Here is a 56615-nt window from a genome sequence, read left to right on the forward strand (position 1 = left end):
CCCTCCGGGACGACGCATCGAGGGAAGGCATGGGACCCGACCATGGCCAAGGCACCCCGGCTCGGAGAGCGGCTCCCCGATTTCAACCTCCCCGGAGGACGGTTGATCGAGGGCACGTTCGCACGACGGGACTACACGCTGTCCGGCTCGCGCGGACGCCCGGTCGTCCTCGCCTTCTACCCGGGCGACAACACCACTGTGTGCACCAAGCAGCTGTGCTCGTACATGTCGGGGTTCGAGCGGTTCACCGAGCTGGGGGCCGAGGTGTGGGGGATCAGCCCTCAAGGTGTCGACAGCCACGAGGAGTTCGCGCGACGGCACGGGCTGAGCTTCCCCCTGCTCGCGGACGAGGACCGCTCAGTCGCCCGTGCCTTCGCGGTGGCGGCGCCGGGCACAGGGCTGCGCCGCGCCGTGTTCGTCGTGAGCCCCGCCGGGGAGCTGCACTGGAAGCATGTGGCACTGCTCGGCGTCACCTTCCAGTCGGTGGACACCATCGCCGAGCAGCTGGGCGCCCTCACGGCCAACTGACGTCCGCCCGCGGCTTCTCCCCGGCTTCCCCGGTCCTTCACGACTGCCGGTACAGCCGCCCGGCCTCTTCGGGGAGCAGGCGTTCGGTCACTTTCGGCGGCGGGGCCCGGAGGTCCGCCGACACGGGTGCCGAGCGCTCCCGCAGGCTTCCGTCGTCACCGACCCCGGGCCGGTGCCGGGGCGCCCGCCACCTCCTCGGGGTGAGCGCCTCCGGGTCCAGTGACCATCCGCTTCGGACCGGCCCGGGGACCCCGTCGTCACGAGGCCTCCGGCGAGGCGACCGGGTCCGGCTCGCCGACCGCGGTCTCGGCCTCAGCCGCGGTCTCGGCCTCAGCCGCGATCTCGGCCAGCCGCGGTCTCGGCCTCAGACGCGATCTCGGCCGAAGTCCCGGCCGCAGTCTCAGTCCAGGCCTCGGCCGCGGCCTCCGATGCGGCGCGCAGCTCGTCGAGCCGATCCTCCGTCAGGTCGTAGCGGGCCAGCAGGGGCAGACTGAGTGCCACGAGAGCGGCGGGAAGCGCGCCGAAACCGACCACGACACCGCCCGGCGCCGAATCCGGCTGCGCCACACGGTGGTCGGCGTCCGAGGACACGAACCCCGAGATCGACAGCGCCAGTCCGAACAGCCCCGGGCCCACGGCCAGGCCAAGGGTCTCCCCGGCGGTCCACAACCCGGTGAACACCCCCGCGCGCCTGCGGCCGCTGAGGAAGGCGTCGGCCGCCACCGCGTCGCCCAGCATGGCCAGCGGCAGCATCTGCATCCCCGCGTAGCCGACGCCCGCCAGCGCCATGAACGCGTACACCGCCCAGGCGGGCAGCCCGCGGGCCGTCGAAGTCCCCGCGGCCGCGACCAGGAAGCACAGGGATGCGGCGAACGCGGCCGCGCGTTTGCCGAGCCTGCGCCCGAGCGCCAGCCACAGGGGCATGGCCGCGAGCGAGGGCACGATCAGGCAGGCGAACAGCGCGGTGATGGCCTTCGGGCGGTCCAGCACATAGGTCGCGAAGTACTGGGCGCCCGCCAGCATGAGGCCGGCGGCCGCCGCCTGGACGACGTAGAAGCCGAGAAGCCAGGCGAACGGGCGGTTGCCGCGGGCCGCCCGCAACTGCGCCGCCAGCGAGGGCTCGCTGACGGCGCGCAGCACACTCGGCGCGCCCGAGGTGGCGAAGAACGCCGCCAGGGTGCCCGCGCACAGCAGCACCCCGATCACCGCACCCATCAGCCGGTAGCCGCCGAGCGTCCCCCGCTCGTCGCCGGAAGCGCCCGCGAGCACCGGGGCCAGCGCACCGGCCAGCAGGATCGCCCCGCCGAGGAAGGCCACCCGCCAGGACATGATCCTGGCCCGCTCGTCGTGGTCGGTCGTCAGTTCCGCGGGCAGGGCGACATAGGGCACCTGGAAGCACGCGAAGCCGGTGGCGGTGAGAAGGAAGAGCACCGCGACGTAGGCGGCGGCCCAGCCGCGCTCGAGCGGTGGCCCCGCGAACATCGCCGCGAAGGAGACCGGCATGGCGACGGCGCCGAGCAGCATCCAGGGGCGCCGCGGGCCCCAGCGGTGCACGGTCCGGTCCGACAGGCTGCCCACACAGGGGTTGATCAGCACGTCCCAGGCCTTGGGCAGGAAGACCAGCGCCCCGGCCACTCCCGCGGCCACCCCGAGGACATCGGTCAGGTAGTAGAGCAGCAGCAGACCGGGGACGGTCGCGAAGGTGCCGGTGCCGAACGATCCGAGACCGTAGCCGATACGCACGCGTGCGCTCAGCGGACCGTGTGTACCAAGATCGGACATGCGCGCGAATGTAGGGGCGGCGACTAGGGCCGCACCAGGCTCGGACATGAATATCGTGCGAACGGCCACCCGGCCCGCCGTCCCCGGGCGTCGAGGACCCCGTCGGAGTGATGACGGCGCCGGATGGCACGCCGTATCGCGTCGCGCTGGTATTCGCGGACCGCGAGTGGGCAGGCGAAGGGTATGGCTGTTACCGCGACCGAGACGGAGCGCAAGTACGAGACCTCCGCAGACGGCTCCCTTCCGGACCTCGGCACGGCTCCCGCAGTGGCGGGCGTCGAGCCCGCCGACACCGAGGAACTCGACGCCGTCTACTACGACACGCCGGACCTTCGCCTGCTGTCCCGCAGGATCACCCTGCGGCGCAGGCAGGGCGGTCACGACGAGGGATGGCATCTGAAGCTCCCGGCCGGGCCGGACAGCAGGCGCGAGGTGCGGCTGCCGCTCGACGCGGGCGGCCCCTCGCAGGTGCCGCAGGAGCCGGCCGACCTGGTGCGTGCGGTGACCCGCGGCCGGGAACTCGTTCCCGTCGCGCATCTGCGGACCCGGCGCACCCGTCAGGTGCTGCGTGACGCCGAGGGCAACGCCCTGGCGGAGGTCGCCGACGACCGGGTCACCGCCCAGGTGCTCGGATCGCGGCGCCGTGCGGGCGACGAGGCTCCCGGCCAGTGGACCGAGATCACCTCCTGGCACGAGGTCGAGGTCGAACTGGAAACGGGCGGCCCGGACCTGCTCGAGGCCGTCGAGCAGATCCTCATCGCTGCGGGCCTGCGCCGCTCCGGCAGCGGATCCAAGCTCGCCCGGGTGCTCGCCGAGGAGCCCTCCACGGTGGGACCGCGCCCCCAGCAGAGCCTGCGGACCGCGGGCGGAGCGGTCCTGGCGCGGGTGTCCGGGCAGGCCGACGCCATCCTCGCCTGGGACCCGGCGGTCCGGCTCGACGAACCCGACTCCGTCCACCAGATGCGTGTCGCGACCCGTCGCCTGCGCAGTGCCCTGAAGACCTATCGCAAGATCCTCGACCGCCGGGCCACCGACCCGGTGGAGGCCGAGCTGAAGTGGCTCGCCGAGGTGCTGGGCAGGGCCCGTGACAGCGAGGTGCTCGGGCAGCGGCTGTCCGCCGAGATCGACCGGCTGCCGGTCGAGGTGGTGCTGGGACCGGTCGAGGCGAGGATCACCGCCCGGACGGCGTCCGAGTACCGCGACGCCCACCGCGCGGCCCTCGAAGCGCTCTCGGGGGACCGCTATTTCGCCCTGCTCGACGCCCTCGACCGGCTGCTCGCCGACCCCCCGCTCCTCCCGGCCGCCGAACAGCGGGCGGACAGGGCGCTCGACAAGGCCGCCCGGCGCGAACACCGCCGACTGGCCGGCCGGGTGGAAGCGGCGCTGGAGGCGGAGCCCGGCCAGGACAGGGACGCCGCCCTGCACTCGGCCCGCAAGGCGGCCAAGCGTGCCCGCTACGCGGGTGAGACCGCCCAGCCGGTCCTCGGCGGGCGCGCCAAGCGCTTCACCAAGCGGATGAAGAAGGTCCAGCAGCTACTCGGCATCCACCAGGACGCCGTGGTGACCCGGTCCGAGCTGCGCACGCTGGGCATCCGGGCGCACGGCGCGGGCGAGAACGCCTTCACCTACGGCCTGCTGTGGCGGGAGCAGACCGCCGCCGCCGACGACGTCGAACGCCGCCTGCCCGAGCTGTGGCGGCGGGTCGGCAGGCCGAAGTACGCGCGGCTGCGCCGCTGACGGACGGCCGCCCCCGTCGGCCGCCGCGTCAGCCGTTCGGCACGGCCTGGGGGAAGCGGAAGAGACGGTCGGGATCGTAGGCGCTCTTGACCTGGGACAGACGCGCGGCGTTCGCGCCGTAGTACGCCTTCTTCCAGTCGGTCAGCTTGGGGTCGATGTAGTTCTGGTACGCCTGGCCGCTGGCGTGCGGGCGCATCGCCGTGTGGAGGCCGTTCAGCCACGCGCGGCTGCGGGCGATTCCGGCCGCCGAGGTGCTGCCGGGCCAGTTGGCGATGTACTGCGCCAGGAAGAGCGCGTCGCGGTGGACGAACGCGGTGTCCCGCGGCTTGACGCGGTTGGTGGCGCCGCCGAGCGCGTCGAAGGCGATGCTGCCGCTGCCTCCGCGCGGGGCTATGCGCGCGTACCGCTCCACCTGGGCCAGCAGCGCCTTGATGCCCGCGGAGGACAGGGCACGGGTGTAGAAGTCGGAACGGGCGGCGTAGGAGGCACGGGTGGTGCGCCCGCTCGGGTTCTGCCCGGGGAGGGTGCCCGGCAGATGGCACTGGGCGAGCGACCAGCCCGAGCAGCCCGCCATGACGAGCATCGTGTCGAGGTGTGAGCGGGTGCGCACGACCGAGGAGGTGGGCTGCGCGCCGACCGCCGTGACCAGCCGGTCCAGATGGTCGCGCAGGCCCGACTGGCCGCCGAGGTAGTTGGCGCCGACGCCCACCCGGGGGGTGCCCGCCGTACCGGTCAGATGGAGGTTGGCCCACAGGGCGTCCGAGGCGGTGGGAGCCCACTTCTGCCAGGCCCGGATCACCGCGGCGGCCTTCGACCAGGGCCAGGACAAGAACGCGTAGGAGCAGTCGGGGGCGGCGTGCGTGCGCAGACGCAGCTCGGTGACGACGCCGAAGTTGCCCCCGCCGCCTCCGCGCAGGGCCCAGAACAGGTCGGAGTGGTGTTCGGCGTCCACCTCGAGGATCCGGCCGTCAGCGGTGACGATCTCCGCTCCGGTGAGGTTGTCGCAGGTCAGACCGTAGGCACGGCTGGTGACGCCGACGCCGCCACCGAGCGTGAGACCGGCGACGCCCACGGTCGGGCAGGAGCCCGCGGGAACGGTGCGCCCGGATCCGTTCAGCGTGCCGTACACATCGATCAGGCGGGCGCCCGCGCCGATGGAGGCGACCGCGCCGGAGGTGACCTTCTTCATGGCGCTGACGTCCACCACCAGCCCGGTGCCGGAGGACCAGCCGGCGTAGCTGTGGCCTCCGGCGCGAATCGCCACGGGAACGCCGAACCTCCTGGCGAAGGCCAGGCTGGTGACGACGTCCCTGGGATGCGAGGGGTAGGCGACACCGCTCGGCCTGGTGCCGTCGAACTGGGGCTGGAAGAGGCGGTGCGCCGAGGTGTACCGGCGGTCGCCCGGGCGGACGAGCAGGCCGTCGAGGTCGCGTTGGAACGCGGTCCAGTCGGACGGCTTGGGGCCCGCCGAGGTCGAGCGGACGGAGGACGCGGTGGCCGTGGCCCGTGCCGGGCCGCAGCTCGTCAGCCACGCGGCGGCGGCCACGCCGGCCCCGGCCCGCAGCAGGTCCCGTCTGCCGGTGCCGGAGCGGGAGAAGCCGGGCGCGGTACTCGTGTCCGGACGACGCGGCGCGGTGTGCTCGGGCATGGTGGGGTCCCCTCCTCGGAATGTGCCGCCGCCCGCTCTCCCCAGCGGGCGACGGCGATGTCGCTGCGCGTCCGCTCCGTTCACCGGGTGCTCCCTCGCCCGCATCGGACCTCGCACACTGGTGGACGCCCGACCAGGGAGGTTGGTTGTCCTCGCCACCCGGGCGCTTCGCCGCCGCCGCGCGTGAGCGGGGCGTCCGGCCGGGCGGGTGACCTACGCCCGCCGGTGGGCCTTACCGCCGGCGATGCGGGGTATGGGGTCATGGGGACGACTACGACCGGAACACGGCGGTGAAGGACCGCGTCAGGCAGGGGCAGGTGAGGACCTCGTGGAAGGTGAGCGGTCGTCCGTGGAACTGGCACGGATGTTCGCCGATCTGGCGGCAGCCCTGCAGTCCCAGGAAGAGATGGGTCGCACCCTCGGGGAGGTCGTGCGCATCGCCCGGACGACGGTCGGCTGCCAACACGCCGGGGTGACCCTTCGGCGCCCCGACGGCACCGTCGAGAGCGCGGCGGCGACCGGCGAAGTCGTCCGTGCCTGCGATCAGGCCCAGATCGAGACGGGAGAGGGCCCCGGTCTCGACGCCATCGACCGCGGTCCCGTACTGCGGGTGCACGACATGGCCGCCGAGGACCGCTGGCCCAAGTTCGCTCCCCGCGCCAGGGATCTGGGTGTGGGCAGCATGCTCGCCTGCCGGCTGACCGCCCACCGGGGGATCAAGGCGTCGCTGAATCTCTATGCCGCCCGCCCGGCCGCCTTCGACGAGAGCGCCGTCCAGCTCGCCGAGATCTTCGCCGCCCATGCCTCGATCGCGCTGACCAACGCACGTCTGCAGGAGACCCTGGAGTCGGCCCTGCGCTCACGGCAGACCATCGGGGAGGCCACGGGCCTGGTGATGGGCCGCTACCGCCTGGGCGCCACCCAGGCCTTCGACGTCCTCGTCCGCGCCTCCCAGCACCGCAATGTGAAACTGCGCGACATCGCCGACGAAGTCCTCCGCGACGGCCCCGGCGCCCTGCGCCGGGGCGGCGGCCGGTCCACCCGCCACGGCGGTGCGAGGGAGGACGGGGCGAGGGAGGACGGGGCGAGGCCGGCCGCGCAGGACGGGGAGTAGCCGGACCCACGGTGGCTCACCGGCCGAATCCCGCCGGGCTGATCCCGCCGGGCTGATCCCGTCGGGCTGATCCTGCCGGTCGGAACCCCTCGGTCGGATCCTGGCGGCCGTCGGCGGGCCCCGCTACCGGTACTCGACCGGCCTCGGCCGGACCCCCATCGCGACCAGGAGGACGGCGACGTCAGCAGGACCGCGGGCAGCGCGGGCCAGCCGCTCAAGGAGGAGCGGGCATCGGCCGTGCGGCTGGTCGGGATCGCCGACTGCTCGGCCCCCAGGGCGTCCAGGTGGATCGCGAAGTCGTCGTGGTCGAAGGCCAGACGGCCCCGGGGCACCTCGGTGAGAAGTTCCGCGGCGGCGTCCAGGCGTCCGGCCGCCACCAGATCGCGCAGCCGCTGGTCGTCGCGCTGCGTCGTGACGTCCGGCACGCAGAGCGCGGCCAGGAGGACGGCGGCCCAGGAGCCCTGGGCGATCAGCCGGGTGACCGGGGTCCGCAGCGGCCGACGGGAACCCTCGGCCTCACGGCGGCGCCCGGACCCGGTGGGCGGGTCCGGCGCGGGGCCGCCGGACCGCTCCGGATCGGCGCCGGCGCCGACGGGCGTGGTGGCCGCGACCGAAGCCTCCTGGGACAGCGTCATACGACGACGCCAGGGACTCCGAGAGGCCGCCGGGTGGCGGCCCGGTGGCCTGGAGGTGACCGGGTGTCAGGAGTCTGCTACGGGGACGGGGGCGATGCCCACGATCGGGCAGCGCGGCCCCGTGGCCCGCATCAGCCTCAGGTCCGCCGTGACCAGCGCAACCCCGAGGCGCTCGGCCACGGCGACGTAGGCCGCGTCGTCGGGGGTCAGGTTGTCCTTCAACTCCCACACGCGCTCCAGCAGCGGCGCCAGCGCCATCGACCGCAGGGTGAGCGAGGGCAGCCGCCCCGCGATCTCGTGCACCCGGTCCGCGCTCACCTGCCCCGCGAGGTACATCCCGCGAAGGGACTGCATCACTTCGATGAGCAGGTGCTCGGGCGCGGCCCACTCGCTGTCGCGGGCGAGTTCGGCGCGGGCGGCCTTTCCCCTGGGGCCGTCGTCCGCCAGCGCCAGTACCAGGGCCGAGGCATCGACGACGATCACCGGGGGGACCTCCAGCGTGGCGGCTCTGCCTGCGCGGTCGCGCAGTACGGCCACCCTAGATCCCCGGCCGGGGAAGATCGGCTGCCCGGGCGAACCAGCCGCCCGGCCACCTCACGTGTCCGGACGGACCACCTGGCCGGAGGGTTGTCCCACCCGGTTCACACCCGGGGGCCGGACCCCTCGACCGGGGCGGCGCCGACCGCGCTCAGCCGCTCGGGCGCCCCGCGGTGCCTGAGCGGAGTGAGCTGCTCGATGCCGTACCGCTCGCGCAGCGCGGCGATCGCGTCGTGGTCGACGGCCCCGCCCGAGTCGAGGATCTCCAGCAGTTCCTCGAAGTACCGCTCGTGGTCGGGCGGCGGAGAGGCCTGGAAGAACATCTTGGCCGGCTCGTCGGTGTGGTTGGCGAACGCGTGCGGGCAGCCCGGCGGCACGAGGATCATGGTCCCCGCCTTCGCCCGCACATACCGCTCGCCCGACGCCGACTCCCACTGCCTCCAGTCGTCGGTCGTGCGGACCCGCGGCTCGAAGGCCATCACGTCCAACTCGCCCTCGATGATGTAGAACAGCTCCTCACCGCGTGCGTGCGTGTGCGCGCCGACATCGAATCCGGGTGCGACCACCACCTCGAAGCTGGACGCGGCGAGGGAGTGCGTTCCGGTGACCTTGAAGGTCACCTGCTGCGCCCGGGTGCGGATCGTCCGGCCGTGTCCCTCGGGGATCACGAGGCCATCGGTGGGGTGGAGATAGGTCATCGGACTTCCTGTCCTCGTCTCGGGGGCCGGCTACCAGGTGACCGGCAGCGACACCGGGCCGCGGATCAGCGCGCCGCGCTGCCAGCGGATCTCCTCCTCCGGCACCGCCAGGCGCAGCCCCGGCAGCCGCTCCCACAGGGTGGAGACGACGACCTCCGACTCCATGCGGGCGAGCATGGCGCCGGGGCAGTAGTGCGGGCCGTGGCCGAAGGAGACATGGGGGTTGTAGGACCGGTCGAAGTCCAGGGTGTGCGGGTCGGGGAACACCTCGGGATCGCGGTTGGCGGCGAGGTAGGACACATAGACGGCGTCGCCCTCGGGGATCCGCACGCCGCCGACCTCCACCTCCTCCATGGCGATACGGGACAGGCCGACGGCGTTGCGGTGGGGGATGTAGCGCAGGAGCTCGTCGACGGCCTGGGGCACCAGCTCCGGCTCCGTGCGCAGCCGGTCCAGGTGCCGGGGGTGGGTGAGCAGGGCGTAGACCATGTTGGCGCTGTTGTTGGGGACCGCGTGCGACCCGCCGACCTGGAGGAGCACGGCGAGCCCGACCGCTTCGGCGAGGGTGAGTTCGTCGCGGTCGACGGCCGCCCTGAGCACTCCCGCCACATCCTCGCGGGGGTCCTCGGCGCGGATGTCCAGCAGGGTGGAGAAGTAGGTGCCCAGTTCCGCGTTGGCGCGTTCGCTGGCCTCACGGCCGTGCGCCGCGGAGATCAGGGTGCGCGACCACTCGGCCACCTGGTCGCGGTCGCACGAGGGCACCCCCATCAGCTCGCACATCATGGCGACGGGGAAAGGGATGTTGAGGCTCTGCATGAGATCCGCCGGAGGTCCCTGGCGCTCCATCTCGTCCAGCAGGCCGTCGATGAACTCCTGGGCGCTCGAGCGCAGTCGGGCCATGGCCTTCGCGGTGAAGGCCCTGGCCACGACCTTGCGCAGGCGGGTGTGCTCGGGCGGGTCGGCGAACCCCACGGCGTCCGCCATCGGGACGAAGTGCGGTGCCAGCCTGGTGATGGGCCTGCCGATGACGGCCTTGCGGCTGAACCTCGGGTCGGACGTGACGAACTTGACGTCGTCGTAGCGGGTCACGAGCCAGGCGTAGCCCTCGCCGTTGGGCAGCTGGATGCGGGAGACCGGTTCCTCCCGCAGCAGCCTGTCCAGCAGCGGGTCGAAGTCCAGGCCCCTGAGGTCTTCCACTGCCCAGAAGTGCACCGGGGGCAGCGCCGTGGTGGTCTCGGTCGTCATCGAACGGGTCATCTCCAAATGCCGCGAGGAGTTGATGAGGGACAGGACGCAGTCCGACAAGGGCCGGTCCGTGAAGAAGGAGTCCGTGAAGGGAGAGTCTGCGAGGGGGGAGTGGGCGGCCTGGGCGGGGCCACCGAGAAGGTAATGGGGGAGGTCAGATCACCGGGCTCATGGACAGATCGCCGGCGGTCCCGGTCTCCTGGAGCGAGTCGAGTTCGTCGAGGGCCTCGGCCTCGGCCGGGTCCGTGACCCAGGTGCCGAGCGCGATCTCGGCGGTGATGCCCGGGCCGAATCCTGCGATCATGCCCTGGGCGCGGTCGGCGGTGCCGCCCTCGTCGAAGAGGCGGCCGACGGCGTCGAGGACGACGGCGCTGGCGATGTTGCCGTACTCGGTGAGGGTGGCCCGGCTGAAGCGGAACGCCTCGGGCTCCACGTTCAGGAAGCGGCACAGGTCGTCCAGGATGCGCGGGCCGCCGGCGTGGATGATGTAGAAGTCCAGCGTGGAGGCGTCCCAGCCGTGCTGGCCGGCGAGGGTGTGCAGGGCCGGTGCCAGCGGTTCCATGGTGGTGGGGACGCGCTTGTCCAGAAGGAAGTGGAAACCGGTCTCGCGGACGCTGTAGGCGATCCAGTCCTCGGTGTCGGGCACCAGATGGCAGCCGTTGCGCACGAGTTGGATGCCGGTTCCGCCGACGCCGCGCACCACGGCCGCGGCCACGGCGTCGCCGAACAGTCCGTTGGACAGCAGTGATCCGACTCCGAGGTCGGTCGGCTGGTAGCACAGCGAGCAGAACTCGCAGGCGACGATCAGCACATTGGCCTCGGGGTAGGCCGTGCAGAAGTCATGGGCACGGTTGATGGCCGCGCCGCCCGCGGCGCAGCCGAGTTGGGAGATGGGCATCTGCCGAGTGTCGCTGCGAAATCCCATCGTGTTGATCAGCCACGCGGTCATGGACGGCATCATGAAGCCCGTGCAGGAGACGTAGATGATCAGGTCGATGTCGTGGGCTTCCAGTGAGGCGTTGTCCAGGGCACGGCTGACGACTTCCGGCACACGTGCCTTGGCCTCCGACTCGTAGCGCTCGTTGCGCGCCTGGAAGCCGGGGTGGAGGAGCGTCTGCTCGATGGGCTGGACGATGTGCCGCTTGCGGACGCCGGTGTTCTCGATGAGCTTCAGGGCGAGGGCGAGTTGGGGATGTCCGGCGTGCACCGAGCGCGCCAGGTCCAGGGTCTGCTCCGCCGTGATGATGTGTTCCGGCACAGCGATCGCCGGTCTGCACAAGGTTGCCATGAGGTTCCATCGCAATCGCTAAGGCCTCCAGGCGGCCGTACCGCCCGTGCGGGCCGGAGCGCTGGTCGCGCCCCGCTGGAAGGTTCCCCTAGTGCTGACATATTGACCGATAATCCTCATAATCCGCACGGAAGGAGTATGAGGCGTCGCTCTCCGTGGCCGGCGGTGCCCCGGGCGCGGCCCCGGCGGGGCGGGCGGCCCACGGACTGCGCGGTGGGTGGGCATCCGCCGAAGCCCGGCGGGGGTGGGCTCAGGGGAGTGGACTCAGGGGGCTTCGGGGGAGCGCTTGGCGCGGCTGGGCTGGACCCGCTTGGGCTCGCCCTCCATCTTCGGGTGGTCCGGCGGATAGGGCAGGTCGCCCAGGCCGTGCTCGCGCTCGTCACGCGCGGCCAGCTCCAGCGCGCTGTCGAGGCGGAAGGCGTGGTCGTCCATGTCCGCGTGCACATCACCGACGTCGGCGAAGCGCACCGGCATGGTGGCCAGGTCGAAGTCGCGCGGCCGGGCGTCGTCGAGCTCCTCCCACAGCAGGGGCGCCGAGACCGGGGCATGACCGAAGGGGCGGACGGAGTACGCGCTGGCGATGGTGCGGTCACGGGCCGTCTGGTTGTAGTCCACGAAGATCTTCCGGCCGCGCTCCTCCTTCCACCAGGAGGTGGTGATCCGCTCCGGGTCCCTGCGCTCCAGCTCACGGGCGACGGCGATCGCCGCCCGGCGCACCTGGGTGAACGTCCACTCGGGCTCGATCGGGACGAACACGTGCAGGCCCCGACCGCCCGAGGTCTTCGGCCAGCCCCGCAGGCCGAGCCCGTCCAGGACCTCGTGCAACTGGTGGGCCGCCCGCACCGCGTCCTCGTAGTCCGTGCCCGGCTGGGGATCGAGGTCGATGCGCAGCTCGTCGGGCCGGTCCACGTCGTCGCGCCGGACCGGCCACGGGTGGAAGGTCAGGCAGCCGAGGTTCGCGGCCCACAGCACGGCGGCGGGCTCCGTCGGGCAGATCTCGTCGGCGGACCGCCCGCTGGGAAAGGAGATGTGGCCGGTCGGAATCCACGCGGGCAGGTTCTTCGGCGCCCTCTTCTGGAAGAACGACTCGCCCTCCACCCCGTCCGGGTAGCGCTCCAGCGTCGTCGGGCGGTCCCTGAGCGCGCGCACGATCCCGTCCCCGACGGCCAGGTAGTACCGGGCCACGTCGAGCTTGGTGAAGCCACGTTCCGGGAAGTACACCTTGTCGGGGTTGGACAGCCGTACCGTCCGCTCTCCCGCCTTCAGCTCCAGCGCCTGTCCCATGCGGCCACGGTAAGCCGGGACAGGGCCGGGCGCCCGTCGGCGGGACCCGCCGGGGCATCCCCCGGCATCCCCCGCCGTGGCTCGCCGGGGGATGCCGCCCCGACGAGCGCGCGGGACGCCCCGGACGCACAATCGAGGCTGTGGACCTTCCGGTCATGCCGCCCGTGAAGCCGATGCTCGCCAAGTCCGCCGCGCGCATCCCGCCCGGCATGAGCTACGAGGCCAAATGGGACGGCTTCCGGGCCATCGTCTTCCGCGACGGCGACGAGATCGAGATCGGCAGCCGCTCCGAGAAGCCCCTGACCCGCTACTTCCCCGAGGTCGTCGAGGCCCTGCTGGAGAACCTGCCCGAGCGGTGCGTGCTCGACGGCGAGATCGTGATCGCCCGCGGTGGACGCCTGGACTTCGACGCCCTGCTGGAGCGCATCCACCCCGCGGACTCACGGGTGCGGATGCTCGCCGGGACCACCCCGGCCGGCTTCGTGGCGTTCGACCTGCTGGCGCTCGGTGACGCCCCGCTGCTGGACGCCCCCCTGCGTGAGCGCCGAAGCGCCCTGGCCGACGCCCTCGCCGACGCCGCCGACCCGGTCTTCGTGGCCCCGGCCACCGAGGACACCGGGCTCGCCCAGGAGTGGTTCCGGCGCTACGAGGGCGCCGGTCTCGACGGGGTTGTCGCCAAGCCGCTCGACCTGCCCTACCGGCCGGGCGAGCGGGTCATGGTCAAGGTCAAGCACGAGCGCACGGCCGACTGCGTGGTGGCCGGGCTGCGCCACCACAAGAGCGGGCCGGTCGTCGGCTCCCTGCTGCTCGGCCTGTACGACGACAGCGGCACCTTGCAGCACGTCGGGGTCTGCGCCTCGTTCCCCATGCGGCGGCGGGCCGAGCTCATGGAGGAACTGGAGCCGCTGACCATGGCGTCGGTCGACGGCCATCCCTGGGCCGCGTGGGCCGACGAGGAGGCGCATGTGTCGAGCCGGATGCCCGGGGCGCCGAGCCGGTGGTCGGGCAAGAAGGACCTGTCATGGGTGCCCCTGCGCCCCGAGCGGGTGGTCGAGGTGGCCTACGACCATATGCAGGGGGACCGGTTCCGGCACACCGCGCAGTTCCGGCGCTGGCGCCCGGACCGGGATCCGCGAAGCTGCACCTACGCCCAGCTGGAGGAGCCGGTGAACTACGACCTCTCCGAGATCCTCGTCCACCCCTCGAAGGGACCGGGGGGAAGCCGGTGACGCGCGACGACGCGCGCCGCACTGCGGGGAGCCGTACGGGCACGGTGATTTCAGGACACCGCCGAAGCGGCGCCGGACGGGGGTCGGGCGCCGCCTCGGCTCATCGCGGCATCAGCCGCGGTACGCGCTCCAGGAGTTGCTCATGCGCGTGACCTGGCCCGGGGTGAACTGGGTCATGCACGAGTCGTACGAGTAGTCCATGAAGTTCTTGATCGGGTCCAGGCCGGCGGCCGGGCAGGTGTTGCGGCCGGTCGGGCAGCCGGACGCGGGGCTCTTCTCGGCCGGGGTGTCGGAGACGTAGTCGTTCGTCGACGAGCACCCGCCCTGGAAGGTGTGGTACAGCCCCATCCAGTGGCCGACCTCGTGGGTGGCGGTGTCGCCCTCGTTGTAGTTGGTGGCCGAGCCGCCGGGCAGGGAGGAGTCGAGGATGACGACGCCGTCCATCTTCGGGTCGTCCGCGTACCAGTCCGGGAACGTGGCCCAGCCGAGCAGTCCGCCGCCGAGCTTGGCGGAGTAGAGGTTGAGCGCGTTGGCGCCGCCCTTGCGCAGCGCGTTCTTCATCGCCGCTTCCTCGCTGGTGCCGTCGGTGAGGCCGTTGTACCAGGAGGATTTGTCCGTGTAGTCGGTGCCGACGAGCGAGAACTTGAACGGTGTGGCCGTGTTGCCGCTGCCCTGCCCGCCGAACGCGGCGTTGAGCACCGAGATCTGCCTGTTGATCTGGGACGCGGTCAGCTTGCCGGCGCTGCCGCTGTGGATGACGTGGAAGTAGACGGGGACGGTGGTGGCGGCCAGGGCCGTCCGCTTCGAGCCCTGGCGCTTCGCGAGCCGTGCCTCGAGGCGCGCGTTCATCGTCGCGGCCTGGGACGCGGTGAGCTCGTCGGCCTCGTGCGTGCGGGAGTTCGCTCCCGCACGTCTGCGGGCTGCCGCGTCCTGAGCGCGGTCCTCGGCGCACAGCTTGGAGCCGGACGCCTTCACCTTCGCGGTGTGGGCGGCGCTCACCGGCGTTCCGGACAGCGGGACCAGGGCGAGGGTTCCGGCCAGGAAGGCCACCGAGAGGAAACGGTTGCGCGAACGCGGGGTCGGTGCGGGGGAGCGTGGCATCAGCTCTCCTTGTGAGGAAGGTGGCGGGAGGCCGCTCCTCACCGCCGCCCAGAAGCTATGCGCCTATGACTGTTTTTGATCAGATGGGATCAAGTCCTATAGATCCTGGGAGCAAATCGGACTGATCCGGGAAAGTTGGCAGTGTTCGTCACTGGCTGAAACCTTTCGCGGTAACACCACTGCCATCTGAAGCGGTCATGACACGAGGAGTTGGGATGGTTCGCCCCCGTCGTCCGTAGCGCCGTGTGACACGGGTGAAACACGGCCCCGATGGCTGGAAATCGCCGTTGAGGCCTTTGCGTCGAGGCGGACGGCGTGAGCGACCGTGCCCGGGACGGTCCAACTCACCTGTGAATTGCGGGGTTATGCTGCACATCGGTAGCAGGCCGCTGCGGCGGCGCAGCCAACGGGGGAGGACGGCGCGATGGCAGTGGACGAGGCATTCATGGGGACAGACCTTCAGGTCGAAAAGCCCCACCCGGCGAGAATTTACGACTACTGGCTCGGCGGCAAGGACAACTACGCCCCGGATCGCGCGGCCGCCGAGCACGCGATCAAGACTTCTCCCGACATTCCGACCGCCGCCCGCGAGAACCGGGGCTTTCTGCAGCGCGCGGTGCGCATGTGCGCGGGCGCGGGAATCCGGCAGTTCATCGATGTCGGTGCCGGGCTGCCCACCCAGGGCAATGTCCATGAGATCGCGCAGGGAGTCGCCCCGGAATCACGGGTCGTCTATGTGGACAACGACCCCATCGTGCTCGCCCACGGCCGCGCACTCCTCGCGGACAACCGCTCCACCACGGTCATCACCGCGGACATACGCGATCCCAAGCGCCTGCTCGACGAGCCGACCCTGCTCCAACTCATCGACTACACCGAGCCGGTGGCGGTCCTGCTCGTGGCCGTCCTGCACTTCGTGGACGACTTCCAGGCGGCGGCCGCCGTCGAGGCCGTCCGTGAACGCATCGCGCCGGGCAGCTATGTGGTGCTCTCCCACAGCACGCACGAGGGCTATCCGGAGAAGGCCGCCGAAGTCGCCAAGACCTGGAAGGACACCAACTCCGGGATAAGGCTGCGCGGCCACGCCGATGTCGAGGCGTTCTTCGAGGGGCTCGACCTGCTCGACCCCGGTGTCGTCCATGTGCCCATGTGGCGCCCCGAGGGCCCCACCGACCATGCCACCCGGTGGATGTACGCGGGAGTCGGCCGCAAGCCGTAGCCCGACCGCCGCCCACGTCGCCGAGGAGACCGCCGTGCCGACCGCCGTGCCCGCCGTGCCCGCCGTGGAGGTCCCGCGGTGCGACCGCCCGGGCCGCCCGAATCCGGCCACGCTTCTGTGCCGCCCGGGCCACCTCCGCCGCTCCGGCGACCTCCGCCGCTCCGGCCGACTCGGCCTCGTGGCACCGGAGGTGGGCGCCCGATGACCGTTCACCACCTCGACTGCGCCACCATGTGCCCGCTCGGCGGCAGCCGCATGGTCGCCCACTGCCTCCTCGTCGAGGGCGCTCGCGGCCTCGTCCTCGTGGACACCGGATTCGGCACGGCCGACATCGCCGACCCGAGCCGGCTGGGCAGGCTCTTCCACGTCACGACCAGGCCCCTGCTCGACCCTCGGCAGACGGCGCTCAGCCAGGTGCGCGCGCTCGGCCGCGATCCGGCGGACGTGCGCGACATCGTCGTCACCCACCTCGACCTCGACCACGCCGGAGGGCTCGCCGACTTCCCCGGCGCGCGGGTGCACCTCCTCGCCGCGGAGCACCGCGCCGCCCATCGGCGCGCCACCGTCCTGGAACGCAAGCGGTACCTGCCGGCGCAGTGGGCGCACGGCCCGCGCTGGGAACTCCACGAGCCCACGGGCCAGTGGATGGGGGCGCCCGCGGCGCCCGTGCTCGACGACCCGGAGGTCCTGCTCGTGCCCCTGGCCGGGCACACCCGCGGCCACAGCGGGGTGGCCGTGCGGCGCGAGGACGGCGGCTGGCTGCTCCACTGCGGCGACTCCTACTTCTTCCACGGGCAGACCGATCCCGAACGGCCGCACTGCCCGAAGCCGCTCGCCCTCGCCGACCGCCTGCTCGCCGTGGACAACCGGGCCAGGGTGGCCGGCCGGGCCCGCCTGAGGGAACTGCGCAGAACCCGTTCCGACCAGGTCACCCTCTTCTGCGCCCACGATCCCCATGAGTTCGCGGCGTTGAGCTCGCCGGGCGCCCCGGAATTCCGGGAACCCCTTTAGTCACCGGGCTTTCGGCCCACCTACCGCGAGTAGGTCCGCTTCCCAACATGCGTACAAATCAGGACTCTTCACCCCATGGTCCGAACGCCACCGTGACCAAGCTCACGAGATATAAGGCGCAGAACTGCTTCTATTCGGACAATCGGTGCCCACCGGAAGGTGTCCTTCCTCTCATTTTCCGGGCCGAAACCTGACTTCTGGTACGCAGAGTGGCGGGCTTTTACGGACGGTACGGGGGGATCGATCTATCAAATTCCGCATTGCTTGTGGCCGGGAAACTCGTGTGCTTTCTTTATGCCCGTCCCGCCGACCCAACCCGGTGGGACCCCGCCTGTCGGCACGCCGAATCCTGTCCCCGGCCGCGCGGGAAACGACGACCGTCACGGGCAGGAGTGGGGGACCCACAGGTAAGTGCCGTCCCCGGTGCCGCACGCATCGGGACGGCTTGGGGTGAAGCCGCGTCAGCGGCCGGGCAACTCCAGCCCGAACCCGACAGCTCACCTCGCAGGCGTAGGAGAGGAACAACACCTATGTCTGCACGTGGACGTCATCGTCGCCCGCGCAACAACCCCCTGCGTTCCGCCAGGGTCACCCTCGCCGTGACCGCCGGCGGCGTCGGGATGGCCCTGCCGATCGTCGGCGCCACCTCGGCGAGCGCCGCCTCGGTGGAGACCTGGGACAAGGTCGCCCAGTGCGAGAGCACCGGCAACTGGCACATCAACACCGGCAACGGCTTCTACGGCGGTCTGCAGTTCACCCAGAGCACGTGGAGCGGGTTCGGCGGCACCAAGTACGCGCCGCGCGCCGACCTCGCGACCAAGGACCAGCAGATCGAGATCGCCGAGAAGGTGCTCGCGGTGCAGGGCCCCGGTGCCTGGCCCGTGTGCTCCGTCAAGGCCGGTCTGACCCGTAACAGCGGAACGCCCGCCATCAACACCGCGAGCAAGCCGGCCGCCCCGCAGCCGGCCGCCAAGCCCGCCGCCCCGGCGCCCGCCAAGCCCAAGGCCGAGGAGAGGGCGAGCCGTTCCGACGCCCGCCCCGCCGTCAGCCGCTCCTACGAGGTGGCCAGTGGCGACAGCCTGTCCAGCATCGCCGACACGCACCACGTCGACGGTGGCTGGCAGGCGCTGTACCACACCAACCGTCAGGTCGTCGGCTCCAACCCGAACCTGATCTTCCCGGGTCAGAAGCTCTCCCTCGCCGAGGGTGAGCACAAGGCCGCCCCGGCGGCCAAGCCCGAGGCCAAGCAGCAGGCCCCGGCCGCGGCCCCCAAGAAGGCCCCGGTCAAGCAGACCTCCTCCACCCGCACGGTCTCCGGCTTCACGCTGCCCATCAATGGCACCGTCGGGACGGCCTACGGCGTCGCCGGCTCCATGTGGTCCAGCGGCCACCACACCGGTGTGGACTTCATCGCCCCGACCGGCACCTCGGTCAAGGCCATCGGCTCGGGCACGGTCGTCTCCGCCGGCTGGGGCGGCGCCTACGGCAACCAGGTCGTCATCCGCCACGCGGACGGCAAGTACTCCCAGTACGCGCACCTGTCCTCCCTCGGCGTCAGCGCCGGCCAGACCGTCTCCGGCGGCCAGCAGATCGGCCTGTCCGGGGCGACCGGCAATGTGACGGGCCCGCACCTGCACTTCGAGGTGCGCACCGGCCCGGGCTACGGCTCGGACATCGACCCGCTCGCCTACCTGCGCGCGCACGGCGTCAAGATCTGACCGACGCCACCACGGACGCGGCGGCGTCCCCACGACCCGGCGCACCGGGCGACCGATCGGCCCCGCGGACACCATCCGCGGGGCCGTCGCCGTGTGCGCGGCCGCACGTCCCGAGTGGTGTGCGCCGGGCTTCCGGCACACAGTGGTCCTGTGCATCGTCCCCCGGCGGTGCGCGGAGCCACGCGCACCTCGGACGGATACGGAGTCGGGTGATCATCGTTGAGGAAGAGAATCCGGGCCGCCCAGGGCACTCCGTGCTGGGTCAGCCTTCTCACCGGGGATCTGGAGGCCGCCAAGAAGTTCTACGGTGGGCTGCTGGGCTGGCGGTACCGGCTCGCCTCCCAGCAGCCGGGCCCCTATGTCCTGGCGATATCGGACGGAGTGCCCGTGGCGGGCCTGGCGGCCACTGCCCACCAGATGGGCTTCCCTGTCTCCTGGACCTCCTACTTCGCCGCCGACGACGCCAATGAGATCGCGCAGAGAATCCGTGAGCGCGGCGGCACCGTGGCCGTCGGCCCGGTCGAGTTCGGCAATGGCCGAGTGGCCTGGGCGGCGGACCCGGCGGGTGCCGTGTTCGGCGTCTGGGAGGGCGAGATCGACCCCGTCTGGCGGATCGAGCGCCGTGCCGGAGCACCGGCATGGCTGGAACTGCGGACCGGAGACGCGTTCGCCGCCGCCATCTTCTACGGGGACGCCTTCGGCTGGGACACCGGGGACCCGCGCTACGAGATCCGGTACGAGCACGACCGCGTGATCCTGCGCATCGAGGGCCGCACCGTCGCCGGCCTGTTCGGCGGGGCGGTCGAGGACGCGCCCGATCCGAGGATCCGTCCGCGCTGGCAGGTCTACTTCTGCGTCGGAGACGTCGACGCCGCCACCCGCCTGGCCGCGGAGCTGGGCGGGACGGTCGTCTCCGAGCCGAACGACTCCCCGTTCGGCCGCGTGGCCACCGTGCGCGACCCCGAGGGCGGCCTGTTCTCCCTCGCCTCCTCGCAGTAGCGCCGTTCGGGGGACGGGCTGCGCGGGCCCGCGGGAGCCGTCCGGGGGCGGACTCCGAGGCGGATCGAGGGGCGCGTCGCGGGGTGGATCGCGCCCGGTGGCGGCCTCGCGCTCCCGGGCACACAGTGGAGGAGGACGAGACGCCCGGAGCAGGCGGCCGGGGCAGGCAACTCTCCTCGAGGAGGGACTCGATGGCGCCGACGTTCATACCCGTCGGTCCCGCGTCAGGGGCGGCGTCGCGGACGGGACCGCACCGGCGGTGAACGCACCGCGACCACGGTGTCCGCAGGAGGTTCCGCCAGGCCAGGTCGCACGGCTCCTGGTGGCCGACCCTCCGGTGTGGGACCTGCCGCCCGGTGACGCGGCGGGGCCCAGGGCCGTGCGCTGCGTCCGCGACCAGCTCGATGTCTGGGGCCTGGCCTCGGCGGCGCCCCGAGTGGGCCGGGTGGCCGAGGGTGTGGCCGCGGCGGTGGCGGGCGGAGGGTGGTGCCGGCTCAGCCTCGATCTGGCGGTCCTCTCCGACGGCAGCGAGGTCGTCCGTCTGGAGATATACGCGACGGACGGCAACACCGCCTCGATGCTCTCGGCCGACGCCCTGGACGGGCTGGAGAGCGAGTCCAACGGCTGGAACGCCTTCCGTCACCCGTCCGGCGTCCTGGTCTGGGCCCATGTGCCCACCCTTGCCTTAGGCCCCCTCCCGAGGACCTTCTGGCCGGCGGACTGACCCCGGCCGTCTCGGCCCGTCCGGCCCCCGACGGTCCCGGCACGTCCGGTGTCGCCCGGCCACCGTCCCGTTCAGCAGCGGCCACCGTCCCGTTCAGCAGGACGCCGCACCCCGACCGGGGCCAGGACCACCGGCCCCAGGAGATCGCCGCGGCCGACCTCACGCGAGGCAACGGCGTCGTGGGCTCCCGGAGGCGTCCGACAACTCCTCCTCGTTCGCCCGCCGTTGTTCGCCCCGCGCGGCCTGCCGCGCTACTGGAGGTAGGACTCCACCTCGTCGACGGGGCGGGGCCGCTCGGGCCGGGCGGCCTCCCCGAACTCGGCGCTGGCCCGACGGCGGCGCAGCAGGTCCCAGCACTGGTCCAGCTGTCCCTCGATCTCCCGCAGCCGCAGGCGCCCGGCGTCGCCGAGGCCCTTGCCGGGGGCGCGGGAGCGCAGTTCGTGCTCCTCCGCGACCAGTTCGTCGATGCGGCCGATGATGTCGTTGTCCGCCATGCTTCCTCCCGGTGGCGGCGAACGGCCGGCGATCCGCGGTCTCGGGCTTGGCCGTCGATCACCGGATTGCTCTCCTCACCCTAGACCCCGGGCTCGCACCGCGCGCATGAACGCCCACCCCGTGGGAGGGTGGAATGACAGGGCGGGGCGAGGCTGCGGACGTGCCTGGAACGTCCGGGACCGCCGGCGCGGCGGCACCCGTCGACGGGGAAGAGACGGGGAGGACGAGGGAGGCTCGACATGGGACGGCGATCCCTGGCAAGGCAGCTGCCGATGAGACTCGCGACGGGCGGTTTCATCCTCAACTCCGGCCTGACGAAACGGGACGCGGACGAGGAGACCGCTCAGCAGCTCCATCGGTTCGCCACCACCACCTATCCCTTCCTTGGCAAGCTGGAGCCGAGCCGGTTCGTCCGGCTGCTCTCGGCGGGCGAGATCGCCGTCGGCACCCTCCTGCTGGTGCCCTTCGTCCCGGCCGCGGTGGCGGGTGCGGCGCTCACCGGGTTCTCCGCCGGCCTGGTGGGCCTCTACCTGCGGACTCCGGGCATGCGCCAGGAGGGAAGCCTGCGCCCCACCGAGCCGGGGATCGTGCTCGCCAAGGACGTCTGGATGTTCGGAATCGGCCTGTCGCTGGTGATCGACGGGGCGGCGCAGGCCTGTAGGAGGTCGTCCTCATGAACACGTGGAGGGACCCGCATCTGGCCATGGTCAAGCCCGTTGTGCCGCGCACTCCGCAGGGCTGCGAGGAGTGCCTGCTCATGGGCTCCCCATGGGTGCATCTGCGTCTGTGCCTGACCTGCGGCCATGTGGGCTGCTGCGACTCCTCGCCCAACAAGCACGCCAGGGCACACGCTTCGTACGAGGAGCACCCGATCGTGCGGTCGTTCGAGCCGGACGAGGACTGGCGCTGGTGCTACGTGGACAACACGCTGGTGTGACACGGCTGGGGTGCGGCACGTCGAGTGCTCCCCAGGGCACAGAGGGCGCACGTGGGTGGAGACTCGGTGTGACTTGACCCGTTCAAGGGAGTTCTGGGCCGGGGTGACCCATACGCTGGGGCCCGAATGATCACCACCGAGCTCAGAGGAGTCCTCGTGACCCCACCCCACCAGCAGCCCACCGGACGCCCCGCCCCCGACCGGCGAGGCGGGCTCGTAGCGGCAGGCCTTCCCATCGCGGTCGTGGCGCTTCTCGCCGCCGCCGCCGGCCCGGCGACGGCCGGCACGGTCGGCTCCTCGGGTGCCGGGGACCCGTACTTCGTCCTGGCTGGCAACGGCGGATACAACGTCCACCACTACGATCTGACGCTCGGATACGACCCGAAGAGCCGCCACCTCGATGGACGGGCCGTCGTCACCGCCCGGGCCACCCAGCGGCTGACCCGTTTCGACCTCGACCTCAAGGGCCTGAAGGTCGCGCGCGTCACCGTCGACGGCGTCAAGGCCGCCTTCCGGCGCGACGGCCAGGAACTCGTGATCACCCCGAGGACCGCCGTGCGCAAGGACAAGGAATTCCGCACCACCGTCACCTACGCGGGCACTCCCAAGCCGGTAACCGACCCGGACGGCTCCCTGGACGGCTGGATCCCGACCGACGACGGCGCGTTCGTCGCGGGGGAGCCGCAGGGCGCCATGACGTGGTTCCCCGCCAACAACCACCCCAAGGACAAGGCGTCGTACGACTTCGCCGTCACCGTTCCGGACGGCACCACCGCCGTCGCCAACGGAGTCCTGCGCGGGAAGAAGACCTCCCACGGCCGCACCACCTTCCGCTGGCGGCAGTCCGAGCCGATGGCCGCGTACCTCGCCACCGCCACCGTGGGCAGGTTCAAGGTCGAGCAGTACACCGCCCCGGGCGGCCTGAAGGTCTACAACGCCGTCGACCCGCGCGAGGCGTCGGCCTCGGCTCCCGTGCTGAAGAAGCTGCCGTCGGTCCTCGCCTGGGAGAGCAAGGTCTTCGGGCCCTACCCCTTCCACGGCGCCGGAGCCGTCGTGGACCGCGCCCCGCAGGCCGGGTACGCGCTGGAGACCCAGGCCCGCCCGCTGTACGACCGGGCGCCCGACCTGAGCACCCTGGTCCACGAGAGCGCGCACCAGTGGTTCGGGGACTCCGTCTCGCTGACCACCTGGAAGGACATCTGGCTCAACGAGGGCTTCGCCACCTACGCCGAGTGGCTCTACGACGAGCAGCACGGCGGCCGGAGCGCGCAGAAGGCGTTCGACGCCCTGTACGCCAGCGCAGCCGACAGCGACCTGTGGGCGTTCCCGCCCGCCAACCCCGGCAGTGGAGCGCGCATCTTCGACACGCCCGTGTACGCCCGCGGCGCCATGGCCCTGCACAAGCTGCGCAAGGCGGTCGGGGACAGGACGTTCTTCAGGATCCTGCGCACCTGGGCGGGCGACCACCGCGACGGGCACGGCACCACCGCGCAGTTCATCCGCCTCTCCGAGCGGCGCTCCGGCAAGGACCTCGACAAGCTGTTCCACACCTGGATCGGCACCAAGGGCAAGCCCTCCCAGCCGTAGGCGGTCCCGGACGTTTCCCGGCGCGGCTCCCCTCACCCCTTCCCGGCCGCTTCTTCCCGGCCGCCCCGGGCGTCAGGGCGCGGCGGCGCAGGCCCGGGGGCCGCGCCGGCTCGTCCGGCCCGGCGGGTGCGCCGGTGCGCACCCACCGGAGCAGGACCACGCTGACCACGGCGGCGAAGGCGCACCACGTGGAGATGAACTCGAGCCGCCACAGCGCCGCGCAGCCGGCGGCCCCGGCGGCCGTCAGCACCCCCAGCAGCCGGAGCACCCGGTCACCGCTGAGCAGCAGCGCCCCCACCGTGGCGACGAGGTATCCGGCCATCAGCGGGCAGACGTGGGGCAGGCCGATCCCGTAGCCGAGGGTGTGGCCGCGGACATGGGCCGTGACGGGCCTGGTCGCCACGTAGTACGTCAGGACCCCGGCGGTGGCCAGCCCGGTCACCACCAGCGGGACCAGGCGCCGCCGCGCCGCGGCGGAGGCGGCGAGAAGGACGGCGAGCGGCACCAGCGCGGGAAGGAGGGGCAGGGCTATGACCGCCCAGGCCGTCCTGGCCACCTGAGCCGTCCCGGCCGCGACTTCGCCCTCCTCGCCGCGCCACACCACGGATTCGATCAGCTGATGGGCGCCGAGCAGCAGGGGCAGGCTCGCCATCGGCAGGTCCCGCGCCCGGCGGACGCCGGCCAGGCAGGCCACACCGATCGCCGATACGGCCCCGCCCGCCGCAAGATCGGCCGTCTCGCTCCAGCACACATGATCACACGTTCCCCTCCGACACAGCGCGAACCATCCGACGCGTTGAGTACCGGTGGAGCGCGGAAGGGGAACGGAAGGGGAAATCCGGCGCGCCGATCGGGGCCGGGTGGAGCATGCTGTCGGTATGGCGCGCGGAAGCCGAGGGCCAACGACGTCCGGGACCGGCACCGCCACGGAGTTCGACCGGGTGCTCGCCGAAGGCCTCCTGAGGGCCGTGCGGGCGGTCGAGGGCTACGGCGGAGGCGTCTACCTGCGCTCGGGCAATCGCCGTTCGCTGGTGCTGGCCCTGGTCGCGGGGGTGCCGCGCTCCCTGCTGCGGGCCTGGTGGCGCATCCCCGTCTCGGGCGCCGTGCCCGCGGCCGAGGCCTACCGCACGGGGCGCAGCATCTACCTCGCCGACGCGGGGGAGACCATGCGCCGGTTCCCGCAGATGTCCGTGGGGCTGCCCTATCCGTTCGCCTCCCTCTACATCCCCGTACGGGACGGGGGCGAGATCGTGGGGGTGCTCGTCGTGCTCAGGGCCGCGTCCCACTGGACCGGCCTGACCGCCGCCGAGCGCCGCCGCCTGCGTGGCGCCGCCAATCGCGTCGGCTACGGCCTCACCACGCTCTCCCGCGAGGGCCGGGCGGTCGACTACGACGCGGACCCGGTGGCCATCCGCATGCCGGCCGGCGCCGCGGCCCAGGTCCGGGTGGGGATGTTCGACTGGGACATGGCGGGCGGCGGGATCAGCGCCGACGACGAGGCGTGCGCCATCTTCGGAGTGGACCCCTCGGCCTTCACCGGATCGCTGCGGCAGCTGGCCTCCCGGGTGCTCCCCGACGACGCCAACGAGATCAGGGCCGTGGTGCGGGAGGCCCACGAGCAGGGGCGGGTGCTCGCCCGAAGACTCCGGCTCGCCGCTCCCGACGGCACCGTCAGGCCCGTCGAGGTGTGGGGGCAGGTCCCCGACCGCGCCGAGGGCGAGCCGAGGCACCTGGTGGGCGCCGTCCTCGACCTCGGATCCGGGATCCTCGCCGCGGAGGCGGCCGAGCGGCTGCCGGACGGGATCTTCTCCCTCGACGGGGACGGCAGGCTCACCTACGCCAACCACGGCCTGGAGGTCCTGTTGCGCGTCGACCGCGAGGAACTGCTCGGGCGGTACCCGTGGGAGGTCCTGCCATGGCTGTCCGACCCCGCCTACGAGGACCGCTACCGGGCCGCGATGCTGTCACAGGAACCGACCTCGTTCATGGTCTGCCACCCGCGGGGGGAGTGGCTCGCCTTCGTCCTCTACCCGGACGTGCACGGCCTCACCGGCAGGGTCGTGCCCACCGGACCGCCCAAGGACGAGGCCCGGGCCCACGCCGCCGACCCGTCGATGTTCGAGGCCCCGGGCGCCCCCGCGGTGACGGTGGCGCGGGCCGGAGCGCTCTACCACGTCGTGCAGATGGCGAGTGTGCTCACCGAGGCCGTCACCGTCCGCGAGGTGTGCGCGGTCGTGGCGGACCAGCTCCTTCCCGCCTTCGGCGGCCAGGAGGTGGCGCTGTACCTCATCAGCGACCGGCGGATGCACCTGGCCTGGCAGTCCGGCTACCCGGAGGGGTTCCTCGACCGGTTCGAGGGGGTGCCGCTGGACGCGCGGCTGCCCGGAGTGGACGCCCTCACCTCCGGAGTGCCCATCTTCTTCGAGTCCGAGCGGCACCTGCTGTCCGCCTACCCCGGCATACCGCTGGACCGGATGCGCTCCTGGGCGTTCCTCCCCCTGATCGCCTCCAGCCACCCCGTCGGCTCGTGCATCCTCGGCTTCGACACCCCGCACTCGTTCACCACCGACGAACGCGCCGCGCTCACCGCCCTCGGCGGCCTGGTCGCTCAGGCCGTGGAGCGCGCCCGCCTCTACGACGCCGAGTTCACCCTCGCCCGCGGCCTCCAGCACGCCCTGCTGCCGCACCGGCTGCCCACCATCACCGGAGTGGAGACAGCGGCCCGCTACGTGCCCGGCACCCAGGGCATGGAGATCGGCGGCGACTGGTACGACGTCATCCAGACCAGCCGCGGGGTGGCCGTGGTCGTCGGCGACGTCGAAGGGCACAACGTGGCGGCGGCCGCCACCATGGGCCAGCTGCGCAGCGCCGCCCACGCCTTCGCCGCCAGCGGCGCCGCCCCCGAGGACGTGGTCCGCCGCACCAATGACCACCTCGTCGACCTCGACGCCGGGCTGATGGCCAGCTGCGTCTACGTCGAGCTCGACCCGGGCTCCGGGCGCGCGCAGATCGTCCGGGCGGGCCACCCGCCGCCGCTGCTGCGCCACCCCCACGGCCCGGCCGATGTCCTCGAGATCGCCGGTGGCACCCTGCTCGGCGTGGACCGGCAGGCGAGCTTCCCCGTGACCAAGCTGGACCTGTCGGCCGGATCCGTGCTGGCCATGTACACCGACGGCCTCGTCGAGCAGGCGGGGCAGGACATCGAGGAGGGGATCGAGCTGCTGCGCTCCTCCTTCGCGCACCTGCCCGCGATGGACCTGGAGTCCACGGCCGAACGCCTGGTCCAGTCCGCCCGGCGCTCCACCGACCGGCCGGACGACGCCGCGTTGCTGCTGACCGCCTACGTGGGCACGGGCGAGGGCAGCGGCTGAGGCGGGCGCGGCCCGTCGTACAGGCCGCTCGGCCGCATCCTCAAAGGCCGCTCCCCGTACTCCTCCAGTGTGTGCGCGATCCAGCCCGCGGTCCTGGCCACCGCGAACACGGTCTCGCCCGCCTCGGCCGGCATGCCCGCCGAGACCGACAGCACGGCGAGCGCCAGGTCCGCATTGGCGTGCAGCGGTACATGGCGGGCGGTCGTCTCCACCACCGAGCGGGCGGCCTCCAGCGCGGGTGCCGCCGAGGGCACCTGCTCCAGCAGGGCGAACAGGGTCCGAGCGCGTGGATCCTCGCCCGGGTACAGCCGGTGGCCGAGCCCCGGGACCCGGCGCCCGGTCCGCAGATGGTCCGAGACCACCGCCACCGCGCTGCCGCGCTCCAGAACCTCCGTCAGCATCCTGTGCGCCAGCCCGCTCGCCCCGCCGTGCAGGGGCCCGTCGAACGCGCCGAGCCCCGCGGACACCGCCGCGTAGGGATTGGCCCGCGCCGACGCCGCGACCCGCACGGCCAGCGTCGAGGCCGCCAGGTCGTGGTCGATCAGCAGGACGAGGGCCGCCGCCAGGCAGCGGGTCCACTGCTCGCCCGCGGCCAGCGGTGTCAGCCGGGACCACAGCCGCCGGGCGACCGCGGCGGGGGCGGTGCCGTCCGCTTCCGGCTCGGCGCCGAGGACCGGGAGTGCCTCCACCAGCGTGGCGATCAGCCCTCGCGCTCCGGCGACGACCGTCCGCGGGCTCAGGTCGAAGCGGAGCGGATCGGTGGCCGCTGCGGCGACGGCCGCCGCCCGCAGGCGGTCGATGAGCCCGCTGTAGTCCGGGAGGGCATCGACGGCCCCGCGGGCGGCGGCGAGTGCCTCGCGGGGGGCGGTGAACCGCACATCCGCCCGCATGCGCCCAGTCCACAGCCACTCGGCCACGTCCTCGTAGGCGTGGTTGTCCGCCAGGGCGCAGGCGTCCACGCCCCGGTAGTAGTACCGGTCCTCCTCGATGAGGGTGATGCCGGTGCGGACCGCCGAGGCGGCTCCCACCGCGGGCGCTCCGGCCCCTTCCCCGTCCGCGGGCCTGCCCCGGCGGGAGCGCCGCACCAGCGCGTCGACCTCCGCCTCGTCGAAGGTGCTGCCGCGCCCGCCGGGAGTCCGGCCGCGGTTGAGCATCCCGCGGCTGACATACGCGTACACGGTCTCCGGTTTGACCCCGAGCCGTTCCGCCGCCTCGCGCGTGGTCAGCCGGCGCCCGCCCGCTCCCTGATCCGCCATGAGCCCATCTCACCCCATCGGCGTGCTCGTCCGCCCGCTCACATTGATTCAATCAATATTGACAAGAGTCCAGTCAACCATAGAGATTCGAATCAACGTCAAGGAGGAGACCATGCCGAGCACCATCACCCAGCCGGACGACGCGGTGGACGTACCGCACGGCCTCAAGGGCGTCATCGTCACCGAGACCTCGCTCGGGGACGTGCGCGGCCGAGAGGGCTTCTACCACTACCGCCAGTACTCGGCGGTCGAACTGGCGAGCAGCCGCACATTCGAGGATGTCTGGCACCTGATGTTCGACGGGGTCCTGCCCGACGCGGCGCGGAGGGCGGCGTTCACGGAGCGCACCGCCGCCCTGCGCCGTCTGCCGCCGGACGTCGCCGAGGCACTGCCCGCCATCGCGCGGGCCGGCCGGGCGTCCGGTCCGCTCGAGGGCCTGCGCACGGCGCTGTCCCTCCTGGGCGCCCGAGCCGGATTCCGGCCGCTGTACGACCTCGACGCCGAGCAGCGGCGCACCGACGCCCTCAGCGCCTGCGCGGCGGTGCCCACCCTGCTCTGCGCCCTGCACCGGCTGGGCCGCGGACTCGAACCGGTCGCGCCGCGCGACGACCTGCCCCACGCCGCCAACTACCTGTACATGCTGACCGGCGAGGAGCCGGACCCCGCCAGGGCGCGGGCGGTCGAGCGCTACTTGGTCTCCACCGTTGACCACGGCTTCAACGCGTCAACGTTCACCGCCCGGGTGATCGCCTCGACCGGTGCGGACCTCGCCGCCTGCCTGGTCGGCGCGATCGGTGCGCTGTCGGGACCCCTGCACGGGGGAGCGCCCAGTCGCGCCCTGGACACCCTCGACGCCATCGGCACCCCCGAGCGCATCGACCCGTGGATCCGGGAACGGGTGCTCGCGGGCGAGCGCATCATGGGCTTCGGGCATCCCGTCTACCGCACCGAGGACCCCCGTTCACGGATGCTGCGTGAGATCGCCCGGGGTTTCGGCGGTCCGCTGGTGGACCTCGCGGCGCAGGTGGAGGAGCGGGTGGAGAAGATCCTCGCCGAGCTCAAGCCCGGCCGCGAACTGCACACCAATGTCGAGTTCTACGCCGGTGTGGTGATGGAGCAGTGCGGGCTGCCCCGCGAGATGTTCACCCCGACGTTCGCCGCCGCCCGCGTCGTCGGGTGGAGCGCCAACATCCTCGAACAGGCCGCCGACAGCAAGATCATCCGGCCGTCGGCGCGCTATGTCGGGCCGCCTCCCGCGCAGCCGGTGCCGACGCCGTGACGCAGGAGCCCCCGGCAAGGGGGCCGGCCGGGCCCATGGGCCCCGGCTCGCACGGCGCCCCGGCGGGAGGCGGTCCGGCGCCGGACTCCGGTCCGGGAGGCCCGCGTGGGCGGGGACGTCACCAGGAATGCGCGACGTCCACCACCAGGTGACCCCCCGTCTGGAACACGCGGAACGGCAGCCGGGCCCTGACTCCGAGGCCGACCTGCGTGTCGCCCTCGAAGCTGGAGGCGAACCGCGTGTCCCGGAAGGTGCGGTAGCCGCTCACGTCGACACCCGGGAGGTGACGCCCGGCCTTCCCGTCGTACGTCGGCTCACCGGTCGCGGGATCGTAGCTGGGCGCCGCGATCCGCACCTCGATGACGGCGCCGCCGCCCACGGGGATGTAGTCGCCGGAACCGTCCTGGTACAGCCGGTCCACATACCCCACCCGGAAGCCGATCGCATCGGCGGAGGTGGCGCCCCGGACGTCGAGCACCATCCGGTCGTAGCAGTCGTGCCTGCCGGTCCTGATGTCCTCCAGCGGTTTGTACCCCGACCCCGCGCCGGTCTTCGGCAGGCTTCCCCACCCCGTCGGGCAGGGCGCCGTGGCCGCACCGGCCGCGGTGACCGGTCCAGCCGCCAGCCCCAGTACCGCCAGCGCGAACGCGGTGAGCACGGTGATCCACCGTCGCATGGTTACCCCCCAGTTGTCGCCTACAGGTGCTTTGCTGTCCTTGTTCAGACTGGTGAGACCCATGGCAGGTTGCCTTCGGCGGCGGACCGGCCGCGCGATTGGCCGATTCCTGGTGGGGTGTCATACGGGGCTGGCAGACTGTCAGCAGTGCCAGGGGCGAGCGGCCTGGCTGAGTGAGGGGACAAGGGGAACAGGACATGAGCAGCATCCGGACGTTCATCGACACCTGCCTCGACGCAGACGAGCGCGCGGTCCGGCTGTTCGAGAGCTCGGGGCACACCCTTGTGGTGCCGGACCCCATGAGCCCGCGGCGCGTCCTGCTCCAGGCCGAGGCGCTGCGCGTGGTGATACGCGCGCACGACGAGGACCCGTGCTCGGCCTGTCTGAAGGCTCCGGACAGCTGCCCCACCTACCGGGCGGTGGCCTCGATCTGGCGCGACGAGCCCGACTTCGAGGAGCGCTGGCAGGGCATCTCCACCAGCGCCTGAGGCGGCGTGCGCACGGGGCGGGCCCCGTCCCGGGGCCGCGGCGCGTGTCGGCGCCGGGCCCGTCCCGTGGTGGCCCGGCCCGTTCGGGGCGGGGCTACAGCCCCGTGACCGCCGCCGTCGCCACGATCTCGTGGACCAGCGCGATCTCGCGTCGTTCACCCGGTGCCAGGTGGAGCTCGTAGCGCACGATGCCCTCGGCGTCGACGGAGTCCGGCTCGGGGCGGCAGGCGTCCTTCTTGAGCCGGATCTCCACCGCGGAGACCTCGGACACCGGGATGCGCTCGCGCACGACGACGGGTGTCGTCCCGCCCTCGGTGGGCACGTCGAGCCTGGACACGAACAGCCGTACCGTACGGGTGATCACCGTGCGGCTGTTGATGCCCGCCATGCCCGTGGTCTCGCGCTGCTCCTCGACATGGCGCACCACCCGGTAGGTGTCCTCGCTGCCGAAGGCCAGCCTGACCTCCTCGCCGGGACCGGCGAAGCGAAGCTCCCCGCGTCCCACGAAGCCGCTGCCGCGCACCAGGTCCACCGGCCCGGCCAGCAGGACATGGCCGCACTCATTGGTGACGACCGCCTCCTGGGCCACCAGCGGTGAGAACTCCGGTGAACTCGTCCGCTCCGCCCGGCACTCGGCGGTGAACGAGGACAGATGGATCCGGTGCGGCCTGCCGTCGCTCGCCACGCTCACCGGGACGGGAGCCGCCATGACGCGCACCTCGCCGCCGTCCTCGAGGCCGGGCAGCTCCGTGCGCCGGTCCGCCGCCCCGGCGGACTGCGCGGCGAGCGCCAGGATCTCCTCCTCGCGCAGATCCACCTCGACCGTGCGCCGCTCCTCGGCCGAGCGGTCGCGCAGCACGAGCACGTCCTCGGCCAGCGGGGGAGGGCTCGCGGCGAGTGTGGGGCGGGCGGTGGACAGCGACAGCCGTACCCGCGGCCAGTCCTCACCCGTGCGCTGCCAGACCACGGCGTCGGTCTCCACACCCACCGACCGCCCGTCCGGCGCCAGGGTCGCCCGGTAGGCGGGCCGCCACAGGGCGCACGGCACCAGGTGGACCACACGCAGCACGGCACGTCCGGCCCGCTCGGCCTCCACGACCACCTCGACGACGGCGGTGAGCTCCTCGGGCTCCCCCTCGGTCCGCTCCAGCGCCTGCCGGGCCTCGCGCAGGCGTTCCCGCGACTCGTACAGGCGGCTGTCGACCTCACGCAGCTCGTCACGGCAGGGCTCGGCGCGGCTCTCGATCCGGTCGAGGCCGGCCCCCCAGCGCTCCGGGTCGGCCTCGCCCGCGCCGGCGCCCTCGCAGATGTCCCTGATCAGGTCCGCCCCGGCCTGCTCGATCAGGCCCAGCCGGCTCTCCAGGCGCTCCCGCAGCCGGGACACCTCGGCGATCTCCCTTTCGAGGGCGTGGACCTCGCGCCGGACGGCGGAGGCGTCCGGCCCCGGCCCATCGGCGGGAGCGGGTGTGTACGAGCGCACGACCCGGGCGTCGATCACCTTGGCGAACGCGCCCGTGCCGCCCGTGGCGCCCGCCCGGTCCCCGTCGTCCGTCCCGCCCGCGTCCTCGTTCCCGCCCGTGGCGCCCCCGTCGACGGCGACATCCACGCGCAGGGAGCGGTCCACGGCCAGCGCGGTCACCGGCCCGACGCGCAACCGCTGTACGCCCGCGGCCAGTTGGACCTCGCCCCGACGCTCGACCTGGGCCCGGTCCTCCAGGCAGGTCACCGCCGTGATCGGCAGCTCGACCGGCTCGTCCGCCGTGCTGCCCCGGTCGTCGTTCGCCGAGGAGGTGGTGACCGCCTCGGCGGGTGTCGTGTGCGTCATCGTTCAGCCCCTCCGGTTCCCGCCGACCACGGCTTTCCCCGCGGGGACACGGATCCGGTACCCGCCCGTCAGTGTCGTCGTGCGCCCCGGCGGCAACTGGGCCCTCCAGAGACGGCTGCCGCGCACATACCGGTCGTCGTGCGGCTCCTGCGGATCAGACCACGGCGGATTCGCCGAGGTCTCCTCGATCCGGACGTCCTTGTCGTCGCTGACCGGCACCCGCTCGCGGACCTCGACCACCACCGGGTGCGGCAGCCGGTTGGCGACCTCCACCTCGATCACATGGTCGAGCACCACCGTGCCTCCCCGAAGCCCCGCGGTGGACTCGTGCGTCCGGGTGCGGCGCACCACCTGCACGCTCTCCACGACTCCGACCCCGACCCGCCGGCACTGCCCCGGAGCCAGCGTCGGCAGCGGCGCGGTGAGCACGAAGTCCCCGTCCACGGTGATGTCGGCCGGTCCCGCCAGCAGCGCGCGGCCGGAGGCATTGGTCAGGAGCACCGTGCCGTAGACGGACTGGTCGACCGAGGGCACACACACGTACTCCCAGGCCGTCTCCACGGGTATCTCGCAGACCGGGACGGTGTGCCAGACGCCGTCCGCCTCCACGTCGACCGGGGCCGCCGTGTCGTAGCGGTAGTCGAAGGACCCGGCGGAGTGCCGCACCTCCACCGCGTGGGCCGGCTTGGCGAGCCGGGACACCGATTGCGCCCGGCCGCGGTACTCGCGGACGACCGGATCGGTTCCGGTGCCGCGCGGCCGCAGCCTGCCGCGCGAGGTGCCTTCGTCCGGCCCGGCGAGGACCAGCCCGGCGTAGTCGAGGAGTTCGTCGGCGGGTGTCAGGGGCTGCGCGGGCGCGGGGCCCGGCTGCGGCGCGGGGCCGCCGGGCCGGTTGGGCGCACCCGACGGCGTCCTGGGAAGGCCGCTGCGGCCGAGTGACCTCGCCTGGGGCGGCAGTGGCGCGGCTCCCGGCGCGGGCGGGGGAGCAGCGGCGGCCACCGCCGCGAACGACGGGGGCGGCGCCGCGCCGTATCCGCGCGACGACTCCGATTCCATCCAGTCCGCCGCGCCCCCTGCGCCGTCGGGAGCGCCCGCCGCGGCGGGCGCCATGGCGGCGGGCGCCGCGGGGACGGAGGGAGGAGGCATCGCCCCGGCGGCCGCGGGCCGCACCGGAACCGTCCTCGGCGCCACGGCGCCGTCGTACCCGGAGAACAACTCCTCCAGCCCGGCGGGAGGTTCACGCCAGCCGGGGGTGGCGGGCTCCTCCTGCCGCCGCCCTATCCGCAGCGACCGAAGCTCCGGCGTCCGCGTGCGGCGCATCAGGTCGGCGGTGGACAGTCCCAGGCGCACCCCGGTCCAGTCCTCACCCGTGCGCTGGGCCACGCACGCCCGCAGGACGAGCACCCCGCCCGCGGGACGCGCGCCGCCGGAGCTGTCCGCGGTGGCCCCGCGCTCCAGCCGCAGCTGGTACACGGGCACCCAGGCCGCACCGGGTACCTGGTACTCGAGTTCGAACTCCACCCGGGCCGAGGGCTCCTGTGCCTCCTGCGCCTCGCCGGCCCCCGCGGGTCCGTCGAAGTCCAGCACGGCCGCGCACTCCTGGGAGGCCCTTGCCGAGTGCTGAGCACTGGAGGCGTCGTCGAGCCGCCGGGCGAACAGGTCGACGTCGTGGTCGGCCCGGCGCAACTCCTCCTCCAGCGTCCGCAGGCGTTCGTGGAGCAGGTCCAGCCGGTCGCCGACGAAGTCCGCGAGGGCGAGGATCGCCTCGACGGGCGCCCGGCGCGGGGGGTCACCCCGGCGTGGCCGCGGCGGTACGGCCCGTACCGCCGCCATCAGCTCGATGTCCGCGACCAGCCGCTGCCGCCGGTCCTCCAGCGCGTCCCTCGTGGCCCGGGACTCCTCCAACTTCCGCTGGAGGGCGGGCAGCCGGTCGGCCGGGCGCAGGGCCGCCGAGACCTCCAGCCGGACCCCGGTCACCCTCAGCCCCCGCGGGCCCGACAGGACCCGGCCGCGCAAGGAGTGCTCGGACACGGTGAGGGGGAGGCCGCCGACCCGGACCTGGAAGGCTCCTGGCCCGGGCACGGTGGCCCGCGCACGGCGGGCGCACACCGCTCCGGAGGAGTGCACCACGACCGACTCCAGCACGGAATCTGCGCGCACCGCGCCGTCCAGCTCGCCGTCCTGCACGCCGTCCGTGCCTTCCCCGCCGACCAACTCCACCGTCATCGTGCCTCCCCCGGAACCCGATCGTCGTACCACCCTAGTGGCCGACCGCCCTCGCACGAGGGCCGGTCGAGGACGGATCGGGCGGCCGGACGAGGGGGCTGGAGCGGGGCGTCGACGCGGGCGTCAGACGGGCGCGTGGCAGACGGCCTCCACGTTGTTGCCGTCGAGGTCCCGGACGAAGGCGCCGTAGTACGAATCGTGGTACATCGGCCACTCCTTGGGCTCGTGGAGCACCTCGGCCCCCGACTCCACCGCCGCCGCGTGGAAGGCGGCGACGGCCTCCCGGTCCCGGGCGCTGAAGGCGATGTGCACCTCGCGCGGCTCGCCCGGGGTGGTCACCGGGCCGAGCCAGAAGTCGGGCTTGGACACGCCGTATCCGATGACGTTTCCGAACTCCATCATGCGGTGCGCGCCGAGCGGGGCGAGGACCGCGTCGTAGAAGGCGGCACTGGCCGCGACGTCCTTCACCTGAAGGGAGAGATGATCGATCATGGCGTCAGTTTCGCACATGTGAGCGAATTTCTCGCTCCCTCGACGGATGTTCGCCGCACGTGTCCGCGCGGTCACCCGGACGGCGCACGGCCCCTCGCGGTGGCCGGGGGCGGCTGTCTTACTGGAGCCGGAGCGGTCGATCCGACCGGAGCCGAGGAGGAGGATCCGCCGTGGCGCTGCACAAGGTGACCGAGGACATCCCGCCCGCGTTCGAGGACGTCTACAGCACGGATGTGAGCGAGAGCGGGCTGCCCCGCCACCGGATGCCGGACACCCCGAGCGACCCGAGGGCGGTCTGCGCGCTGATCCTGGACGAACTCGCCCTGGACGGGAACTCCTCGCAGAACCTGGCGACCTTCTGCACCACCTGGGCCGAGCCCGAGGTGCACAAGCTGATGGACGTCTGCCTCGACAAGAACATGGTCGACAAGGACGAGTACCCGCAGACCGCCGAGATCGAGTCCCGCTGCGTGCGCATCCTGTCCGACCTGTGGCACTGCCCGAGCGGCCAGGCCACCGGGTGCTCGACCACCGGCTCCAGCGAGGCCGCCATGCTCGCGGGCCTGGCCCTCAAACGCCTCTGGCGAGCCCGCAGGCAGGCCCTGGGCAAGCCCGCCGACCGCCCCAACCTGGTGTGCGGGCCGGTGCAGGTGTGCTGGGAGAAGTTCGCCCGCTACTTCGACGTCGAGCTGCGGCAGGTGCCGCTGGAGGCCGACGCCACGGGACTGAGGCCGCATCAGCTGCGCGACCACGTCGACGAGAACACCATCGGTGTCGTCGGCATCCTCGGGGTCACCTTCACCTGCGACTACGAGCCCGTCGTGGAACTCGCCGCCGAACTCGACGCGATCGAGGCCGACACGGGGCTCGACATCCCCCTCCACATCGACGCGGCCAGCGGAGGCTTCATCGCCCCGTTCCTCCAGCCGGACCTGGTCTGGGACTTCCAGGTCGACCGTGTCGTCTCGATCAATGCCTCCGGGCACAAGTACGGCATGGCGCCCCTGGGCGTCGGGTGGGTGGTGTGGCGCAGCGCCGACCGGCTACCCGAGGAGCTGGTCTTCCGCGTCGACTACCTCGGCGGCGACATGCCCACGTTCGCCCTCAACTTCTCCCGCCCCGGCGGCGCGATCGTCGCCCAGTACTACTCGCTCCTGCGCCTGGGCCGGGCGGGCTACGCGAAGGTGTACGGGGCGTGCGCCGCGACAGCGCAGTACCTCGCGGGCGAGATCGCGGGGATGGGCCCGTTCACCCTCCTCTACGACGGGCACGGGGCCCTGCCCGCCGTCTCCTGGACGCTCACCGAGCCCGACCGCGCTCCGTTCAGCCTCTACGAGCTCACCGACCGGCTGCGGACGCACGGCTGGCAGGTGCCCGCCTACCCGCTGCCGGGCGGAAGGGCGGACACGGTGGTCCAAAGAGTCCTGGTACGGCACGGCATCGGCCGCGACAAGGTCATGCTGCTCGCCCGCGACATCCGCACGTCGGTCTCCCACCTCACCTCGGGCGTACCCGCCGAAGCGGCCCACCCCGGCTTCCACCACTAGGAAGCCGTGCAGACGAAGCCGTGCAGACGAAGCCGTGCAGACGAAGCCGTGCAGACGAAGCCGCGCAGACCACTGTCCCCGGGACGCCGCCGCAGCGCTCCCGGGGACGGTGTACCACCGGTGGCGGAGAAGGGATTCCTGGAACTCGCGTCCGGTCCGCCGCGCCGAAGGGAGCCCCCGGACCGGGTCCGGAGGGCTCCGCCCCGGCAGTGCGGTGCCGGGGCGGAGGCCGGTGGCGGGAAGGATGTGACCCGCCGGGCACCCGGTGCGCCTGCCGGCCGGCTCAGGCCAGCTTGGCGGAGAGGGTGATCTCCACGGCCGCGAGCGCCTTGGACACCGGGCAGCCGGCCTTGGCGTTCTCGGCGTGCTTGAGGAACTCGGCCTCGTCGATGCCGGGCACCTCGCCCACCGTCGTGAGGTCGATGCGGGTGATGGCGAAACCGCCCTCGACCGGGCCGAACTGCACGGCGGCGTCCGTCTTCACCGAGGTCGGCGGGTGCCCCGCCGACGCCAGCATGTTGGACAGGGCCATCGAGAAGCACCCGGCGTGGGCCGCCGCTATGAGCTCCTCGGGGTTGGTGCCGTCACCCGATTCGAAACGGGAGTTGAACGAGTACGGGCCGTCGTAGGAGCCGGAGCCCAGGCTCACCGTGCCGGAGCCGTCCTTGAGGCCGCCCTGCCACTGAGCTGAAGAGGTGCGAGTCGTCATGGGCCCCAAGTTAGCCTCCACGGCTGCGAGTCGCACACGCCATAGAGCCGTTTGTCCGGTCCTTCCAGTGGTTCTCAGGGGCGACGCAGCACCGACCGGACCGCGTCCTCGGAACGGCCCACGACCGCGGTCCCGTCGTCGGCGGTGATGATGGGGCGCTGGATCAGCGACGGGTGGGAGGCCAGGGCCTGGATCCACCGCTTCCTGGCCGGCTCGTCCCTCGGCCAGTCCCCGAGTCCGAGCTCGGCGGCGGCGGGTTCACCGGTGCGGGCGATGTCCCACGGCTCGAGGCCGAGGCGGGCCAGTACCTCCTCGAGCTCCCGCTCGGTCGGGGGCTCCTCCAGGTACTTGCGCACGGTGTAGTCGGCCCCGGCGGCGTCGAGCAGGGACACCGCCGAGCGGCACTTGGAACAGGCGGGGTTGATCCAGATCTCCATGCCCTCGACTCTCCCACTCCGGCGTCCCGTGAGGCAGGGGCGGGGGTGCCCCCTGTGGCCCGGGGGGGCCGCCGGGGGGACCATGGACAGGTGAGCGAGGACCGGGAGAGCGCGGCGAACGAAGATCCGATGGAGGACGAGCCGGGCGGCGGTGAGGCCGTGTGCTGGCTCGGCCGTGTCTGCGACGAGTGCGGCGCCCTCGCCGACGATCGTCCTCCGACCTCGTGCCCCCGGTGCGGAGCGTCAATTACCACCAACTGAAAAGCTGCTAAAAGCCTCCGTACTGATCCATTCGGGTGTTGGAGGGTTCAGCAGGGTTGCCTGCGGGCAATACAGGCGTTGGTTCGGGCATGGACTCCCGTCAGTTGTGGGAAAAGCACGCGGTTCTGGCGGAAGCATTCTGCTTCAGCGACGATCAAGTCAGCGCTGCCCAGGGCACGTTGGACGAGGCACAGGCACAGCGGTCCCGGCTGCTCGCCGCCTTCGCCGTCACCGTGGGCAGCGACGGCGCCGTGGCCGACCTGCTCGGCCTGAATGAGCGGGAGGTGCGGGTGGCCCGGCGCACGGTGGGCCGCGAGAACGCGAAACGGGTCGCAGGGGACCTGCTCACCGCTCCGCCCGCACCGCCTGCCGCGCAGGAAACCGTCGAGGTCGAACCGGAGGCCGACACGCTGCACAGCGTGAATGTCCCGCCCCCGGTCCACGCCGCGCCGATGCCCCCTCCGCCGCCACCGCACGCGGTGCCGCCGGTCCAGGCCGTCCCGGGCTATGAACCGCTCGGCTACGAGCCGCTGTGGACCGCGGCCATGGATGCCCTCCTCATCCGCGGGTGGCAGACCGGCCTCGACCTCCAGGTGCTGGCCGCCGAGCTGGGGATCGACCTCGCGAGCCTGATCGCGCGGGCCCAGCAGCTGTCCTACGAGGGACGGCTGATGGCCGCGGCGGCGCCCGAGGACCGGCCCCGCTCCGGACGGCACCGGCGCAACCGCCACGAGGACCAGTCGCTGGGCGAGAATGTCGCCTACCTCCCGCACCAGCAGAGCTGGCCGCACACGGCGCAGGGCTACGTCTCCTGAACCGGGGACCGCCCGCGCCGGGCGGGCGCATCCGCTGAGGTGTTCAACACCTGCCACCGGGGGATACGTGCAGCGTGTCCGCCGTACCCGAAGCCGTCACCAGTCTCGTCAGACGGCGCAAGGACCCCATCGTCGTGCAGACGGTGCGCTCCTGCGTGGGAGCCGTCCTGGCGTACGTCGCCGCCCTGGGGCTGACGGACAACCCGGCACCGCTGACCGCGCCCCTGACCGCGCTGCTCGTCATCCAGGTCAGCCTGTACGCGACCTGGACCACGAGTATGCGGCGTGTCGTCAGCGTCGTCGTGGGTGTGCTGATCGCGTCGGGGTTCAGCGCCGTCGTCGGGCTGAGCTGGTGGAGCCTCGGGCTGGTGATCATCGCCTCCCTGGTCGTCGGCCACATGGTGCGGGTGGACGAGTTCGTTCCCGAGGTCGCGATCAGCGCCATGCTCGTGCTCGGCGTCAGCCATGTGGCGGCGACCGCGTGGAGCAGGGTCGCCGAGACGCTGATCGGCGCCGCGACAGGTGTGCTGTTCAACGCGCTGTTCGCCCCACCGGTCATGGTGCAGCCCGCGGGCGAGGCCATCGCCGACCTCGCCGGAAGGATGCGCAGACTGCTGGAGCGGATCGGCAGGGAGCTGCGCGGGGGAGCCACCCCGGAGCACGCCGTGGCCTGGTTGCAAGAGGCCCGCCGCCTCGACCAGGAGATCGTCCGCGTCGACGCCGCGCTCGATCTGGCCCAGGAGAGCATGCGCTTCAACCCCCGCGTCCGCCGCGGCCTGCTGGCCAGGCTCGTCCTGCGCAGCGGTCTCGACACCCTCGAGATCTGCGCCGTGGTGCTGCGCACGCTCAGCCGCTCCCTGACCGATCTGTCGTTCGAGCGCGGCGGCGAGCCGGTGTACCCGAAGGAGGTGTCGGAGGCCCTGTTCGAACTGTTCGCCCACGTCGCCGACGCGGTGGACAACTTCGGCCGGCTGATCACCGCCCAGGTCACCGCCAACGCCGAGCGGGCGGAGGCCGCGCTCGGGCAGGCACTTGCCATGGGACGGGCGGACCGCCGCCGGATCGCCCGGCTCCTCCAGCGCGAGTCGCGGCGGCAGCCGGAGCGGTGGCAGCTCCACGGCGCACTGCTGGCGAACGTGGACCGGCTGCTGAACGAGCTGGACGTCGAGAAGCGCTCGCAGTGGCTGGCGCAGGAGCTGGACCGCCACACCAGGACGCCCCCGGCCAGGAGGACCGCCCTTCAGCGCATGCGCCGCAAGGCGGCCGTCGCCCACAAGCGGGCCCGTCGCCAACTGCGCTCACCCCGGAACCGCAAGCGCTCCTGACCACGTGCCGCCCGACCGCTGACCACGTGCCGCCCGACCGCCGACGGCCGGCCCCCGACCGCCGGCCCCCGACCTGCCTGCCCGCCCGTCCCCGCCTTCTGACGGCAGGTGGCTTCGAGGCGGCTGCCGCCACCCGCTACGGCCCGCCGAGCTCCGACAGGGCGATACGGCGGAAGACGATGGAGTCGTGGTAGGTGGTCGGCCCGGTCTCGTACAGCAGCCCCACGGTGGAGCGGTCGAGCCGGACGAGGTCGGAGTACCCGGCACGCTCCGGTGACACCTCCAGTCCCGCGCGCCACGTCGCCCCGGCGTCGTCGCTGACCCGAACGGTCATCCTCGCCCGCTTGGTGGGGTGGGCCGGAGCGGAGAACAGCAGGGCCTGCCGTCCGAAGGGGGCGTGGCCGACATAGAGGGTGCTCGCCTCGACCACGGGGCCGACCAGATCGGGCCGGGGCCGGTAGGGGCCCAGCATCCTGGTGCCGCCGCCGAACAGATAGGTGTCGGCGCGGGAGACCCGGGTGGAGCCGTACTCGTTGCGGGTGTTGGCGTAGACCAGCCCTCCGGGCAGCTCGGCGAAGGTGGTCTCGTTCAGATGCAGTTCCTCGCCGGGAGGCTGCTCGAGGTATCCGACGGCCCAGGTCCTGCCCCCGTCGTCGCTGTAGAGGGAGTGCGCGCCATGGCGCTCGCGCATCCCGTTCCCGTCCGGATCCGGCTCCAGCCACGAGTGGTTGGCCGGGGCCAGCAGACGGCCCCGGTGCCGGCCGTGGCCGAGCGCGATGGCGTGGCCGGGACCGGTGGCGTACCAGAGCCACCGCGCGTCCTTGACCGACGCCGTCAGGTCACGGGGCCTGGACCAGCTCGCCCCCGCGTCCTCGCTGGTCTGCACGTAGACCCGCCGGGCATACGGCGGAGCGACCCCCCGCCGCACCTGCACCGGGGTGTACCGGCCGATGGTGCGGCACGTCAGCAGGACCGTTGTGCGCGTTCCGGGGATGACGACGGGCGTCGGATTGCCCGCGGTGTCCTCGCCGGCGTCCGTGACCACCCGCAACGGACCCCATGTGCAGCCTCCGTCGGTGGAGCGGCGTTCGACGACGTCGATGTCGCCGTCGTCCACCGCCGAGAACCGCCGTCCCTCGGCGAAGGCGAGCAACTGCGCCGGGCGGCCGTGGCTCACCCGGACGACGGCGGGGATGCGGAAGGTGTGGTATCCGCCGGTTCCGGACACGAACGGCACCGAGGACACACAGGCGCGTCCTGCGGGTGCCGAGGCGCCCTCGGCGAAGGCGGTGGAGGCGGCGCAAGGGGCCGCGGCCAGGCACAGGGCGAGGACGACGGCGGCCGACGAACGCCCGGGCGCCGAGGCGGCCATGGGCTGGGTCGGCACGGGGGAGTGATCGCGGACTGCCATTCGATCAGTGTGTGCGCGCGACGCGATCTTCCCGCGACGGCGCGGCCGTCGGCGGCGACGCTCACCCGTATCGCCGTCGTCAGCCCTTCGGCCGGGTGACCTCCGAGCCCTCCAACCGCGTCGGCAGGCTCCCGGAGCCGATGGCCGCCGCCAGTTCCTCGGCCTTGTCCCGGGTGAACCCGCCGGATATCTGCACCTTGCCTCCGGGAATCCGGCTCATCACCGACGGCGCGGACATCACCACGCCGTCCAGGACGATCGCCAGCCGGTTGCCCCCGGTCGGCTGCTCGGCCGCCAGCTTCTGCGTGAGGTCGCCGAATCGCTTGGCGCCCTTGGCGGAGAAGGTGACGTTGATCTGCCAGCCGCCGCTGTCAGGGCTGATGGAGGCCGAGGCGTCGCGCACCTCGCTGCCCCGGACGGCCACCGGCCCGAGCGCGAACTTCTCCTGCCCGTCCTGGGCACACGCGAGAAGCGGTCCCGACGGCTCAGGGGGCGCTTTCGCCGGGGCGGCCGGACAGGTGAGGGCGTCGAGCTGCCGCCGGACCTCGGCCGGGGGGCTGCTCGCCCCGGACCCGGATGCCGGGACCACTGCCGTCACGGGTCTGAAGTCCAGGGCGCCCTCGCGCCCGAGGCCGGAGAGCCGGTCGGCCTCGTCGCCGCGGGCGGTCACGGTGATGTGCCCGTCCTCGACGGAAACCCCTGCCCCGCTCAGATGCATGAGCTCGGTCCTGCGTCGCATCCGGTCGGCGGTCCGCTTCAGCTGATCCGCGCTCAGCGCGTCGACGGGGGTGAAGGTGATCGAGGCGGAGTCCGTACCGGGCAGGCCGTCGGGCGCGGGTCCACCGCTGCGGCGCGACGAGTTCTTGTCCGAGCCGTCCGAGCCGTCGGAGCACCCGGTCAGGACGGCGGCCGCCAGAACGGTGACGGCGGCGGCGCTCATGAGCGAACGAGTTGTCAGCATCCCCGCAAGTGTCGGGCGTTGGCCCGGTGTGTTCAATCGGATCGGCCAAATGTCATACGAACTAGTGGGCGTCGAACGCCCTTTTGGTATGGGCGTGTGGAACGCTAGAGTCCGCCCGGTGACGCTTCCTCCTCGAAACGCGCATGCGCGGCCGACAAGCGCCATGGCGGCCGCCTTCATCGCGCTCATAGCCCTGCTGGTCGCGCCGACCACCGCACTGGCGGCCCCCGGCGGGGCCGGCGCGGGCGCCGGAGCCGACGGCACCGTCCACGGCGGCCTGAGCCGCCCCGACTACTCCTACGCCAACGCGATCCGTGAGTCCGTCTGGGTCGACACCGGGTTCGACGCGGACTCGGACGGCCGCACGGACCGGGTCGCCGCCGACATCATCCGGCCGCGTGAGCCCGCCAGGGCCGGACGCAAGATCCCCGTGATCATGGACGCCAGCCCGTACTTCGCGTGCTGCGGACGGGGCAACGAGAGCCAGCGCAAGACGTACGACGCCCAGGGCCGTCCGGTCCAGTTCCCGCTGTTCTACGACAACTACTTCGTGCCCCGCGGGTACGCGGTGGTCCTGGTCGACCTCGCGGGCACCAACCGCTCCGACGGCTGTGCGGACGTCGGCGGCCGCTACGACGTGGGCTCCGCCAAGGCCGTCGTGGACTGGCTGAACGGCCGGGCCACCGGCTACAGCGAACGCGGTGGAGGCAAGAAGGTCAAGGCCGGCTGGACCAACGGCAAGGTCGGCATGATCGGCAAGTCCTGGGACGGAACGATCGCCAACGCAGTCGCCTCGACCGGAGTCCGGGGGCTGAAGACCATCGTCCCCATCTCGGCGATCAGCTCCTGGTACGACTACTACTTCCAGCAGGGCGCCGCTCTCTACGACGGCGGCCCGCAGTGGCTTTCGGACTACGTGGAGAGCGCCGACGCCAAGCGGAAGTGCGCGGCGGTGCAGCAGCAGATCGTCGACGGAAGCCCGCGCAACGGCGACTGGACCTCCTTCTGGCAGGAGCGCGACTACACCGCCCACGCCGACAAGGTGCGCGCCAGTGTCCTCCTCGTCCACGGCAAGCAGGACCTGAACGTGCGCACCAAGCACTTCGGGCAGTGGTGGGACCGTCTGGCCGCGAACCATGTCGAGCGCGGGATCCGGCTCTCGCAGACCGGGCACGTCGATCCGTTCGACTTCCGCCGCGGCACCTGGGTGGACACCCTGCACCGGTGGTTCGACCACTATCTGCTCGGAGTGCGCAACGGTGTCGAGCGCGAGCCCATGGGGAGCATCGAGCGCACCCCCGACCACTGGGCGGACAGCGCCGAGTGGCCCGCGGCGGCCACCAGGACCACGACCGTCCGTCCGCGCCCGGGAGCCGTACCGGGTCTGGGCACCCTCGGCCTCGCGCCGGCCGGGCCCGGCAGCACCGAGTCGTTCACCGACGACCCGAAGATCGGCGAGGACGGCTGGTCGGCGAACGTCGACAGGCCGACCCCGGCGAAGGCGGCGTTCACCACCGGGGTGCTGAAGAAGGATCTGCGCCTGAACGGCTCCGGCTCGGTCACCCTCACCGCGGCCTCCTCCACCACCAGCGCGCATCTGTCCGCGGTGCTGGTGGACCTCGGACCGGCGCGGATCCGCGACTTCGCCGCGGCGGGCGAGGGCATCAAGACGCTGACCACCAAGTCCTGCTGGGGCAGGAGCACCAAGGGTGACAGCGCGTGCTACAAGGACACGGCCGCCGACACGGCGAAGGTGGGATACACCGTCTTCAGCCGGGGCTGGGCCGACCTCGGCCACTACGGCTCGGGCAAGCACGGCGTGCGGCTGACTCCGGGCAAGGCGTACCGGATCACGGTGCGGCTGGCCGCGACGGACCACGTCGTCCCCGCCGGGCACCGCCTCGCCCTGATCGTCGCCGGTACCGACGCGGGGCTGCTCGAGCCCGCCGACACCAAGCCCACGGTGACCGTCTACCTGGCCCGCTCGTTCGCGCGCCTGCCGCTGGTGGGCGGTTCCAGGAACGTACCGCCGTCCGCGACTTCGCCGGCCGCCACGGGCAGACCACTGCACGGCCTGCCCGGCCCGGTTCTGAAACACCCCCTGCCGGGGAGCGCGTTCCTCGGCTGACCCACGGGTCCGCGACCCCTTGAGCGCCGCCCCGCGCAGTCCCCGGTGGGGCGGCGCTGCCGTGCCCCGCCGAGCGCGTCCCGGCCCGGCCGCACAAGCCTCCCCGACACGGCCTCCCCGACACGGCCTCCCCGACACGGCCTCCCCGACACGGCCTCCCCGACGCCGCTCCCCGACGCCGCCCTCCCCTGCACCGCCTCCCCGACACCGCCGCGGATGGCGCAATCGGGGCCGCCGCGGGTGCGGCGAAAGGAGAGTTGGCGCATCGGCTGTCCGCATGGGGCGGGTCGGGGGACGCGAGCCGGAGGCGACGCTCGGGAGGGGCTGCGGTCGTGGCGGTGACGCGGGGGCTGCCCCTCACGGCGGTCCTGGTGGGACTGACCGTCACCACGGGGATGGTCGAGGCGGTCAGCTACCTGGCGCTGGGGCATGTCTTCACCGCGATGATGACGGGCAATCTGCTCCTCCTGTCGTTCGCCTGCGCCGGAGGCGGCGGTCTGTCCGTCGCGGCCTCGTCGGTGTCGTTCGGGGCCTTCGTCGCCGGTGCCGGGGCCGGGGCCCGGCTGGAGGCGGCTCTCGGCGCCCGGCGGCACAGGTGGTTCGTGATCGCCCTGGTCGTCGAGGCGGTGATCCTCGCGGCGGCAGGACTGACCGCCTGGCGTATCGAGCCGGTCCAGGAACAGATGTCCGGGCGGTACTACGGCGTGGTCGCCCTCGTCGCCGCGGCCATGGGGATCCGCAGCGTCACCATGCTGCGTGCCGACATCCCCGACCTGGCCACCACGGTCGCCACCCGCCTGCTGACGGCGCTGGTCAATGGCGTCTTCCTCGGAGCGGGGCACGGCCCCGACCGCCCGGCCGCCGAACGGCGGGAGGCGCACCGCGGAGCCACCGTGGCCGCGATGTTCGCGGGAGGGCTGCTGGGGGCGTGGCTGCTGCACCTCCACTGGCGGCCGTACGCGCTCCTTCTCCTGGTGGGCGCCGTGGTCCTCGTCATCGCCGGGGCGTACGCGTTCTCTCCCCGCCATCGGCGGCTCTAGGCCCGACCCGGGAGGGGGCGGCCGGGCTCCGGTGCCGCCCATGCTCGTACAGGGCCTGCCCGGCAAGGGCTCCCGCGAAGACTGCACGACGCCGTGGACCGGCTGACCCGCCAGGAGGACCGGCTGGAGCGCCCGGCCGGCAGCCGGCTCCCCGAGCCCGACGCCCGGCTGCTCGGCGGGGATCCGAATGGGGGCATCCCGTCCCCGCGGGGCGGACGTCCGCACGCCGGCGGGTAGGCGTCGTACCGGCGCGTCAGCCACGGTATGCGAAGGAGCCGGTCATGCTCACCACCAGCTACGTCCCGGGCGCACCCGGCTGGATCGACCTGGGCAGCCCCGACACCGGGGCCGCCGCCGACTTCTACGGAAGCCTGTTCGGCTGGGAGCTGGAGTCGGCGGGTCCCCAGGCGGGCGGGTACGGCATGTTCCGCCTCGGCGGCAGAACGGTCGCCGCGCTGGGTCCGCTCACCGAGGACGGAGCCGCTTCCGCCTGGACGGTGTATTTCCACACCCCCGACGCCGACGCGACGACAAGAACCGTGGAACAGGCGGGCGGCGCCGTGCGCTTCGGGCCGTTCGACGTGTTCACCGCCGGGCGCATGGCGGGGCTCACCGATCCCGACGACGCCCGGTTCGCCGTCTGGCAGCCCGGCGACATCCGTGGGCTCGGACTCGTCACCGCCCCCGGGAGCCTGTGCTGGACCGAGCTGTACACCCCGGATCCGGCGCTCGCCCGCCGCTTCTACCACTCGGTGTTCGGGTGGGAGGCGACGGACACGCCCTTCGCCGGGGCCACGTACACCGTGCTGAGCACCGCGGGGCGGGGCCGGGAGGGGTCGTTCGGAGGCATGGTGCCCCTGGGGCGCGCACCGGGGGCGACTGCGCAGTGGCTGCCGTACTTCGAGGTGGAGGACTGCGACCGGGTCACGGCCGACGCGCGGAGCCTGGGCGGGCGGGTGACCATGCCGACGGTGGACGCCGAGGACGTGGGCCGCTTCGCGCACCTCGCCGACCCGTTCGGCGCCGCCTTCGCCGTGATCACCAGCGCCGGGACATGACACCAGGGTGTTCTCGGGATCGGTGGGGCAACCGGCCGGCGCACGGCCGGGGGCTCTGGGCGCGGCCGGGGAGACCGGCCCGAGCACCTAGAACAGCGGGAACTGGCCCTCGGGGCCCTCTTCCTGATGGGAGAGCACCGAGGCCGGCCGGCCGCTCCACGCCGGGGCGGGGAGCACCCCGGCGGCCCGGAGTTCCCCGGTGGTGACCAGAGGCCCGGACAGCGCCGAGGCGGTGAGCGCCGCCTGCGCCGGGCGCAGTTCGCACAGCAGGGAGAGCACGGAGGCGAGCTCGATCAGCTCGGTGGTCCATGTCTGCGGCCAGGCGGTCATGCGTATCGCCTCCAGCGAGCCCGCTTCGACGCTCTCCTGATTCGGTGAGCGCCGCGCGAACCACTCCCGCAGCACCGGCACCCCGCCCGCTCGGTACTCCCACACCGCGCCGGGCACGGGGGCGATCCGCCCGTCGCCGAGCAGAAGCGCCTCGCCGTCCGGATCGTGGTCGAGGCCGCCGGGCAGCGGCCTGGCCGGAACCGACCGGCGCACGAAGAGGCGCCGTCCGCCGGGCATCCGGGGGCCGCGCGGCGGACGGCCCTGCTCCGGATCGGCGCAGCGGGCGCCGAAGGTGTGCAGCCACAGCACCTGGCGGCCCAGGGCCGTGCCCTTGGACCAGGTGGCCACCGAGGCGGTGAGGGGGACGGGCACCCGCTCCCCGTTCCGCGCGGCGGCCGGATGCGCCGTGACGGCCGCGATCCAGGCGAGCACGTCGAGCCCGGTGACCGGGACGCCGAGCCGGTCGGCCAGATGTCCGGTGAGGCCGGGGGCCAGATTGGGCTCCCGGCCGCCGGGGAGGCGGTGGGCGGGGAAGACCGGGCTGTTCTGCCTGCGTCCGTCGCCGTCGGGGATCTCGGCGCAGAAGGTGACGGCGGGTCCGGGAGCCTCGGGGGTGTGCGGCTGGACCACGGCGAAGACCTGGGCGTCGTCGGCCACGCGCCACAGCTGGGGGCGTGCCTGGTCGAGCAGCCGGTGGTCGGGCAGGAGCCAGAGGCGGTCGAACGCTCCGTGGCGGATCCGGACCGGGGCCGGGAACGGACCCGCCTCGCGGGACAGACGCCCGGTGGGGGTCCGCTGTCCGGGCAGTTGGGTGACGGTGGAGTGCGGTGTACGGGCACGGGTCGGCCGGAAGAGGGCGCTGCGCTGCCCGGCGTTCGCGGCGGCGAGGCGCTCCCAGCGCGCTTCGAGGATCTCGGTCGAGGGTGCGCGGACCCACTCGCGCCCGGTGTGCAGGGCGGGGGAGGACCACGGCATGAGCTCGGGCAGCGCGGGCGCGTCCTCGAACCGGGTGGCAGCCGTGCCGTCCGCCTCGGCGCCCACCGGTGGTGCCGTCGAGCGTCCGGACCGGATCGCCACCGTGCCTCGCCCTTCGTTCGGCCGCTGGTGCGGGCACCACCCCTGGGAGCCGCGCACGCATAGTACCGAGGGCGGTCCGGGAGGCGCGCCTGCGCCTGCCCCGGATCGCGGGGCAGGCGCAGGAGGAGGGCGACGCTCAGTGGTGGTGCTGGTACGACTTGAGGTAGCCCGCGGCGGGCGAGCCCACTCCGGTCACGTCGTCGTAGCCGGGGACGGCCTTCAGCGAGCTGTCCTTGCCGAGCGTGCGCAGCGAGGTGATCACTCCTTCGGAGCCGTCGACCCCGTTGGCGTAGTCCCTGCGGGCCACGGCGAGCGTGCGGCCGGCGCCCAGCGGGTGGTCGGTCACGTCGTGGTAGGCCGCGGTGCCGTAGCGGTCGTAGACGGCCGGGTTGGCGAACCCGATCGGGACACCGTGCTGGCCCTGCTGGGCGAGCGCCTGGACACCGGCGATCACCGGGGCGGCCAGGGACGTTCCGCCGATGCGGTACTGGCTGTAGCGCTGCGAGCCGTCGGGGAAGGTCTGGGTCTGCCCGACGAGGAAGCCGGTGTTGGGGTCGGCGACCGCCGCGATGTCGGGCACCACGCGCTGCGGGCTGCCGGTCGCGGCCCGGGCCAGCGCGTCGGGCACGACGCCGCGCTGGTAGAACGGCTGGGCGTAGAACTTGCTGGTGCCGCCGCCCGCTCCCGAGGTGAAAGCGCCCGGCAGGCCCTGCCAGCTGGAGCCGTCCTCGGCCAGGAGCGCCTTGTTGGTGCCCCAGCCCGTCTCGAAGCGGTACGTGCCGTGCCTGCCCACGGCCAGGGACGTACCGCCGACAGCCGTCACCCACGGCGAGTTGGCGGGGACGTCCACCTGCTTGGTGCCGGTGTGGGCGACCTCGTCACCGTTGTCTCCGGAGGAGAAGTAGAAGCCGATGCCCTCGACCGCTCCCTGCTGGAAGATCTGGTCGTAGGCGGCGGCGATCTCCGGGGTCTGGACGGACTCGATGTCGCCCCAGGAGTTCGAGACGATGTCCGCGAGCCGGTTGTCGACGACCTTCGACAGGGTGTCGAGGAAGTCGTTGTCGAAGCAGGAGGCGGAACCCGCGTAGACGATGTCCGCGTCCGGCGCGACCGCGTGCACGGCCTCGACGTCCAGTGTCTCCTCGCCGTACCACCCGTCCGCGCCGCAGGCCTCGGTGCTGTTGTAGTCGGCGGGAAGCACCTGGGTGAGCTGGCCCTTGCGGTACGGCTTGTCGCCGTTGCGCGCGACGTAACGCGCCGCGTCACCGGCGATGGTCGGCGAGGCGTAGGCGTCCGTGATCGCCACCGTCACATGCTTGCCGGTGAGCGAACTGCCGTGGGCGTACGAGGCGCGCAACTGCTTTCCGGTGTAGCCCTTGACCGCCCACGGCTGGCTCGCGCCATAGGCCTTCGGCAGGGTCCTGTCGGTGTTGGAGCCGTAGTAGGTCGAGAACGGCGGGGAGTTGCGGAAGACCGGGCCGGGGGGCGGGAGTGCCTCGTGCTGCTCGACCCGGTGCGGGGCGTTGTCCAGGCCGGTGATGGCGAGGACTGCGCCGCTGACGGCCCGCGGCACGGATGCGGCCGCGGAGGGGGCCCGGTAGAGCTTGCCGTTCATGGAGTACTCGTGCAGTTCCACCGCGAAGGCCTTCTCCACGGCGGCGGCGGTGCCGGTGGCCGTGATGTAGTGCTCGCTCGCTTCGGAGGTCTTCAGGCCCGCCGACGCGAGCCACTGGCGGATCCGCGCCCGCTGGTGCCCGGTCGCCCCGTACCGGGCCTTGAACTGGCGAGGCGTCAGGTAGTGCCGGTAGGAGGCGGAGCGCGGGTCGGAGACCGCCTTCGCGTACGCCTCGAGGCCGTGCTGGTCCCGGCCGGCCAGGTACACCCGTACGGTCACCTTCGCCGAGTCTGCGGCGCTGCCCCGGTCCGCCCGCTCGGTCGCCCACGCGGGCTTGGTCCCCTTCAGCGCGGTGCGCGCCGCGTCGGACCCGCGGTCCGCGCCCTGCGCCGGGCCCGCGGTCAGCAGCGCACCGGCGACCAGGGACAGCGCCGCCGCGGTGGCCGCGAGGCTGCCCCGGCGTCTGGATATGGCATGGCTCATGTGACGCCCTTCGTCGTGATCGACGTGATCGGCACCGTCCCGAGATGTGGACGGTGCCGGGCGTCACTCTGCCCACAGGAGCCTCATGGGAGGGAAAGGATCCCCCCAAGAGGACATCAAATAACGTAGGAGTACGACCCCCTGAGACAGCATCAATCAGGATCGGATCACCTGGACGGAATCACCTGGACGAATCGGGCAGTTCCCGGGCCGACTCCGGCAGGCCCGCGAGCCGCAGCGCGGCCGTGACCTGCAGACGGCGGTCGCGCGCGGCCGCGTCCACCGCCACCAGCACATCCCGCAGGCAGTGCGCCGCGTCCAGGTGCCGCAACTGCGCCACCAGCTCGGCCACCGCCTCCGGAGTGCGCGTGCGCACCACCGAGCCGAGCAGCACCTGCGACTGCTCGTGCCAGCCCGCCTCGACCAGCGCCATGGCCATCGCGGCCACGTCGCCGTGGGGCTGTAATGAGGCTTGGCCGAGCAGTTCGCGCCAGTCGGCCTCCATGCCCGCCTTCACCAGCCACACGCTGTAGGCCGCCACCTCCTGGGGCGAGCGCGACGACAGCTCCCACAGCAAGGTGGCCACATCCGCGCGCTGACCGGTCGCCCCAAGGGCCGCGCACAGGGCGGGAAAGTACTCGGGCGACCAGGACATCGCCTCCCACAGACGCGACTGCGCCTCCTGCGCCTTTCCCTCCTCGCGCAGCCGGGCGATGTTTTCGGCCAGCTCACGGGCCTCGGTGTAGCCGGCGTAGTCGGTGCGCTCCTGGGACCTGGCGGGAGCGTTCGCGCCCGACTTGCCCGCCGAGGCGGATTTGTGGGCGCCTCGGCGTCTGCCGTTGCTGTGCGCCCCGGCGAAGCGCGCTCCGGTCGGCTGCTGTTCGGCGGCGGCGAGCCGCCGGGCCTGCGCGTCGGCCCCCGGGTCGGACCACGCCTGCGGACCGGCCTCGGAGAAGGCTCCGGCGAAACGGGCCCCGGTGGGCCGTGCCGCCGGGGCACTGCGCTCGACCCGCTCGGCCGCGGCCACGCGTTTCTCCAACTCCTCGCAGCGTGCCCGCGCCCGGGTGTGCAGCGCTCGCGCGCGGGAGAGCTCGTCGTGCGTCCTGATCAGCTGCCCCCGGTACTCGGCGTGGCCCATCGATCCGGCCTGCACGGACGCGCGCGAGGTCTGCGCCACCTCCAGCAGCGCCCGTTCCCGCTCCGCGAGCCGGTCCCGCTCGTCGACCATCTCGGCGAGTTCCTCGTGCAGTTCGCGCACCCTGCCCGGACGGCTGTCGATCACCTGGACCGCGCTCGCGTGCAGCTCCCGGGCCTGGCGCTCGCCGTCGGGCCCGAGCCGCAGACCCCGGTGCTCCGCGAGGTCGTGAATGAGCGTCACCACGACATCCAGTGGCGGTAGCTGGGAGCCTTCGAGATAGCGGTCCATCGCACGCCGGTCGTGCAGGGCCCAGGCGCTGTACCGCTCGGGTGACGTGCCCAGGGAGGCCATCAGGGTGCGCAGGAACCGCACCAGCTCGCGCACCTCCCGGGGGAGGTCGTCGGCAAGCGGTCGCAGTACCCCGTTCAGCTCCATGCCCTCAGATCATGCTCAGCCGACGCATCGTGCGCGACACCCTCTGTGTTACAGCTGGAAGTCGGCGAGTTTTCATCTCTCGCCCCCTGGCATCCTTTCGGCATGAGGATCACGGAGAGCACGGCACACGGGAATGCGCCCCATGAGTGACGAGGGCGGCGGCCGGCTCACCTCGGCGGCCTCGTGGGCGGAGCGGCTCCCCGGCTTCCTGCGGCCCCCTGTCCTGCTCGCCCAGCGCATGCGCGGGAGCGACCCCGTGGTGCCGCCGTGGCTGGCGCTGTTCTTCGCCGCCGCCGCGCTGCTGCTGATCCCCTGGACGGTCTGGCTCTTCCTGTCACTGCCGGAGCGGCCCAGGGCGGCCCACTGGCAGATCGCCTGGGGCGGCTTCGACACGATGCTGATCATCACCTTCGTCGGCGCCGCCTACCGGATACTGCGGCGCTCGCCGAAGGGAGCACTCGTCACCTCCGTGGCCGGGACGCTCCTCGTGGTGGACGCGTGGTTCGACGTGCTCACGGCGGACAGCACCGACGACGTGGTGATCGCGCTCGTCATGGCTGGGCTGGTGGAACTCCCCGTTGCCGCGATCTGCTTCCGCACGGCCTTCTCGATCATCAACGTCCTCGAGCAGGCCCGTCCCTACCTGCTCCACGCGGGGTTCACGCTGCATCACGGAAGACTGGAGCCGCCCGCCACGTGGCCCGATCCCCAGTCCCCGCCCGCGCCGCCCGATACTTCAGCGCCGCCCGATCCTCGGCCGCCGCCCGCGTACCGGGCCGAGGGGTGACCCCGTGGCCGGCGAAGCGCCCGCCCGGATCGGCTAGAGACCGGGGGCGCCCCAGACGGGGAACCACCGCGACAGGTCGGGCTCGATCCGCAGGTCGTCCGCCACGAGGGCCTTGACCTGGAGTTCGAGCGCGTTGTCCCGCTTGCGCCCCGGAAGCGGCGCGAACGGGTAGAAGGTGCCTCGCTTGTAGAGGTAGACCAGCGCCAGCGGCCGTTCCTCGGCGTCCTTGAACGCCACCAGGGAGCACAGCAGCCGGGGGCCGAATCCATGGTCCTGGAGGGCGGAGTTCACCGCGTGCAGGTCGTTGACGAGGGCGGGAAGGCCGTCCGGCTCCTGCCGGGCCAGCAGCCAGGTGTAACCGTAGGAGTCACGGCTGAGCTCCACCGGCACACCGCCATGCCCGGTGTCCGCGTCGAGCAGTTCCCGCACCTCCTGCTGGACCTCGTTGAAGGCGCCCCCCTCGCTGGCCGCGAAGCACACCGAGCCCAGCCCGGTCGGGGTGAGACCGGCCGCGGCCGAGAGGGTGATCGCGGCCGACGGCAGCCCGAAGAGCCGGTCGAGGTCGGGCTCGGCCGGCTTGCTGCGGCCCAGCAGGACGTCAAGGAGGCCCACGGGTACCAGCTCCTCACGGGATCGGGTCAGCGGCCGAGCTCGGCGGAGATGCGGCCGAGCCGTTCCAGGCGCCTTTCGAGGGTGGGGTGGGTGGAGAGCAGGTTGTACAGGCTCTCGCGGGAGGAGATCGCCGGAGCGAAGAAGAAGGCGTTGAACGGCTCCACCCGGCGCAGGTCCTCGGTCGGGATCCTGGCCATCTGCCCGGTCACCTTGGTCAGGGCCGACGCCAGGGCCGAAGGCCGTCCGGTCAGGAGCGCCGCCGCCCGGTCCGCGGACAGCTCCCGGTAGCGGGAGAGCAGCCTGGTCAGCAGGAAGCTGATGACATAGACCACGGCGCTGACCAGGGGGACGATGATCATCAGGATGGCCGTGTTGGAGTCCCTGCCGCCCGCCCGGCGCAGGCCGCCCCACAGGCCGACCCGGGTGACCACCCCGGCGACCACGCCCAGGAACGAGGCAATGGTGATCACCGCCACGTCCCGGTGCGCCACGTGCGAGAGCTCATGGGCGAGCACGCCCTCGAGCTCCTCGGGCTCGAGTCTGCGCATCAGACCGGTGGTGGCGCACAGGACCGCCCTGTTCGGACTGCGTCCGGTGGCGAAGGCATTGGGGACATCGGTGTCGGCGAGGGCGACCCGGGGCTTGGGCATGTCGGCCAGGGCGCACAGGCGGTCGACCGCGCCGTGCAGCCGAGGTGCCTGCTCCGGGGTGACCTCGCGGGCACCCATGCCGAACGATGCGATCCTGTCGCTGAACCAGAACTGCACGATGAACACTCCGGCGGCGATGATCAGGATCAGCGGCCAGGAACCGCGCAGCAGGACCACCAGGACGCCGGCGAAGACGACGTACAGCAGTCCGATGAGAAACATCGTCACCAGCATCCGGGTCGTCAGACCCCGGTCCGGGGCGAAACGCGAGTGCGCCATGACCCCTCCTGCACTTCGAGGGCACGGGCCGCGCCGTGCGGCCCGTTGATGCCGCGCTGTCGATTGTCCCTCCCGGACGCCCGAACGGCGACAGCCGGCGGCCCCCGCGCCGGCCGCGCGGCCGCGCGTCACTCTCGGTGACCGTGTGGAACCCCTGTCCGGGTGCTCCACCGCACCCGCCCGGCGGCGGGCGGGAGGGGCATCGGGCGTACGGCCCCTCCCGCCGGATCGCCCCTCCCCGTGCCGCGGCCCCTCGCTCCGGGGCGACGGACCGCCGTCCGCACCCGGGCGAGGGGCCGCGGGCCCTGCGCTCAGGGGGTGGAGATCAGGGGGTGAAGACCTCCTCGAGGCTGTCGATCGCCCCGTGGTCGCCGAGGTGGTACTTGAAGACCAGACCCGAGTTCGGGTGGGCCTCCAGCCAGTCCAGCAGTTCCTGAACGCCGATCCGCTGGTTCTTCGTGCTCTCGACGATGGGATTGGTGGCCGTGACATAGGCGGCCTGGTCGAGGGGGAGGTACGTCTCCTTGCCGACCGTCTCGAAGGGCGCGCCGTCGGTGTCGCCGTAGGGGCAGCCCCAGTTGCCGTGCTTGATGATGAGGCTGAGGGACCCGCCCTCCGGGGTGTAGCGGTAGACCGCGATCTCGTCCGGCGAGATGGGCATCTTGTGGTCGCAGCCCGCACCGGGCTCCGGAGCCTTCGACGCGGCCGGCTTCACAGTCGGCGACGTCCCCTTGGCGCCGCCGGAACCGCCACTGGTCCCCGTTCCCGTCGACGCGGAGGCGCCGCCCTTGGCGGGCGTGGGCGAGGCCTTCCCCCCGGAGGCCCCGCCCTTCCCGCTGTCCTTGCCTCCACCCTTGGCCGGGCTCGAGGCGGAGGGGGCCTTGGCCCCGGACGCCCCGTCCTTGCCCGAGGACTCGTCACTGTTGCACCCGGTCAGCGCCAGCAGTGCGCACATTGAGGCGACCGCCAGGGCCGCGCCGGCCCTCGTGCGCCGGGCGCCCGGTCTGCGACGGGTCATTCTCGCAAGCGTGTCCATCATGTCGTCCCCCCTGGTCGCACGGCTCCTGTGGCCGCTTCGGTCGAAAGTCAGCGAAGTCTACGAGTCCGCGCAGGGCCGCCGATCCGCTGGTACGGAGGAATGACGCAGGGGCAGGCTAAACGGTTCTGCGCGCCCGCGATCTCGTCCCGCGTCCCACGCTCGATCTCATTTCCCGCCCCATGGCCGACCGCCGCTCGCGGCCGACTCGGGTGGCCCGATTCTTGCGGGTATTGGCGCCCGGGCCGCTTCTTGATGATCCACCCCTGCCGCAACCTGGTGTGGCGCCGAGCAGTTGGGCCGCGTGTACCGACGTTCCGTACCACCGCAGGGAGAGCACCATGGCAGAGCGCGCAGCGGCATCCGGCCGGCCTCGGATGCGGGCGGTCACCCAGGAGGAGGCAGGCGGCCCGCAGGTGCTGCGCATGGCCGAACTCGACCGCCCGGTACCGGCGCCGACGGAGATCCTGGTGCGGGTCCATGCCGCGAGCATCAACCCCACGGACTGGAAGACTCGTCAGCGAGGTGCCTTCGCGACCGGAGAGGCTCCCCCGTTCGTCCTCGGGTTCGACGTCTCCGGCGCGGTCGAGGCCGTCGGTCCGGGAGTGACCCTCTTCAGTCCGGGCGACGAGGTCTTCGGCATGCCGCGCTTTCCCCACCCGGCGGGCGCCTACGCCGAGTACGTGGCGGCGCCGGCACGTCATTTCGCCACCAAGCCCGCGAACGCCGACCATCTCCACAGCGCCGCCCTGCCGCTGGCCGGGCTCACGGCCTGGCAGGCGCTCGCGGACACCGCCGATGTGCGCGCGGGGGACCGGGTCCTCATCCACGCGGCGGCGGGCGGCGTCGGCCATCTGGCGGTGCAGATCGCCAAGGCCCGCGGCGCGTACGTCATCGGTACCGCCCGCGCGGCCAAGCACCCGTTCCTGCGCGACCTCGGCGCCGATGAACTCGTCGACTACACCGAGCAGGACTTCGCCGAGGTGGTGCGGGACGCGGACGTCGTCCTCGACACCATCGGCGGCGACTATGTGACCCGTTCCTTCAGGACCCTGCGCCGCGGCGGGAGGCTGGTCTCGATCATCCCGCCGGGTGACACCTTCCCCGTGGAGGAGGCACACGAGGCGGGTGTCGAGGCCGCCTTCATGCTGGTCGAGCCCGACCGGGCGGGACTTCGGGCGCTCGCCCGGCTGGTGGAGACCGGTCAGCTGAGGGTCAACGTGGACACCGTCCTCCCCCTGGAGGAGGCGGCCAAGGCCCATGAACTGGGCGAGACCGGACGCACGACGGGCAAGATCGTGCTCTCCGTGGCCCCCTGACCCCCGGCGGGCGACCGCGCTCCCGGCGTGACC

General features: G+C 72.7%; 49 protein-coding genes and 1 riboswitch. Of the genes, 23 read left to right on the plus strand and 26 right to left on the minus strand.

Annotation, left to right across the window (positions count from 1 at the left end; all coding sequences use genetic code 11):
* The first annotated feature begins 42 nt into the window (after positions 1 to 42).
* Positions 43 to 528, plus strand: a complete 486-nt coding sequence (locus IEY86_RS13340; RefSeq protein WP_189131846.1) for a peroxiredoxin — start codon at positions 43 to 45, stop codon at positions 526 to 528.
* A gap of 37 nt (positions 529 to 565) precedes the next feature.
* Here IEY86_RS13340 and IEY86_RS38620 read toward each other — a convergent pair whose 3' ends face one another.
* Together IEY86_RS38620 and IEY86_RS13345 are read right to left on the minus strand one after the other, a co-directional pair.
* Positions 566 to 862, minus strand: coding sequence for a hypothetical protein (locus IEY86_RS38620; RefSeq protein ID WP_506016876.1), 297 nt, complete (start codon positions 860 to 862; stop codon positions 566 to 568).
* Complete coding sequence (locus tag IEY86_RS13345) at positions 859 to 2310, minus strand: MFS transporter (RefSeq protein ID WP_189131847.1); 1452 nt, start codon at positions 2308 to 2310, stop codon at positions 859 to 861. Before IEY86_RS13345 ends, IEY86_RS38620 begins: the two co-directional genes overlap by 4 nt.
* Positions 2311 to 2493: 183 nt before the next feature.
* Here IEY86_RS13345 and IEY86_RS13350 point away from each other — a divergent pair, with 183 nt between their 5' ends.
* Positions 2494 to 4047, plus strand: coding sequence for a CYTH and CHAD domain-containing protein (locus IEY86_RS13350; protein ID WP_189131848.1), 1554 nt, complete (start codon positions 2494 to 2496; stop codon positions 4045 to 4047).
* 28 nt (positions 4048 to 4075) lie between these two features.
* On the opposite strand, the gene IEY86_RS13355 is transcribed toward IEY86_RS13350, so the two are convergent.
* Positions 4076 to 5695, minus strand: a complete 1620-nt coding sequence (locus IEY86_RS13355) for an FAD-binding oxidoreductase (protein ID WP_189131849.1) — start codon at positions 5693 to 5695, stop codon at positions 4076 to 4078.
* A gap of 349 nt (positions 5696 to 6044) precedes the next feature.
* Between IEY86_RS13355 and IEY86_RS13360 the strand changes: the two genes are divergently transcribed.
* Complete coding sequence (locus tag IEY86_RS13360; protein ID WP_189131850.1) at positions 6045 to 6809, plus strand: GAF and ANTAR domain-containing protein; 765 nt, start codon at positions 6045 to 6047, stop codon at positions 6807 to 6809.
* 701 nt (positions 6810 to 7510) lie between these two features.
* Here IEY86_RS13360 and IEY86_RS13365 read toward each other — a convergent pair.
* The 5 genes from IEY86_RS13365 to ligD all read right to left on the minus strand — a co-directional run bounded on the left by IEY86_RS13365 (position 7511) and on the right by ligD (position 12496).
* On the minus strand, positions 7511 to 7981 hold the full coding sequence (locus IEY86_RS13365; RefSeq protein ID WP_229698395.1) for a type II toxin-antitoxin system VapC family toxin: 471 nt from the start codon (positions 7979 to 7981) through the stop codon (positions 7511 to 7513).
* Between the two features lie 104 nt (positions 7982 to 8085).
* Positions 8086 to 8679: a cupin domain-containing protein gene (locus tag IEY86_RS13370; RefSeq protein WP_189131851.1), complete on the minus strand. Its 594-nt coding sequence runs from the start codon at positions 8677 to 8679 to the stop codon at positions 8086 to 8088.
* 30 nt (positions 8680 to 8709) lie between these two features.
* Positions 8710 to 9924, minus strand: a complete 1215-nt coding sequence (locus IEY86_RS13375) for a cytochrome P450 (RefSeq protein WP_189131950.1) — start codon at positions 9922 to 9924, stop codon at positions 8710 to 8712.
* 154 nt (positions 9925 to 10078) lie between these two features.
* Positions 10079 to 11212: a type III polyketide synthase gene (locus IEY86_RS13380; protein ID WP_189131852.1), complete on the minus strand. Its 1134-nt coding sequence runs from the start codon at positions 11210 to 11212 to the stop codon at positions 10079 to 10081.
* Positions 11213 to 11476: 264 nt separating this feature from the next.
* Positions 11477 to 12496, minus strand: a complete 1020-nt coding sequence (gene ligD, locus IEY86_RS13385) for a non-homologous end-joining DNA ligase (RefSeq protein ID WP_189131853.1) — start codon at positions 12494 to 12496, stop codon at positions 11477 to 11479.
* A 140-nt stretch (positions 12497 to 12636) separates the two neighbouring features.
* On the opposite strand from ligD, the gene IEY86_RS13390 reads away from it, so the two are divergent.
* Positions 12637 to 13725 (plus strand): ATP-dependent DNA ligase, encoded by a 1089-nt coding sequence (locus IEY86_RS13390; RefSeq protein WP_189131854.1) that lies wholly within the window; start codon positions 12637 to 12639, stop codon positions 13723 to 13725.
* 111 nt (positions 13726 to 13836) lie between these two features.
* Here the strand turns inward: IEY86_RS13390 and IEY86_RS13395 are convergent, their stop codons facing one another.
* Positions 13837 to 14826: a zinc metalloprotease gene (locus IEY86_RS13395; RefSeq protein ID WP_189131855.1), complete on the minus strand. Its 990-nt coding sequence runs from the start codon at positions 14824 to 14826 to the stop codon at positions 13837 to 13839.
* Positions 14827 to 15250: 424 nt separating this feature from the next.
* Between IEY86_RS13395 and IEY86_RS13400 the strand changes: the two genes are divergently transcribed.
* The 5 genes from IEY86_RS13400 (at position 15251) to IEY86_RS13420 (ending at position 20497) form a co-directional block, all read left to right on the plus strand.
* Complete coding sequence (locus IEY86_RS13400) at positions 15251 to 16045, plus strand: SAM-dependent methyltransferase (protein WP_229698396.1); 795 nt, start codon at positions 15251 to 15253, stop codon at positions 16043 to 16045.
* A 201-nt stretch (positions 16046 to 16246) separates the two neighbouring features.
* Positions 16247 to 17056 carry an MBL fold metallo-hydrolase gene (locus IEY86_RS13405; protein WP_189131856.1) on the plus strand — a complete coding sequence of 270 codons (810 nt, stop codon included), beginning with the start codon at positions 16247 to 16249 and terminating at the stop codon, positions 17054 to 17056.
* A gap of 330 nt (positions 17057 to 17386) precedes the next feature.
* Positions 17387 to 17582: riboswitch (cyclic di-AMP (ydaO/yuaA leader) on the plus strand.
* A 4-nt stretch (positions 17583 to 17586) separates the two neighbouring features.
* Positions 17587 to 18774 carry a transglycosylase family protein gene (locus tag IEY86_RS13410; RefSeq protein WP_189131857.1) on the plus strand — a complete coding sequence of 396 codons (1188 nt, stop codon included), beginning with the start codon at positions 17587 to 17589 and terminating at the stop codon, positions 18772 to 18774.
* Between the two features lie 219 nt (positions 18775 to 18993).
* Positions 18994 to 19773, plus strand: coding sequence for a VOC family protein (locus IEY86_RS13415; RefSeq protein WP_229698397.1), 780 nt, complete (start codon positions 18994 to 18996; stop codon positions 19771 to 19773).
* Positions 19774 to 20095: 322 nt separating this feature from the next.
* Positions 20096 to 20497 carry a hypothetical protein gene (locus IEY86_RS13420; RefSeq protein WP_189131858.1) on the plus strand — a complete coding sequence of 134 codons (402 nt, stop codon included), beginning with the start codon at positions 20096 to 20098 and terminating at the stop codon, positions 20495 to 20497.
* A gap of 251 nt (positions 20498 to 20748) precedes the next feature.
* On the opposite strand, the gene IEY86_RS13425 is transcribed toward IEY86_RS13420, so the two are convergent.
* Positions 20749 to 20991, minus strand: coding sequence for a DUF2630 family protein (locus tag IEY86_RS13425; RefSeq protein WP_189131859.1), 243 nt, complete (start codon positions 20989 to 20991; stop codon positions 20749 to 20751).
* 273 nt (positions 20992 to 21264) lie between these two features.
* Here IEY86_RS13425 and IEY86_RS13430 point away from each other — a divergent pair, with 273 nt between their 5' ends.
* The 3 genes from IEY86_RS13430 (at position 21265) to IEY86_RS13440 (ending at position 23516) form a co-directional block, all read left to right on the plus strand.
* On the plus strand, positions 21265 to 21669 hold the full coding sequence (locus IEY86_RS13430; protein WP_308425137.1) for a hypothetical protein: 405 nt from the start codon (positions 21265 to 21267) through the stop codon (positions 21667 to 21669).
* Positions 21666 to 21929: a UBP-type zinc finger domain-containing protein gene (locus IEY86_RS13435; protein WP_189131861.1), complete on the plus strand. Its 264-nt coding sequence runs from the start codon at positions 21666 to 21668 to the stop codon at positions 21927 to 21929. The genes IEY86_RS13430 and IEY86_RS13435 overlap by 4 nt, the downstream gene beginning before the upstream one ends.
* Before the next feature lie 156 nt (positions 21930 to 22085).
* Positions 22086 to 23516, plus strand: coding sequence for a M1 family metallopeptidase (locus IEY86_RS13440; RefSeq protein WP_373287013.1), 1431 nt, complete (start codon positions 22086 to 22088; stop codon positions 23514 to 23516).
* Here IEY86_RS13440 and IEY86_RS13445 read toward each other — a convergent pair.
* Complete coding sequence (locus IEY86_RS13445; RefSeq protein WP_308425138.1) at positions 23425 to 24267, minus strand: DUF6629 family protein; 843 nt, start codon at positions 24265 to 24267, stop codon at positions 23425 to 23427. The genes IEY86_RS13440 and IEY86_RS13445 overlap by 92 nt on opposite strands.
* Positions 24268 to 24394: 127 nt before the next feature.
* On the opposite strand from IEY86_RS13445, the gene IEY86_RS13450 reads away from it, so the two are divergent.
* Positions 24395 to 26887, plus strand: coding sequence for a SpoIIE family protein phosphatase (locus tag IEY86_RS13450; protein ID WP_189131863.1), 2493 nt, complete (start codon positions 24395 to 24397; stop codon positions 26885 to 26887).
* Here the strand turns inward: IEY86_RS13450 and IEY86_RS13455 are convergent.
* Complete coding sequence (locus IEY86_RS13455; RefSeq protein ID WP_189131864.1) at positions 26857 to 28143, minus strand: citrate/2-methylcitrate synthase; 1287 nt, start codon at positions 28141 to 28143, stop codon at positions 26857 to 26859. The genes IEY86_RS13450 and IEY86_RS13455 overlap by 31 nt on opposite strands.
* Before the next feature lie 112 nt (positions 28144 to 28255).
* On the opposite strand from IEY86_RS13455, the gene IEY86_RS13460 reads away from it, so the two are divergent.
* On the plus strand, positions 28256 to 29422 hold the full coding sequence (locus IEY86_RS13460; RefSeq protein ID WP_189131865.1) for a citrate synthase/methylcitrate synthase: 1167 nt from the start codon (positions 28256 to 28258) through the stop codon (positions 29420 to 29422).
* Between the two features lie 118 nt (positions 29423 to 29540).
* Here IEY86_RS13460 and IEY86_RS13465 read toward each other — a convergent pair whose 3' ends face one another.
* Entirely contained in the window at positions 29541 to 30098 is a 558-nt protein-coding gene (locus tag IEY86_RS13465; protein WP_189131866.1) for an AMIN-like domain-containing (lipo)protein, read from the minus strand.
* 197 nt (positions 30099 to 30295) lie between these two features.
* Here IEY86_RS13465 and IEY86_RS13470 point away from each other — a divergent pair, with 197 nt between their 5' ends.
* Positions 30296 to 30586 (plus strand): hypothetical protein, encoded by a 291-nt coding sequence (locus IEY86_RS13470; RefSeq protein WP_189131867.1) that lies wholly within the window; start codon positions 30296 to 30298, stop codon positions 30584 to 30586.
* A 94-nt stretch (positions 30587 to 30680) separates the two neighbouring features.
* On the opposite strand, the gene IEY86_RS13475 is transcribed toward IEY86_RS13470, so the two are convergent.
* The 3 genes from IEY86_RS13475 to IEY86_RS13485 all read right to left on the minus strand — a co-directional run bounded on the left by IEY86_RS13475 (position 30681) and on the right by IEY86_RS13485 (position 35129).
* Positions 30681 to 32411 (minus strand): mucoidy inhibitor MuiA family protein, encoded by a 1731-nt coding sequence (locus IEY86_RS13475; protein WP_189131868.1) that lies wholly within the window; start codon positions 32409 to 32411, stop codon positions 30681 to 30683.
* Positions 32412 to 32414: 3 nt separating this feature from the next.
* The gene (locus IEY86_RS13480) at positions 32415 to 34637 is read right to left on the minus strand and encodes a DUF4139 domain-containing protein (RefSeq protein ID WP_189131869.1); all 2223 of its coding nucleotides are present in this window, start codon (positions 34635 to 34637) and stop codon (positions 32415 to 32417) included.
* 123 nt (positions 34638 to 34760) lie between these two features.
* Positions 34761 to 35129, minus strand: coding sequence for a VOC family protein (locus IEY86_RS13485; protein ID WP_189131870.1), 369 nt, complete (start codon positions 35127 to 35129; stop codon positions 34761 to 34763).
* Between the two features lie 170 nt (positions 35130 to 35299).
* On the opposite strand from IEY86_RS13485, the gene gad reads away from it, so the two are divergent.
* Positions 35300 to 36676 (plus strand): glutamate decarboxylase, encoded by a 1377-nt coding sequence (gene gad / locus IEY86_RS13490; protein ID WP_189131871.1) that lies wholly within the window; start codon positions 35300 to 35302, stop codon positions 36674 to 36676.
* 283 nt (positions 36677 to 36959) lie between these two features.
* Here gad and IEY86_RS13495 read toward each other — a convergent pair whose 3' ends face one another.
* Together IEY86_RS13495 and IEY86_RS13500 are read right to left on the minus strand one after the other, a co-directional pair.
* Positions 36960 to 37385: an OsmC family protein gene (locus IEY86_RS13495; RefSeq protein WP_189131872.1), complete on the minus strand. Its 426-nt coding sequence runs from the start codon at positions 37383 to 37385 to the stop codon at positions 36960 to 36962.
* Positions 37386 to 37459: 74 nt separating this feature from the next.
* On the minus strand, positions 37460 to 37822 hold the full coding sequence (locus IEY86_RS13500; RefSeq protein WP_189131873.1) for an arsenate reductase family protein: 363 nt from the start codon (positions 37820 to 37822) through the stop codon (positions 37460 to 37462).
* Between the two features lie 350 nt (positions 37823 to 38172).
* Here IEY86_RS13500 and IEY86_RS13505 point away from each other — a divergent pair, with 350 nt between their 5' ends.
* Positions 38173 to 38898 carry a hypothetical protein gene (locus IEY86_RS13505; protein ID WP_189131874.1) on the plus strand — a complete coding sequence of 242 codons (726 nt, stop codon included), beginning with the start codon at positions 38173 to 38175 and terminating at the stop codon, positions 38896 to 38898.
* 74 nt (positions 38899 to 38972) lie between these two features.
* Positions 38973 to 40223, plus strand: a complete 1251-nt coding sequence (locus IEY86_RS13510) for an FUSC family protein (RefSeq protein WP_189131875.1) — start codon at positions 38973 to 38975, stop codon at positions 40221 to 40223.
* A gap of 136 nt (positions 40224 to 40359) precedes the next feature.
* Here the strand turns inward: IEY86_RS13510 and IEY86_RS13515 are convergent, their stop codons facing one another.
* Entirely contained in the window at positions 40360 to 41634 is a 1275-nt protein-coding gene (locus tag IEY86_RS13515) for a sialidase family protein (RefSeq protein ID WP_189131876.1), read from the minus strand.
* 79 nt (positions 41635 to 41713) lie between these two features.
* Positions 41714 to 42595 carry a SecDF P1 head subdomain-containing protein gene (locus IEY86_RS13520; RefSeq protein ID WP_189131877.1) on the minus strand — a complete coding sequence of 294 codons (882 nt, stop codon included), beginning with the start codon at positions 42593 to 42595 and terminating at the stop codon, positions 41714 to 41716.
* Positions 42596 to 42758: 163 nt separating this feature from the next.
* On the opposite strand from IEY86_RS13520, the gene IEY86_RS13525 reads away from it, so the two are divergent.
* From IEY86_RS13525 to IEY86_RS13535, 3 genes are all read left to right on the plus strand, one after another.
* Positions 42759 to 44723 carry a Xaa-Pro dipeptidyl-peptidase gene (locus IEY86_RS13525; RefSeq protein ID WP_189131878.1) on the plus strand — a complete coding sequence of 655 codons (1965 nt, stop codon included), beginning with the start codon at positions 42759 to 42761 and terminating at the stop codon, positions 44721 to 44723.
* Positions 44724 to 45055: 332 nt separating this feature from the next.
* Positions 45056 to 45763, plus strand: a complete 708-nt coding sequence (locus IEY86_RS13530) for a YoaK family protein (protein ID WP_229698398.1) — start codon at positions 45056 to 45058, stop codon at positions 45761 to 45763.
* Positions 45764 to 46044: 281 nt separating this feature from the next.
* The gene (locus tag IEY86_RS13535; protein ID WP_189131879.1) at positions 46045 to 46821 is read left to right on the plus strand and encodes a VOC family protein; all 777 of its coding nucleotides are present in this window, start codon (positions 46045 to 46047) and stop codon (positions 46819 to 46821) included.
* 87 nt (positions 46822 to 46908) lie between these two features.
* On the opposite strand, the gene IEY86_RS13540 is transcribed toward IEY86_RS13535, so the two are convergent.
* The 3 genes from IEY86_RS13540 to IEY86_RS13550 all read right to left on the minus strand — a co-directional run bounded on the left by IEY86_RS13540 (position 46909) and on the right by IEY86_RS13550 (position 51899).
* Entirely contained in the window at positions 46909 to 48126 is a 1218-nt protein-coding gene (locus tag IEY86_RS13540; protein WP_189131954.1) for a type ISP restriction/modification enzyme, read from the minus strand.
* Between the two features lie 238 nt (positions 48127 to 48364).
* The gene (locus IEY86_RS13545; protein WP_189131880.1) at positions 48365 to 50326 is read right to left on the minus strand and encodes a S53 family peptidase; all 1962 of its coding nucleotides are present in this window, start codon (positions 50324 to 50326) and stop codon (positions 48365 to 48367) included.
* A gap of 181 nt (positions 50327 to 50507) precedes the next feature.
* Complete coding sequence (locus tag IEY86_RS13550; RefSeq protein ID WP_189131881.1) at positions 50508 to 51899, minus strand: coiled-coil domain-containing protein; 1392 nt, start codon at positions 51897 to 51899, stop codon at positions 50508 to 50510.
* A gap of 142 nt (positions 51900 to 52041) precedes the next feature.
* On the opposite strand from IEY86_RS13550, the gene IEY86_RS13555 reads away from it, so the two are divergent.
* Positions 52042 to 52686, plus strand: coding sequence for a hypothetical protein (locus tag IEY86_RS13555; RefSeq protein WP_189131882.1), 645 nt, complete (start codon positions 52042 to 52044; stop codon positions 52684 to 52686).
* A 33-nt stretch (positions 52687 to 52719) separates the two neighbouring features.
* On the opposite strand, the gene pspAB is transcribed toward IEY86_RS13555, so the two are convergent.
* The 3 genes from pspAB to IEY86_RS13570 all read right to left on the minus strand — a co-directional run bounded on the left by pspAB (position 52720) and on the right by IEY86_RS13570 (position 55245).
* The gene (pspAB, locus tag IEY86_RS13560) at positions 52720 to 53298 is read right to left on the minus strand and encodes a PspA-associated protein PspAB (protein ID WP_189131883.1); all 579 of its coding nucleotides are present in this window, start codon (positions 53296 to 53298) and stop codon (positions 52720 to 52722) included.
* Positions 53299 to 53324: 26 nt separating this feature from the next.
* Positions 53325 to 54227: a zinc metalloprotease HtpX gene (htpX, locus tag IEY86_RS13565; RefSeq protein ID WP_189131884.1), complete on the minus strand. Its 903-nt coding sequence runs from the start codon at positions 54225 to 54227 to the stop codon at positions 53325 to 53327.
* 325 nt (positions 54228 to 54552) lie between these two features.
* Entirely contained in the window at positions 54553 to 55245 is a 693-nt protein-coding gene (locus tag IEY86_RS13570) for a hypothetical protein (RefSeq protein WP_189131885.1), read from the minus strand.
* A gap of 359 nt (positions 55246 to 55604) precedes the next feature.
* Here IEY86_RS13570 and IEY86_RS13575 point away from each other — a divergent pair, with 359 nt between their 5' ends.
* Entirely contained in the window at positions 55605 to 56582 is a 978-nt protein-coding gene (locus IEY86_RS13575; protein ID WP_229698399.1) for an NADP-dependent oxidoreductase, read from the plus strand.
* The last annotated feature ends 33 nt before the right edge of the window (positions 56583 to 56615 follow it).

It is taken from the genome of Wenjunlia tyrosinilytica, assembly GCF_014646055.1.
GTDB lineage: Bacteria > Actinomycetota > Actinomycetes > Streptomycetales > Streptomycetaceae > Wenjunlia > Wenjunlia tyrosinilytica.

Coding starts and splice junctions, on each gene's coding strand:
- IEY86_RS13455 (WP_189131864.1), bottom strand. CDS start 28,143: ATGGCGGATCAGGGAGCGGGCGGGCGCCGGCTGACCACGCGCGAGGCG.
- ligD (WP_189131853.1), bottom strand. CDS start 12,496: ATGGGACAGGCGCTGGAGCTGAAGGCGGGAGAGCGGACGGTACGGCTG.
- IEY86_RS13460 (WP_189131865.1), top strand. CDS start 28,256: ATGCCGAGCACCATCACCCAGCCGGACGACGCGGTGGACGTACCGCAC.
- IEY86_RS13495 (WP_189131872.1), bottom strand. CDS start 37,385: ATGACGACTCGCACCTCTTCAGCTCAGTGGCAGGGCGGCCTCAAGGAC.
- IEY86_RS13525 (WP_189131878.1), top strand. CDS start 42,759: ATGGCGGCCGCCTTCATCGCGCTCATAGCCCTGCTGGTCGCGCCGACC.
- IEY86_RS13355 (WP_189131849.1), bottom strand. CDS start 5,695: ATGCCCGAGCACACCGCGCCGCGTCGTCCGGACACGAGTACCGCGCCC.
- IEY86_RS13370 (WP_189131851.1), bottom strand. CDS start 8,679: ATGACCTATCTCCACCCCACCGATGGCCTCGTGATCCCCGAGGGACAC.
- IEY86_RS13545 (WP_189131880.1), bottom strand. CDS start 50,326: ATGAGCCATGCCATATCCAGACGCCGGGGCAGCCTCGCGGCCACCGCG.
- IEY86_RS13400 (WP_229698396.1), top strand. CDS start 15,251: ATGGCAGTGGACGAGGCATTCATGGGGACAGACCTTCAGGTCGAAAAG.
- IEY86_RS13375 (WP_189131950.1), bottom strand. CDS start 9,924: ATGACGACCGAGACCACCACGGCGCTGCCCCCGGTGCACTTCTGGGCA.
- IEY86_RS13340 (WP_189131846.1), top strand. CDS start 43: ATGGCCAAGGCACCCCGGCTCGGAGAGCGGCTCCCCGATTTCAACCTC.
- IEY86_RS13470 (WP_189131867.1), top strand. CDS start 30,296: ATGAGCAGCATCCGGACGTTCATCGACACCTGCCTCGACGCAGACGAG.
- IEY86_RS13350 (WP_189131848.1), top strand. CDS start 2,494: ATGGCTGTTACCGCGACCGAGACGGAGCGCAAGTACGAGACCTCCGCA.
- htpX (WP_189131884.1), bottom strand. CDS start 54,227: ATGGCGCACTCGCGTTTCGCCCCGGACCGGGGTCTGACGACCCGGATG.
- IEY86_RS13500 (WP_189131873.1), bottom strand. CDS start 37,822: ATGGAGATCTGGATCAACCCCGCCTGTTCCAAGTGCCGCTCGGCGGTG.
- IEY86_RS13410 (WP_189131857.1), top strand. CDS start 17,587: ATGTCTGCACGTGGACGTCATCGTCGCCCGCGCAACAACCCCCTGCGT.
- IEY86_RS13480 (WP_189131869.1), bottom strand. CDS start 34,637: ATGACGGTGGAGTTGGTCGGCGGGGAAGGCACGGACGGCGTGCAGGAC.
- IEY86_RS13520 (WP_189131877.1), bottom strand. CDS start 42,595: ATGCTGACAACTCGTTCGCTCATGAGCGCCGCCGCCGTCACCGTTCTG.
- IEY86_RS13425 (WP_189131859.1), bottom strand. CDS start 20,991: ATGGCGGACAACGACATCATCGGCCGCATCGACGAACTGGTCGCGGAG.
- IEY86_RS13505 (WP_189131874.1), top strand. CDS start 38,173: ATGGACTCCCGTCAGTTGTGGGAAAAGCACGCGGTTCTGGCGGAAGCA.
- IEY86_RS13570 (WP_189131885.1), bottom strand. CDS start 55,245: ATGACCCGTCGCAGACCGGGCGCCCGGCGCACGAGGGCCGGCGCGGCC.
- IEY86_RS13395 (WP_189131855.1), bottom strand. CDS start 14,826: ATGCCACGCTCCCCCGCACCGACCCCGCGTTCGCGCAACCGTTTCCTC.
- IEY86_RS13485 (WP_189131870.1), bottom strand. CDS start 35,129: ATGATCGATCATCTCTCCCTTCAGGTGAAGGACGTCGCGGCCAGTGCC.
- IEY86_RS13465 (WP_189131866.1), bottom strand. CDS start 30,098: ATGCGACGGTGGATCACCGTGCTCACCGCGTTCGCGCTGGCGGTACTG.
- IEY86_RS13515 (WP_189131876.1), bottom strand. CDS start 41,634: ATGGCAGTCCGCGATCACTCCCCCGTGCCGACCCAGCCCATGGCCGCC.
- IEY86_RS13450 (WP_189131863.1), top strand. CDS start 24,395: ATGGCGCGCGGAAGCCGAGGGCCAACGACGTCCGGGACCGGCACCGCC.
- IEY86_RS13430 (WP_308425137.1), top strand. CDS start 21,265: ATGAGACTCGCGACGGGCGGTTTCATCCTCAACTCCGGCCTGACGAAA.
- IEY86_RS13405 (WP_189131856.1), top strand. CDS start 16,247: ATGACCGTTCACCACCTCGACTGCGCCACCATGTGCCCGCTCGGCGGC.
- IEY86_RS13475 (WP_189131868.1), bottom strand. CDS start 32,411: ATGACGCACACGACACCCGCCGAGGCGGTCACCACCTCCTCGGCGAAC.
- IEY86_RS13435 (WP_189131861.1), top strand. CDS start 21,666: ATGAACACGTGGAGGGACCCGCATCTGGCCATGGTCAAGCCCGTTGTG.
- IEY86_RS13345 (WP_189131847.1), bottom strand. CDS start 2,310: ATGTCCGATCTTGGTACACACGGTCCGCTGAGCGCACGCGTGCGTATC.
- IEY86_RS13575 (WP_229698399.1), top strand. CDS start 55,605: ATGGCAGAGCGCGCAGCGGCATCCGGCCGGCCTCGGATGCGGGCGGTC.
- IEY86_RS13540 (WP_189131954.1), bottom strand. CDS start 48,126: ATGCCGTGGTCCTCCCCCGCCCTGCACACCGGGCGCGAGTGGGTCCGC.
- IEY86_RS13550 (WP_189131881.1), bottom strand. CDS start 51,899: ATGGAGCTGAACGGGGTACTGCGACCGCTTGCCGACGACCTCCCCCGG.
- IEY86_RS13535 (WP_189131879.1), top strand. CDS start 46,045: ATGCTCACCACCAGCTACGTCCCGGGCGCACCCGGCTGGATCGACCTG.
- IEY86_RS13555 (WP_189131882.1), top strand. CDS start 52,042: ATGAGTGACGAGGGCGGCGGCCGGCTCACCTCGGCGGCCTCGTGGGCG.
- IEY86_RS13380 (WP_189131852.1), bottom strand. CDS start 11,212: ATGGCAACCTTGTGCAGACCGGCGATCGCTGTGCCGGAACACATCATC.